A 57,671-nucleotide genomic window follows, 5' to 3' on the forward strand; every position below is an offset into this window, starting at 1 on the left:
CCGACCGGGTGGCCGAGATCCTGCGGCTGGCCGCCGACGAGGCGGCCGACCTCGTGGAGGCCGGGATCGCCGAGGGCGAGCGACTGCGCGCGGAGGGCGAGGAGGCCGCCGTCGCCGTGCTGCAGGAGGCCCATGCCGTCCGCGCCCAGGCCGTGGCCGACAGCGACCGCCTGCGCGAGTCGGCGCAGTGTGCCCGGCGGACGGCAGAGGCGGAGCTGGAGCAGGTCAGGACCCAGGTGGCCGTGCTGCTGCACGTCGTCGCGGCCCAGCAGGCGGAGGCGGCGACAGCCGTGACCGAGGCCCACCGGATCGCCCAGCAGGTCCGGGAGGCAGCGCAGGCGGAGTTCAGCCGGGCCGAGACCTGTCGGGCGCTGGCCGAGCAGGTGGTCACCCGGTTGTCGGACGAGCTGGAGACGGCACTGGGGGAGCTGGAGCCCGCCCCTGCCGTGCTCGCCGTCGTCCCGGCGGCGCCGGTGCCCGAGTCCTCTGCCTTCGACAGGGCGGACCGGCGATCGGCCTCCTGAACCACGACGGGCCACGAACCGCTGGTCGGGCACGCGGGTGGTGCGCGCCGGGCCGTCATCGGGGCCTGCCGGGATGTCCTCGTGCTGGTGCTCGCCTGCTGCGGATGTGCCGGTTCTCCGGACGCTCGCCCGGCTGCTCAGCCGGTCAGTGGCCCGGCGACCAGCTGGACGGTGATCCCGCCGGCGACCAGGAGGACGAGCCCGGCGAACCAGCGGCGGAGCTGTGCGGTGTCCAGCCGGCTGCCGAGGCGGGCGGTCAGCAGTGCTGCGGCGACGGCCACCGCGGTGAAGGTGAGGGTGACCGGCAGGTCGAGGTCGACCTCACCGGCGTGCGCGGCGAACCCCGCGGCGGAGTTGACCGCCACGATCAGCAATGACGTCCCGATGGCCGTGGTCATCGGGAGGCCCAGGGCGACCACGAGCACCGGGATGATCAGGAAGCCGCCGCCCACCCCGAGCAGGCCGGTGAGGAAGCCGACGGCCAGGCCCCCGGCCAGCGTCCGGGGCAGGCACCGGCGCCAGTCCACGGTGCCGCCGGTGGTGGAGCAGGCCGCCCCGGTGTCCGGCCGGTCCTGCAGCATGCGCACGCCGGCGGCGACCATCAGTGCCGCGAACAGGGCCAGGACGACGGCGTCGGGCAACAGCCGGTTGACCGCGGCCCCGGCGAAGGCGGTCGCGGCACCCGCTGCACCGAACAGGGCCCCGATCCGCCAGGCGATTCGCCCGGCCCGCAGCCGGGGCGCCAGCGCCACCAGAGCGGTCACGCCCACGACCAGCAGAGAGGTGGCCACCGCCTGTCGCAGCGGTTGTCCGACGGCGTAGACGAGGCCGGGGACCGCCAGCACCGACCCGCCACCGCCGAGCAGACCGATGAGGGCCCCGATGACCAGGCCCAGGCCGATGGCCGCGATCACCGGTCCGCCGGCCGGCAGGTCACCGGCGGCCGAGGACCCGGCTGAGCCGCCCGGCGGGCCGTGGGTGTCCCGGGCACCGCTGGGCCGATGGCACACCGGCCATCACCTGGTCGACGTGCCGGCCGCAGCCGGCCCAGGTGGTCTTGCCGCAGGTGCTGCACGTGGTCGCTCGACACACGGGGTCCTCCTCCATCGGGTCGTGGATGATCGGGCCGGCTGCCACCGGGAGGCGGGGGAGTCCTCACCGGTGACAGCCGGGCTCAGGCCGAGACCGGCTCGGCGTGCAGGCCGACGGCGGCCGCACCGGTCTCGGGGTCGGCGTAACCGCCATCGACCAGCACCGGCCGGCGACCCGCGCGGGCGAGCAGGGAGGCTGCGACGGACGCCCGGTAGCCGGACCCGCAGTAGACCCACACCTCGCCGTCGGGCACTTCGGCGAGCCGGCTCCGCAGCTCGTGGACCGGTACGTGCAGCGAGCCGCGCACCGCGCCGCTCGCCCGCTCGTCGTCCCGGCGTGCGTCCAGCACGGTCACCGGTCCGGCGGCCACGGCTGCCGCCAGTCCCGGGAAGTCACTGACCGGGTAGGAGTCGAGCGCCCCTCTTACGGACAGTTCTTCCGGGGTGCCGGTGGCGGCGCCGGCGAGGCGGTCGATGCCGATCCGCACCAGTTCCCGGCGGGCTCCCGCGATCTGCTCGTCGGACTCACCGAGCAGGGTCAACGGCGCCCCCCAGTCGTAGAGCCAGCCCAGGTACGTGAGGAAGTTGGTGGACAGCTCGAACGACAGCGCGCCGGGCAGGTGGCCGGCCGCGAACGCCGTGCGGTTCCGCAGGTCGACCACCCATTCCCCGGCGGCGAGCCGTCGGGCCAGCTCGGCCGGCTCGAGGGTCCGGGGTGCGGAGAGGTCCACCGGAGCGGGGCCCGCAGCGTTCGTCGGTCCCATGTGTGCGTAGTAGGCCGGGTACGCACCGAGGCCGGCGATGAGCTCGTCGACGAAGGTCTGCTCGTCCTGGGTCAGCGCAGGGTTCACCCGGGCCTGCTCACCGATGGTGGAAGAGGTCCCGCTGGTCGGGGTGGCGGAGCAGAAGCTGCCGAAACCGTGGGTGGGGAAGACCGGGGTGCCGGCCGGGAGCTCGGCGGCCAGCCGGCGGACCGAGTGGTACTGGGCGTGGGTGAGCGCACTGGTGTGCGTGTCCCCGAGCAGGTCGGTCCGGCCGGTCGCACCGTAGAGCAGCGAGCCTCCGGTGAACACCGCCTGGACGGCCCCCGCGGCATCGACCAGCACGTAGCTCACGTGGTGGTGGGTGTGACCGGGGGTGTGCAGCACCCGCAGGCGCAGGGGCCCCGCGGTCAACACGTCGCCGTCGGCAGCCGGGACCCGCTCGTAGGCGACGGTGTCCCCGGCCGGGACCACGTATCCAGCGCCCGTGGTGCGAGCCAGCTCCAGGCCACCGGTGACGTAGTCGTTGTGCAGGTGGGTCTCCAGCACCAGGGCGATCCGGGCACCCCGGTCGACGGCGAGCCGTTCGACCCGGTCCCAGTCGCGCTGCGGGTCGATGACCACCGCAGTGTCCCCAGCGGTGACCAGGTAGCTGCGGTCCCCGAGGCTCGGGGTCTCGATCACGTCGATCTGCACAGGTTCTCCTACGGTACGGGGTAGGGGTATGAGGCGGTCATGGAGGGTCCGGGGGGCCGGACGGCCGGTGTCAGGCGAGGGACAGGAAGAGGCGCTCCAGTTCACGCAGGTCGACGTCGCGCTTCTCGCCGTCCGCGGTCGTCGAGCAGTGACGCATCCCGGTGGAGACGACGGCGAAACCGGCTCTGCTCAGGGCCTTGGACGCCGCAGCCAGTTGGGTCACGACGGCCGAGCAGTCACGGCCGTCCTCGATCATCCGGACGATCCCGCCGATCTGACCCTCGATGCGCCGCAGGCGCTTGACGACGTCGGCGAGCTCGCCCTGGGGGATGTCCACGACTCGATGGTAGGTACCCCCGGGGGTATGCGCAAGGTGTCCGGGACAGCCCGTCGAAGGGCCTCCAGTCCGGGCCCGACGCCGCAGCGACGGCGGCAGCTCGGGCAGGCGTGCCGGGCTGGGTGGCTACTCGCCGGCCAGGACGAAGTAGCTTTCCTCCTCCTGCAGGTAGTGGAGTTGCAGCAGGGCGTGCAGCCCGTAGGTGCAGGCGAGCAGGTCCTCCCTGCGCTCCTGGTCGAGGTCGCCGCCCTCGGCGAGGGCGTCGAGGTGGGTCTGGACCCGGCGGGTGAGCCGACCGATCTCGGCGTGTGCCCGGCTCATCGGCGCGACCGCCTCGTCGGACCCCAGGGCGCGGGCCAGGGCCGGGTAGAGCTCGGCCTCCTCGGCCTCCTCGTGCGGGACGAGCCGTTCCACCAGCCCGGCCCGGGCCCGGCGCAGCGCCTCGACCGCCTCCGGGGTCGGCCCGTCGGCCAGCGCATCAGCGGCTGCCCGGACGAGCGGGAGGACCTGGTGCAGGTCGTCCTGCTCGGCGGCGAAGCGGCGCAGCAGCACCTGGGTCGCCGGCTCCACGGGGCGTCCACCGACCGCGCCACCCCGGAGGGCCCGGAGTGCGTTGAGGATGACCGCGACGTCGATGGCCTCCTGCAGCAGAGCCCCCGCCGCAGGCGGGATCAGCCCGGCCGCGGCCAGCCCCATCGCGGTGAGGGACAGGCCCATGCCGGCCGCCGCGCTCTGCACCGCGACCCGCCGGGCGTACCGGGCGATCTCCATCGCGTCGGCGACCCGGTCGAGCCGGTCGGTGGTGAGCACCACGTCGGCGGCCTCGGAGGAGGCGGTCGAGCCACGAGCGCCCATCGCGATCCCGACCGTGGCCGCGGCGAGCGCCGGGGCGTCGTTCAGGCCGTCCCCGACCATCACCGTGACCGCCTGCTCCCGCTCGGCCCGCACCGCCGCCACCTTGCCGGCCGGCGTCTGCTGGGCGCGCACCTCGTCCAGCCCCAGCACGGCGCCGACCTCCTCCGCCGGTTCGCGCCGGTCGCCGGTCAGCATCACCAGGCGGGTGATGCCGGCCGATCGCAGGCGGCGCATCGTCCGGGCGGCGTCCGGACGCAGCGGGTCCTTCAGCAGCAGCGCCCCCACCAGGACCCCGTCGACCTCGACCCACACCAGGGCGCAGCCGTCGAGCCCGGCCCGGCCGACCGCCGTGCGTGCCCAGGCGGCGTCCGGGACGGTGTCCTGCTTGCCGACCCGCACGCGTGCGCCGTCGACCAGGGCGAGGACACCACGACCGGGCTCTTCCCGGACGTCGGCCGGCAGCACCAGCGGGACGCCGCGCGCCCGCGCCTCGGCGACCACGGCCTCGGCCAGCACGTGCGGGGACAGCTGGTCGGCCGAGGCCGCCAGCCGCAGCACCTCCGGCGCGGTCCGACCGGGGGCGGTCACCACCTCGGTCACCGCCGGCCGGCCGGCCGTCAGCGTGCCGGTCTTGTCCAGCACCATGGTCCGGGCGGAACCCAGGCTCTCCAGCGCACCGCCACCGCGGACGACCACCCCCAGCCGCGACGTCCGGGACAGGCCGGAGACGATCGCCACCGGGGCCGCCAGCAGTAGCGGGCACGGCGTCGCCACGACCAGCACCGCCACGGCGCGGTCCGGCGTCCCGCTGACCACCCAGGCGAGCCCGGCGACGACGAGGGAGAGCGGCAGGAACCAGGCGGCGAACCGGTCGGCCAGCCGGACCACCGGCGCGTTGTCGGCGCCGGCCTGCTGCACCAGCGCGACGATCCCGGCGTAGGTGCTCGCGGCGGCCGGGACGGTGCAGCGCAGCGCGACGGCACCGCCGGCGTTCAGCGTGCCGCTGCGCACGGCGTCGCCGACGGCGCGCTCGACCAGCTCCGGCTCCCCGGTCAGCGCCGACTCGTCCAGGACCGCGAGGCTGTCGACCACGACCCCGTCGACCGGGAGGACCTCGCCGGGCCCCACCAGCACCAGGTCACCGACGGCCACCTCGTCCACGGGCACCTCGGACACCACGGACCCGACCCGGCGACGCGCCGTCCTCGGCGCCCGCGCCAGCAGCGCCCGCAGGTCCCGGGTCGCCCGGCGCTGCGCGGCCGCGTCCAGGGCCCGGCCGGTGGCCAGCATGACCGCGATCAGCGCGCCGGCCAGGTGCTCGCCGACCGCCAGCGTCCCGAGCAGGGCGAGCAGGGCGATCAGGTCCACGCCGAGCCGCCGTCGCAGCAGGCCGGCCACCACCCACACCACCGAGGGCACGACCGCGACGAGCGTGGCCGTGGCCCACAGCAGGTCGTCCTCCCGACCGGTCCCGACCGCCCGGGCGAGGCCTCCGGCCGCCAGCAGCCCCAGCGTGACGGTCAGCAGCGCCGGCTCCACCCAGCGGCGCCACCGCGACACCGCTGTCTGCCGGCGGGGGTCGGGTGCTCCGGACACGTTCCGCTCCTCGTCGAGGTACCTCTACCGGGCCGAGGCGCCGCTGCCGACGGGCACCCCCGCGACGGGGCGTCCGTCCAGGCCCGGCACCACGGGGGTCAGCTGCCTCGACCGCCCCGGTCCTCCGGCCGGCGCAGCAGGCTCACCAGCGTCGTGGCGCCGGCCGCATCGGTGATCTTCAGGGCAGCACCGCGGGGGACGAGGTCGAAGAGGACCTCCTGCGGCGAGTGGACGAGGTGACGCAGTACCACCGTGTCGTGCGGCGGCTTCCCCCCGACCGAGATGACCAGCACGTCGTCCTGGTGGTCGTAGGTGATGCCGTGGAAGGGCAGGTGGTCCACCAGCGGGTTGTCCCCGCCTCCGGCGTCCACCACCTCGATGGTCACGTCGTGGCCCGCGTGGTCGGCGGTGAGCCGGTTGGTCAGCTCGGGCCATCCGCCGCGCTCCACGCCTGAGGTCGTGGTCATGTCCTTCCTCCAGTCCGGTCGTCCGGGGCGGACCCGCTCGTCCGTCGCTCACATCACCAGGTGCGCCGACCGGCCCGTGACCTGCTCGAGGTCCTCGGTGGCCACCTGCAGCAACCGGTGGCCCAGGTCGCCGAGGGCTCGGGCGACGGCGATCTCGTCGCCGATCTCGGGGACGTCCGGATCGGCGGGGTCCAGGCGCGCGAACCCCACGCCGACCAGGTCGTCGGTGTCCCGGGTCCGCAGGTGGGCGACGGCGCGGGTGCGTCCGTCGTGCTCGCCGATGTCGATCCGGAGGGTCCAGGTCTTGGTCGCGTGCACGTCGGTCTCCTCGCTCGGGGTGCTGCGTCACCGACCCTGCCGCCGCAGCGGGCTCGCCGATGCGGTCGGAGGGCTGCGGGGCCCAGGACCAACGGCCCTCCGGTGCGTCTCGCTCCGGCCCTGGCGGGTGCGTTCTGCCCCGGGCGACCGTGCAGGTGAGGAGAGGAGTCCCCATGTCCGCTGCCACCCGCCCGCACGGGACCGCCGCCTGGCTGGACCTGACGACGCCGGACCTGGACGCGGCCGCCGACTTCTACTCCCGGCTGCTGGCCTGGGACCTGGAGGCGGCGGAGACCCCGATGGGCCGCTACGTGACCGGATCGATCGATGCGGGCCCCGTCGCGGGCATGATGGCGGCCCCTCCCGACGCGACCGACACGGTCCCGGCCTGGGCGGTCTTCTTCGACGTGACCGATGTCGACGAGGTGTTCGACCGTGCCCGCCGGCTGGGGGGCACCGGGCTGCAGCCGCCGACCCGGGTCCCCGGGGGTGCCCGGATCGCGGTGGTCGGCGACCCGGCCGGTGCGGTCGTCGGCCTCCTCCAGTCCGACGGCGGGACCCCGATGGCGTGGGGCGTGACCGGTGCGGTGGCCTGGGTGGAGTGCCAGAGCCGTGACGTCGAGGCGAGTGAGGCGTTCTACGCCGACCTCCTGGGCTGGACCCGGGGAGGGGAGGTCGACGGCTACCGGGTCCTGGAGTGCGGCGGCGAGCAGGTGGCCGGGCTGATGACCATGCCCGCAGAGGTACCGGCCGAGGCGCCGAGCTGCTGGCTGGCCTACTTCGCGGTGGACGACGTCGGTGCGGCGTGCGCGCGGGCAGCGGAGCTCGGCGGCACCGTGGTCGTGCCGCCGATGACGCTCCAGGACACGACCTTCGCCGTGATGACCGATCCCTTCGGCGCGCTGTTCGCCGTCCTCGGCACGTCCGGCTGACCGGGCCTCCTCGCCCTGACGTCGCGATCCGGGTCCGCCGGGCGGCGACGGGGCGGAGCCGTGGGCCGATCGGGGCTCGCCCCGGTCGGGGACGCGGGAGCCGGTCGGGTCAGGTGGCCAGGGAGCCGGCGAAGACCTGCCAGGCGAGGGCGCTCTTGGCGACCAGGCTCAGCACCAGGTAGGCCTGCTCGCCGAAGGCGTAGCTGCGCCAGGGGCCGACCTGCCGGTACTGCAGCCACTGGTTGAGCGCGAAGCTCATGAAGAAGACGAAGAGCGAGACGAAGATCCCGATGACGAAGCCGGGTACCTGCTCGGCGCCGACGATGTTGGCGGTGATCGCCACCCACGGCGCGGCTCCGGCGATGCAGCCGGACCAGAACGGCAGCATGGTCGTCCGGGCGCGGCCGGGCGGGTTCACCAGCTCCTGCAGCCAGCCGAACAGGATCATGGCGACGTTCGCGCCGGCGATGCCGATGAGCGCGCTCAGCCCGGTGATGCCGGTGTAGGCGCAGATCAGCAGCACCATGATCGTCGAGCTGAGCGAGTACTCGACCCAGCGGAACCGGTTGATCCCGCGGCGCAGGTCCTGCTCGTAGCGGCGGCGCAGCACCGTGCCGGTCAGCAGGTGGTCCACGGCGGCCAGCGCCAGGAAGACCGCGATCGCCGCGCCCACGCCGACGTCGACCAGCGGCTCCGGCGCCGGCACCGCCGTGCCGGGCGGACCGGTCGGGAACGACGAGGTCACGGTGACGGCGAAGCTGCTCGCCAGCACGAGGACGGCGGCGGCCTGCGCGGCGTGCAGCACCGTCAGCGCCAGGTTCCAGGACCGGAGACCGGCCAGCCGTGCCTCGTCCACGCCGGTCGCGACGGGGGCGGGGCTGGGACGGGGGGTGTCGCTCACGACGACCTCCTGGTCGGTGGGTCCGGCGGGTCCGGGAGGTCGGGAGCCTGCCGGCGACGGCGGCTGTCTCGTCGATGCCCTGCGGCTCCGACACCGAGGAACGTCCGGGCCCGCGGCGGACCGCGGCGGTGCCAGGACGTCGTCCGGCGCGCACCGCCCGGGTGACCACCTGCTCCGGGGGGAGGTCACATGCTGGCAGGCGGGTCGCCCGACCAGGGCGGCCCGCCTCCTGCGGGTGCGGACGGCTGCGGGGTTCCTGGCGGGTGCCGCAGAGCGCGGACCGCCAGGAGGGCGGCCGGCCGCCGTGGTCAGAACTGGAAGACGACGCGGGCGGGGACGTGTCCGGAGAGCACGTCGGCCATCGCCTCGTTGACCTCGTCGAGCTTGCGGTCGACGGCGATGACCTTCGTGCGGCCGGCGGCGTGCAGGGCGAAGACGTCGGCCAGGTCGTTGCGGGTGCCGACGATCGAGCCGATGACCGACTTGCCGGTGAGCACCAGGTCGAAGATCGGCACCTCCATCGTGCCGTCGGCCGGCAGGGCCACGCAGACCAGTCGCCCGCCCCGGCGCAGCGACCGGTAGGCCTGGTCGAAGGACCGCGGTGAGGCGGCCAGTGCGACGGCCACGTCGGCGCCGCCGAGCGCCTGGATGGCGGCCACGGGGTCGGTGGTGGCCGCGTTGACCACCTCGTCGGCACCGAGGTCGCGGGCCATCTCGAGCTTGTCGTCCTGGACGTCGACGGCGATGGTGAACCCGCCGGCGATGCGTGCGTACTGCAGGGCCAGGTGGCCGAGCCCGCCGATGCCGAAGACGGCGACGGTCTCGGCCGGCGCGACCCGGGCGACCTTGACGGCCTTGTAGGTCGTGACGCCGGCGCAGGTCAGCGGCGCGGCGTCCAGGCTGGAGACACCGTCGGGCACCGGGGTGGCGAAGGCCGCGGAGACGACGGCGTACTCGGCGAACGCACCGTCGACCGAGTAGCCGGAGTTCTGCTGCGTCTCGCACAGGGTCTCCCAGCCGCTGATGCAGGAGCGGCACTGACCGCAGGCGGACCCCAGCCAGGCGATGGCGACCCGCTCGCCGACCGAGCGCGAGGTGACGCCGTCCCCGAGCTGCTCGACGACCCCGACACCCTCGTGCCCCGGGACGAACGGGGGAGTGGGCTTGACCGGCCAGTCGCCGTGCGCGGCGTGGATGTCGGTGTGGCACAGGCCGCTGGTCTCCATCCGGACCAGCACCTGACCCGGGCCGGGCTGGGGGACCGGGACCTCACGGACCTGCAGCGGGGAGCCCAGTTCGGTGACGACGGCGGCCTTCATGGCGATCTCCATTCGACGAGGTGTGCCTTCGCCGTCGAGCCTGCGCAGCCGGGCCGCCACCGCGGAGGGTCCAACGTCACCGGCCGACGGGGGAGCTGGGCCCGACTCCGCGCGCTGGCGAGCGCGACCGGTCCGAGACCGGCCAGGAGTCCTCCCGAGTCGGGACGAAGGTCCCTGCCTGCCGGGAGCGCAGCAGCCGATGGTCTCCAGGGATCGCCCACCGGCGTGCGACCCGCACGCGAGACGTGTCCGTCGGAGCAGAGACGAGGAACCCCAGGTGGACGTCCTGGACATCGCACGCTGGCAGTTCGGGATCACGACCGTCTACCACTTCCTGATGGTGCCGCTGACGCTCGGCCTGGGGATCCTGGTCGCGGTCATGCACACGATGTGGGTGCGCACCGACTCCCCCGAGTGGCTGCGGATGACCCGTTTCTGGGGCCGCATCTACCTGATCAACTTCGTGCTCGGGGTGGCCACCGGTCTGGTGCAGGAGTTCCAGTTCGGGCTGGCGTGGAGTGAGTACAGCCGCTTCGTCGGTGACGTGTTCGGCTCGCTGCTGGCTCTTGAGGCGCTGCTGGCGTTCTTCCTCGAGTCGACGTTCCTGGGTCTGTGGATCTTCGGCTGGGGCCGGATCCCGAAGAAGGTGCACCTGGCCACCCTGTGGGCGGCGGTGATCGGCTCGATCGTCAGCGCGTACTTCATCATCGCGGCCAACTCCTGGATGCAGCACCCCGTCGGCGTCGTCACCGACGACGCCACCGGCCGCCCCGAGCAGGTCGACTTCCTCGCCGTGCTGACCAACAACACCGCGCTGGCCGCCTTCAGCCACACCATCGCCGGCGCGCTCATGGTGGCGGGGGCGCTCCTGGTGGGCATCGGGCTGTTCCACCTGCGCCGGCGCCGTCTGGCCGGGCTGTCGGTGGCGGACGTCGACCGCTCGGTGTGGCGGCGCTCGGTGCGACTCGGTGGCTACGTGTCCCTCGCGGCCTTCATCGCGGTGGCCGTGACCGGCGACGTGCAGGGCAAGCTGATGTACGAGCAGCAGCCGCTGAAGATGAGCTCGGCCGAGGCGCTGTGCACCACCGAGGCACCGGCGCCCTTCTCGGTCTTCGCCTTCGGCAAGCTCGGCTCCAACGAGTGCGACGACGTCCACTCCTTCACGATCCCGCGCGTCCTGAGCTACCTCGCACACGGTGACTTCTCCACGGCGGTGCCGGGGGTCAACGAGCTGCAGCAGGAGTACGCCGCGGCCTACGGCGCCACCTACCCCGACGACCCGAGCTTCGGCGACAAGGCCGGCGAGGAGATCGACTACACCCCGCTGCTGGCCGTCACCTACTGGAACTTCCGGCTGATGATCGGCATGGGCGCCGTCTCCGCGGCCGTGGGCGCCTACGCCCTGTGGGCCACCCGCAGGGGCCGGGTGCCCACCAACCCGATCGCCGTCTACGGCTCGCTGGCCGCGATCGGCGCCCCGTTCGTGGCCAACGCGGCGGGCTGGCTCTTCACCGAGATGGGCCGCCAGCCCTTCGTCGTCTACCCCAACCCCGACGTCCCGCGCGCCGAGCAGGTGTACTTCTTCACCGCGCAGGCGGTCTCCCCGGGTGTCAGCGCGGCAGAGGTCTGGACGTCGCTGAGCTCCTTGACCGTCGTCTACGGCGCCCTGGCCGTGGTGGAGCTCTGGCTGGTCGTGAGGTTCGTCCGCCGGGGGACCACCACCGGTGACGGCGCCCCGACCCCGGGGTCCACCCCGGATGACGACGCCACCCCGGACGACGACGCCACCCCGGGCAGTGCCAGCACCCGGCAGCCCGATGACGACGGCGTCCTGTCCTTCGCGTACTGACCACCGACTGAGCGAGAAGAGCTGACATGGACCTGCAGACCGTCTGGTTCGTCGCCGTCGCGGTGCTCTGGACCGGCTTCCTGCTGCTGGAGGGCTTCGACTTCGGCGTCGCCGCCCTGCTGCCGGTGCTCGGCCGCCAGCAGGCCGACCGGCACCTGATGCTGCGCTCGATCGGCCCGCTGTGGGACGGCAACGAGGTGTGGCTGATCACCGCCGCCGGCGCGGTGTTCGCCGCCTTCCCCGGCTGGTACGCCACCTGGCTGCCCGCCCTCTACCTGCCCTTCGTCCTCGTCCTGGTCGGGCTGATCATCCGCGCGGTCGCCTTCGAATGGCGACACAGCCACCACACCACCCAGTGGGACACCACCTGGACCCGGGTCATCACCACCGGCTCCCTCATCGCCGCCCTGGGCATCGGCGCCGCCCTCGGGGCCACCACGATCGGCCTGCCCATCGACGCCGAGGGCACCCGCGTCGGCGGGGCCTTCGCCGGCATCGGCTGGCCCGCCGCCCTCGGCGCGGTCGCCGTCCTCGGCTTCTCCCTCGTCCACGGCGCGGTGTTCCTCGCACTCAAGACCGACGGGCCGGTCCGGCTGGCCGCCCGCGCCTTCGCCCGCCGCTGGGCACCGGTCGCCGCGCTGCCGCTGCTGACCTGGGCCGGGCTGGTGCACCTGCGCGGCGGCAACGCGATCACCGCCGTGCTGTGGCTGGTCGCCGCCCTCGCCGTGCTGGTGGCCTGGGCCCGCATCCGCCTCGACCGCGAAGGCCAGGCCTTCACCGCCTGGGCGGTCGTGCTGCTCGCCTCCACCGCCACCATCTTCGGCGCGCTCCACCCCGTCGTCGTCCCCTCCACCATCAGCAGCGCCTACGACGTCACCATCACCAGCGCCTCGGTCAGCGACTACACCCTCACCGTCATGACCTGGGCCGCCGGCATCGGCCTCCCGGTCGTGCTGGGCTACCAGGCCTGGACCTACTGGGTCTTCCGCAAGCGCCTGTCCGCCGAGCCCGAGACGCCCGTCGCCGCCGGCGAGGCGGTGTCCGCCTGACCGGGCTGCCTCGGGCGCTCCTGCGGGCTGGTGGGCACGGTCGGCGGCCCTGGGCGCGCGCGTCGACTCCCGGCATCGGTCAAGCTGCCGTCCTTGCGCCAGGACCTTGGTCCTGACTTCGGGTGCTCACCTGCACAGGTGCGGCCGGTGGTCGATAGCGGGAGTGGGCTGTCTCACAGGCCCACGGTCACCTGCACCACCGGGGCCGCGGCGACGCTGACAGCGTCGTCGCCCCGGTCCACCCGACACGACATGACGAGACCGCAGCGGCGGTCCTGCAGGAGGGCACCACCGTGATGCGCCGGACCGACAAGACGACCGAGCTGACCGCGCCGATGCTCCCGCGCGACATCGAGGCGGTCGAACAGGCGATCCTGGCCCTCGAAGGTGGCATCAGCGGCTCTGCGGACGCCCACCAGGTCATCACCCGGACGCTGGTGACCGAGCTCGGCCTCGGCTACGGCGCTGTCTGGCTGCTCGGAGGCGACGGCTCCTTCCACTTCTCCGGCGAGTCCGGTCAGTTCGCCCCGGCGATCGCGGCCCGTGCCCGGACCGACCGGCTGACCGCCGCTGACGGATGCGCCGGACAGGCGATCCGCGAGCGCGCAGCGGTGGTCATGGACCCGGCCGCGGGTCCGACCACGTGTGCCCGATGGAGCGCGGCCCTGGCGGCCGGCGCATCCTCGGGATGCGTCCTGCCACTCGTGGAGAACGGTCGGGTGACCGCTCTGTACGAGTACTACGGCACGTCGGCGATGCCCTTCCTGGGTGGGCGCAGGGAGAAGTGGGACGCCCTGGGCCGGCTGCTCAGCCACGCCCGGCTCGCCGCGCTCGCCACGGCTCAGCTGCAGGAGACCCTCGACGACCGGCGGGCCGTCACGACCGTGGTCACCGAGATGGGTGCTGCCGTCGACCAGGAGGGGACGCTGCGGATCGCGCTGGACACCGTGCGCGAGGCCTTCGTCTGGGCGTACGGCTCCTACTGGGCGCTGGACGAGTCGGCCGGCCTGCTGCGCTTCCAGCAGGAGTCCGGCTCGGCCGGTGAGGAGTTCCGCAAGGTCACCCTGGCCGCCTCCTTCGCCGAGGGCGTGGGCCTGTCCGGGCGGGCGTGGAAGTCCCGCGACCTGTTCTTCACCGCCGACATCGGGGAGATGACCGACTGCGTGCGCGCCCCCGCCGCCCAGCGCGCCGGGGTGAGGTCCGGCGTGTGCTTCCCGCTCATGGTCGGTGGGCGGGTGATCGGCACGATGGACTTCTTCGTCACCGAGACCATCGAGCTGTCGGAGTCCCGCGCCTCGGCGCTGCGCAACGTGCAGCAGCTGGTCTCCCAGCGGCTGGACGTGCTGCGCCGCACCGAGGAGTCCGCCGACAACGCCCGCGAGCTGCTGGACACCGTCTCCCGGCTGCGCGAGGCCGCCGACGACGCCGGGCGGGTCGCCGAGAGCGCGGTCAGCCAGGCCTCCACCATGACCGGGGAGGTGCTGGCCCTGGACGAGGCCTCGGCCGCGGTCGGTGAGGTCATCCGGATCATCTCCGGGATCGCCGACCAGACCAACCTGCTGGCGCTGAACGCCACCATCGAGGCCGCCCGCGCCGGTGAGCTGGGCAAGGGCTTCGCGGTCGTGGCCAGCGAGGTCAAGGACCTGGCCCGCGAGACCGCCAGCGCCACCCAGAAGGTCTCCGACCAGATCGCCGGCATCCAGGCCAGCAGCAAGGCCGTGGCCAGCGGCATCCACACCACCAGCGAGATCATCGGCCAGCTCGACGCCGTCCAGGCCCGCATCGGTGAGGTGCTGGAGGAGCAGGCCCGGATGGCCCACGACTTCGACGTCACCTGACGGGCCGGCCGGGGACACGGCCGCCGGTCGGCCCGGCGCCCAGCCGGCCCGCCGCTCGGCACGGCTGAGCGGGACGTCGCGGCCGAGCAGATGTCCCCTGTCCCTCCCGCTGCCCGCGCCGCGGACCGACGCGGGGGAGTGCCCGGTGCGACGGCAGGGTCGACCAGCGTCGCGCCGGCTCGGGCAGGACACCTCCCGGGGCGGGGCGACGACGGACCTCCGGCCCTGGCTCCCCGTCCCGGGCCCACCGAGCCTGATCGACGTGCGGATCGTCCAGCGGCACCCGGTGGCCGCCTTCGTCGTCCTGGCCCTGACCCTGAGCTGGGCGGCGTGGCTGCCCCTGCTGGCCCAGACCCAGGGATGGGTCGGTGCAGCACCACGACGCGAGCTGCACCTGCTGGGCAGCCTGGGGCCGGCGGCCGCCGCCGTGGTCGTCGTCGGCTGCACCCGGGGCGTGTCGGGGCTGGCCGACCTGGGGCGGCGGCTCACCGCCTGGCGCGGGCGGCGTGCGGCGTGGGTCTTCGCGCTCCTGGTCCCCGTCGTCCTGCTGGTGGTCACCGTGCCGCTCGCCGCGTGGGCGGCCGGCACCGCGCCGGACGACGTCGAGTGGACGGCGTTCGGCCGGTCCACCGAGTTCGCGGGCATGCCGCTGGTCGCGTACTGGCTGGCCAACCTGGTCTTCTTCGGTGCCGGGGAGGAGGTCGGCTGGCGGGGGTTCCTGCAGCCGCGCCTGGAGCGGCGCCACGCCCGGGTGACGGCGGCGGGACTGGTCGGCCTCGTGTGGGCCGCGTGGCACCTGCCGTTGTTCGGCATCACGCCGAGCTACCGGGCGATGCCGCTCGTGGGGTTCGTCGGCTTCGCGATGAGCATCTGGGTCGCGTCCTGGATCTTCGCCTGGCTGCTGCACCTGGGCCGGGGCAGCCTGCTGGTCGTGGCGGTCTTCCACGCCTGGTTCGACGTCGCCACCAACTCGCCGGTGGGCGTCCCCGGCCTGCCCACCGCGATGGGTGCGGCGGTGACCGTCCTCGGACTGTGGGTGCTCCGCCGCCTGCTGCGGTCCGCCGGTCCGGACGCGGGGCGCCAGGACCCCGCTGACCTGTCCGGTGCAGACCGGCCCTAGCGCCGTGGCCCGGTGCCCGGCACCTCGGGCGACGACGCGGGCAGCGCGTCCCGGAGCAGCGCCTCGAGGCCGGCGAGGCGTTCCTCGACCGCCGCCAGCTGCGCCTCGAGCCGGCGCTCGAGGAGGTCGGCCTCCTCCTCGAGCAGCAGCTCCTCCTCGCGGGCGACCTGCCGGGCCACGGCCAGCGCGACGACCGCGGCGACCGCGCCGATCACGGCGACCCCGACGACCATGACCCCGGCCGCCACCCAGCGCCCCGGCGTCGTGACCGGGACGAAGTCCCCGTAGCCGACGGTCGTCATGGTCGACAGCGCCCACCACAGCGCGTCCCCCCACGAGCGCAGCGACGCGGTCGGGTGCCCGGACTCCATGAGCCAGAGCACCGTGCCACCGCCGAGCACCACGGCGACGGACACCGCGCTGACCGCCAGCACCAGCCGGGCCACGACCGACCAGGTGACCGACCGGGTGGCCGACCGGGTGGCCGGGGCCGGGACGTCGCGTCGCAGGCTCCGTCCGCGCGCAGCCGGCGCCCGCTCAGCGCCGCCGGCCACACGCCCGGCCACGACCGGGCCGTGCGGCTCGGCGCCGGGGGGACGCTGTCCGGCGGCCCCACCGGAACCAGGCCAGCGGGCCGATCCAGTTGACCGCGATGACCAGGGCCCACCGGCCCTTGGACCCGTTGACCTGATCGGCGGGCCGGGTCACCAGGTCGGCCCACGCCGTCGCGGCCAGCGACAGCTGCACCGACGCGGCGACCAGGACGGCGGTCTGCTGGCGGCTGCTCAGCTCCGCCCAGCGGCGAACGGGCACGGTGACTCCCCTCGGGGCAGATGTCGTGCTCAGCCCGCGCTGCCCACGGCGGGGGCGGGCGCGGCGACGACCTGGGCGACCGGCTGCGCCTCGCGGGCCCGGCGGTCGGCCCGGACGACGACGACCGGGCACGGGGCGTGGGCGACCAGGTGCTGGCTCACCGACCCGAGCAGCATGCCGGAGAAGCCGCCGTGCCCGCGGCTGCCGACCACGAGCAGGTCGGCGTCCGCGGCGGCGTCCAGCAGCACGACCGCGGCCCTGCCCTCGCGGACGTGCCGGTGCACCCGCTCGGCCTCGGCGGGCGGCAGCGCCTCGGTGACCGCCTGCTCCAGCACCGCGCGGGCGTTCTCCGCCCAGTCGACGTCGTCGAGGACGGTGCCCCAGCCCTGCATCTCGGGCAGGTGCCACGCCGTCACCGCGTGCACCTCACCCCCCGTGGCCGCGCCCTGGGCCACGGCCCACCGGAGGGCCCGCTGCGACGACGGCGACCCGTCCACGGCGACGACGATCGTCCGGTTCGTGCCGGCGCTGCTGTCCACGGCTCCTCCAGGGGTCTCGGGACCCCGACCCTCCGCCGGTGGCACCGCCGCGGGCAGGGTCCTTGGCCCCGACCGGCCGCGGCCGGTGGTCCCGAGCGGGCAGCGGACCGGCGGCCGCGGGGCGACCGGCCCGGCCGGTGCCGACCTTGGTCCCTGGGGCGGACGGGGCCGGCCGTCCAGCGTGGGGGCGTCCGCACCGCCCCGCACATCCGCCCAGCCGAGGAGTCCCGATGTCCGATCGCACCGAGGTGAGGGGCGGCGAGCCCACGGCCCGCCCGGCTCCCGAGGCCGAGGGGGAACACCGTTTCGGCCTGCCGACCGCCACCGCCCTGGTGGTGGGCTCGGTCATCGGCACCGGTGTCTTCGCCCTGCCGTCGGCGCTGGCCGCCTACGGACCGATCAGCCTGGTCGCCTTCGGGCTGGTGACGTTCGGGGCCCTCGCTCTCGCCCTGACCTTCGGCGCGCTGTCCCGGCGCATCCCGGGGTCCGGTGGTCCCTACGTCTACGCCCGGGAGGCGTTCGGTGACTTCGCCGGCTTCCTCACCGCGTGGTCGTACTGGATCACCGCCTGGGCCGGCAACGCCGCGATCGTCGTCGCCTGGGTCGGCTACGTCGAGGTCTTCTGGAACACCGGGCACAGCACCGGCTGGTCGATCGCCATCGCGATGGTCGGGCTCTGGCTCCCCGCGCTGGTCAACCTCTCCGGCCTGCGCAACACCGGCGCGATGCAGGTGGTCACCACGGTGCTCAAGTTCGTCCCGCTGCTGTTCATGGCCACCGTCGGGCTGCTGTTCGTCGATGCGGACAACTTCGGCTCGTTCAACGCCTCCGGGATGTCCGCCGGTGGGGCCGTCTCCGCGGCTGCGGCCATCGCGCTGTTCAGCTACCTGGGCATCGAGACCGCCTCGGTCGCCGCCGGCCGGGTGCGGGACCCGCGGCGCAACGTCGGCCTGGCCACCGTGCTGGGCACGCTGGGCTGCGCCGTGGTCTACGTCCTGGGGACGGTCACCGTCTTCGGCACCGTCCCCAACGCCGCGCTCCAGGCGTCGACCGCGCCGTTCACCGACTCCGCCGACGCCATCTTCGGCGGCGAGTGGGCCGGGCAGGCGGTGGCGGTCGCCGCGGTGGTCTCCGGTCTGGGTGCCCTGATCGGCTGGACCCTCATCGTGGCGGAGATGCCCCGCGTCGCCGCGCGGGACCGGCTGTTCCCCCGCCAGTTCGCCGCGACCCGCAACGGCGTGCCCGCCTTCGGCATCATCAGCTCGACCGTGCTGGCCTCCCTGCTGACGGTGGTCAGCTACACCAGCTTCGCGAACGTCTTCACCACGATCGTGCTGCTCAGCGTGCTGACCGCGGTCATCCCGTACCTGTTCAGCGCTGCGGCGCAGCTGTTCTGGCTGCTGACCCGCGGGCGGGCCACCCGGCCGGCACGGCTGGTCCGCGACGTGCTGGTCTCGGTGGTGGCTCTGGTCTTCTCCTTCTGGTCGCTGGCCGGCAGCGGCTACCAGGCGGTCTACTACGGCGCCTTCTGCCTGTTCCTCGGCGTCCCGGTCTACATCTGGATGAAGGTCGGCCGCGGCGAGTACGGCGAGCCGGCGTCCCCACAGCCCGCCGACGAGCTGGTCCCCACCGACGGCGCGGTGCCCGGCCCCCGGGACGGCGCCGCCGGCGACCGCGCGGGGTCCGGCGAGCCGACCGGAGGCGTGGTCGTGGCCCGGGAGGCGGTCGCCGCGCGCTCCGCCGAGATCCCGGGCCGGGGCCCGCGGGTCGACGGGCGCCGCCGTTCCCCGGCCGACCACTGATCCCCTGAGCCAGAGAGGCACACGGACATGTCCCACGAGATCGGCGTCCACTCCGAGGTCGGCCGGCTGCGCCAGGCCGTCGTCCACCGCCCGGGCCTGGAACTGGACCGGCTGACCCCGGCCAACTGCCAGGAGCTGCTGTTCGACGACGTGCTGTGGGCGGAGAAGGCCCGCGAGGAGCACGACGTCTTCGCCGGCGTCCTGCGCGACCACGGCGTCACCGTCCACCACTTCGGCGAGCTCTTCGCCGAGACGCTCAAGTCCCCGGAGGCCCGGGCGTTCGTGCTCGAGCGGGTCTGCACCGAGGCCCGGCTCGGACCGGCGCTGGCCCGGTCGGTGCGTGCGCTCGCCGAGGACCAGGGGCCGCAGGACCTGGCCGAGATCCTCGTCGGCGGGATCACCAAGGCCGACCTCTCGCCGCTGCACGTGGGCAGCCTCCGCTGGCAGACCCTGGGCCTGGACGACTTCGTCCTCACGCCCCTGCCGAACACCCTGTTCCAGCGGGACAACTCGGCGTGGATCGGCGCAGGCGTGACGATCAACCCGATGGCCAAGGCCGCCCGGCGCCGCGAGTCGGTGCACAGCCGGGCGGTGTACCGCTTCCACCCGCTGTTCGCCGGCGCCACCTTCCCGGTGTTCTACGGCGACGACGACCTCGACCACCAGCCGGCGACGCTGGAGGGCGGCGACATCCACGTGCTGGGCCGGGGCACCGTGCTCATCGGCATGGGCGAGCGCTCGACCCCGATGGGCGTGGAGGTCCTCGCCCGGCAGCTGTTCCGCGAGGGCGCCGCCCGGCAGGTCGTCGCCGTCGAGCTGCCGCGGTCGCACGCCCTCATGCACCTGGACACCGTGCTGACCATGGTCGACACCGACACCTTCGTCCGGTTCCCCTACCTGGACCCGGCGGCCCTGCGGCCCTGGGTGGTCACCCCGGCAGACCCGGACGAGGTCCTCGAGCGCGCCGACGCCGGGCTGCGCGTCGAGCGCCGCGACGACCTGTTCGCCACCCTCGCCGAGGCGCTGGAGCTCGACCGGGTGCGCGTCCTCACCGCCGACGAGGACGCCCGCAGCGCCGAACGCGAGCAGTGGAACGACGCGGACAACTTCCTCGCCGTCGCCCCCGGCGTCGTCGTCGGCTACGACCGCAACGTCGTCACCAACCAGCTGCTGCGCGACGCGGGCATCGAGGTGCTCGCCATCCCCGGCAGCGAGCTGGGCCGCGGCCGCGGCGGCGCCCGCTGCATGACCTGCCCCGTCCAGCGGGACGGCATCTGACGTGTCCGCGCCCGACCCGACCACCCCGACTGCGAGGTCCTCCACCGTGCACAGCCGCCGCCACCCCGGTTCCCTGACCAAGGAGCTCGACCTCGACGCCAAGCAGTTCCTCGAGCTCGTCGACCTGGCCTCGGACCTCAAGCAGGAGAAGGCCGAGCGCCGGCAGCAGCCCCGGCTGGCCGGCCGGGAGATCGCCCTGGTGTTCGAGAAGAACTCCACCCGCACCCGGTGCGCGTTCGAGGTCGCCGCGCACGACCTGGGTGCGCACGTCACCTACCTGGGACCCGACGGCTCGCACATCGGCCGGGAGGAGTCGATCCGGGACACCGCCCGGGTGCTCGGCCGGATGTACGACGGCATCGAGTTCCGCGGCTTCGCCCAGCAGACCGTCGAGGAGCTCGCCGACCACGCCGGCGTCCCGGTGTGGAACGGGTTGACCGACTCCTGGCACCCGACCCAGATGCTCGCCGACGTCCTCACCATGATCGAGCACCACCGCAGCCCGGTCGAGGAGATCGCCTTCTGCTTCACCGGCGACGGCCGCAACAACGTGGCCCGCTCACTGCTGGTCACCGGGGCGCTGCTGGGCATGGACGTGCGGATCGCCGCGCCGCCGGCGCTGCAGCCGCCGGCCGACGTCGTCGCGACCGCACGTGACCTGGCCGCCAGCAGCGGAGCCCGGGTGCTGGTCACCGACGACCCGGCCGCCGGCGTCGCCGGGGCGGACTTCGTCTACACCGACGTCTGGGTGAGCATGGGGGAGTCCGAGGCCGAGTGGGACGCCCGCGTGCCGCTGCTCAGCCCGTACCGGGTCACCGAGGAGCTCATGGCGGCGACCGGCCGGCCGGACAGCCGGTTCCTGCACTGCCTGCCGGCGCTGCACGACCGGAGCACCACCCTCGGCGCCCGGGTGTTCGACCGCTACGGCCTGGACGGTGCCGAGGTGAGCGACGCGGTGTTCGAGTCGGAGCGGTCGGTGGTGTTCGACCAGTCGGAGAACCGGCTGCACACGATCAAGGCCGTGCTCGTGCACGCGCTGGGGGCCTGAGGTGCGGATCGTCGTCGCCCTCGGCGGGAACGCACTGCTCCAGCGCGGCGAGGCGCCCGAGGAGGCGGTCCAGCGCCGGCACGTGCGGCAGGCCGCACAGGCGCTCGCGCCGCTCGCCGCGGAGCACCAGCTCGTCGTCTGCCACGGCAACGGCCCCCAGATCGGCGTCCTGGCGCTGGAGTCGGTGCAGGACCGCTCGCTGTCCCACCCCTATCCGCTGGACGCGCTCGGCGCCGCGACCCAGGGGATGATCGGCTACTGGCTGGCCCAGGAGCTCGCCGCCGCCGGGGTGGCGGCGCCGGTGCTGGCGGTGGTGACCCAGACCGTGGTGGACGCCGCCGACCCGGGCTTCGGTGAGCCGACCAAGTTCATCGGCCCCGGGTACGACGAGACGCACGCCGACCGGCTGACCCGGACCCAGGGCTGGCGGCTCGGGCGGGACGGGACGCACTGGCGGCGGGTGGTGCCCTCGCCCCGACCGGTCCGGGTCGTCGAGGAGCCGACGATCCGGTCGCTGGTGGACGGCGGCGCGCTGGTGGTCTGCGGCGGCGGGGGAGGGGTCCCGGTCGTGGCCGACGACCAGGGGCGGCTGACAGGCGTCGACGCCGTCGTGGACAAGGACCTGACCGCGGCGTTGCTGGCCGTCGCGCTGGACGCCGACCGGTTGCTGCTGCTCACCGACGTGCCGGCCGTGATGCGGGACTTCGGCACCCCGCACGCCGGCGAGCTGCGCCGGCTGACGACCGCGGAGCTGGCCGGACTGGCGCTCCCGGCCGGCTCGATGAGGCCGAAGGTGGAGGCCTGCGGGTGGTTCGCGCAGGCCACCGGGCGCCCGGCGGCGATCGGTGCGCTGGGCGACGCGGCCGCGGTGCTGGGCGGGCGGGCGGGGACGTCGGTCGTCCCGGCGGACGCACCCCTCGGCGCGGTCCGGTCACCGGGCGGCGGCCCCGCCCGGTGACCACCCGGTCGCCCGGGCCGGCCCGGGCGACCGGCCGGATCAGCGGACGTGGCCCTCCAGCAGGCAGGTCGCACCGGCGACGTGCACCGCGGGATCGGCCAGGTGCCCGCGCACCTCGCTGAGCACCTCGGTCTCGCCGTGCGGCAGCGCGACCGACACCGGCCGCTGCGGCCGGACGGCCGGGTGGGAGAAGGCCGTCCGCGCCAGCCGGGTGCGCAGCTCCCGGGGCAGCCCCTCGTCCACCCAGAAGACGAGCTGGACGGCGGGACCCTCCTCGCGCACCTCGACGTGCGCGACGGCGCCCCGGCGGCCGCGGGCGGTGACGCCGTGGGCGTCCTCCTCCAGCCACCAGTCCACCGGCCGGGCAGCCGGAGGGCTGCCCGGGGAGCTGCCGGGACGGTCGTCGTGCGTCATGTGTCCTCCACCTCGCTCGCCCCGGCCGACCGGGTGGTCGGCCTGGTGCCCCCACCCTCCGCCGGCCGGTCGCCGGTCGACCGCGGTCGCCGGTCCCGGGAGTCCGGGCCCAAGGACCCCGTCCGCCCGAGGCCGGGACCTTCGACCCTGACCGCGCACCGGGAACGGGCACCTACCCTCGACGCCGGGGAGCCCGACGGCTGCCCGCGGACGTGGCTGCGCCGGACGCGGCCGAGGGAGAGGTGACCGGTGACCAGCACCGACGACCAGGCGACGCCGATCCGGGTGTTCCTCATGGACGACCACGAGATCGTGCGCCGGGGTGTGGCGGACGTGCTCGAGACCGATCCGGGCATCACCGTCGCCGGCGAGGCCAAGAACGCCGCCGAGGCGCTCGCCCGGGTGCCGGCCCTGCGGCCGGACGTCGCCGTCCTGGACGTCCGGCTGCCCGACGGCGACGGCGTCTCGGTCTGCCGGGAGCTGCGGTCCAAGATGCCGGAGCTGAAGGTGATCATGCTGACCAGCTACAGCGACGACGAGGCGCTGTTCGAGGCGATCATGGCCGGTGCGTCGGGGTACCTGCTCAAGCAGATCCTCGGCCAGGACCTGGTGAGCGCGGTCCGGACGGTGGCGGGCGGGGGTTCGCTCCTGGACCCGACGGCCACGGCGGCGGTGCTCGACCGGATGCGCCGGGCGACCGAGCCCACCGGGCCGCTGGCCAAGCTGAGCGAGCAGGAGCGCACGGTGCTCGAGCTCATCGGCGAGGGGCTGACGAACCGGCAGATCGGCGAGCGGATGTTCCTGGCGGAGAAGACGATCAAAAACTACGTCTCCCACCTCCTCGCCAAGCTGGGGCTGGAGCGCCGGACCCAGGCGGCGATCCTCGCGACCGAGCTGCGCGGCACCGGGCCCGTCACCGCGCGGAGCTGACGGGCCGCACCGTCAGGCCGGCGGGTCCCCGGCGGTCAGCCGGGGCGCCGCACGGGGACGGGGGCGTGCCAGCGCAGCAGGGTGCCGCCCTCCTCGAGTCGCCGCACCGACGAGGAGCCTCCCCACCGGACTGCCCGCTCGGTCATGTTCCGCAGCCCGCTGCGCGCCACCGTCGGGTCGATGCCGCGACCGTCGTCCCGGATCTCCACCACCACCTCGTCGGCCACGTCCAGCGTCACCGTGACGTGGGCGGCCCCGGAGTGCCGGGCGGCGTTGCTCACGCCCTCGCGGACCACGGCCACCACGTCGACCGCGAGGTCCCCGGCCACCAGGCTGTCGACGGCACCGGACATGCGCACCGTCGACTGGAGGTCGTCACCCGCGGTCTCGGTGACGACGTCCAGCACCCGCCGGCGCAGGCTGTCGGCGTGGTCGCCGCCGTCGGTGGTGTGCAGGTCGAAGATGGTGGTGCGGATGTCCCGCACGGTCTCGTCGAGCTGGTCGACCACCTGGCGCAGCCGCTGCTGGACGGCGTCGTCGCGGACGCGGGTCGCCGCCGCCTGCAGGCTCAGGCCGGCGGCGAAGAGCCGCTGGATGACGTGGTCGTGCAGGTCCCGGGCGATGCGGTCGCGGTCGGCGTACACGTCCAGCCGCCGGGCGACCTGCTGGCGCGCCGCCATGTCCAGCGCCAGGGCCACCTGGTCGGCGAACTCGGTGACCAGCGGTCCGACGCGGGCGTCGAAGGCGGGTCGCCCGCCGTGCCGGGCGGCGATGACCACCGCGGCCTGGGCGTCGGTGCTGCGCAGCGGCACGCCGATGGCCTGGCCCCAGCCGACGTGGGCGTTGGGGCCGTCGTACGGCAGCCCCGTCATGTCCAGGGTGGCCACCGCGCCGGCCTCGACGACCGCGCGCAGGGCGGGGGCGTCCTCCGGTCGGAGCTGCTGTCCGGTGATGTCCACGAGGCCGCTGCCGAACTGGGCCTGCACCTGGTAGGTGCCGTCGGCGGGGTCCGGGCCGGACAGCAGCCAGGCGCCGTCCGCGTCGGTCAGCTCGGTGACGCTGCGCACCACGAGACCGAGGGCCTCCTCCGGCGGCAACCCCGCCAGCAGGGTGGACCGGACGTCGCCCACGGCGGTCAGCCACCGGCGGCGGACCTCGCCCTCCTCGTAGAGGCGGGCGTTGTCGATGGCGACCCCGGCCGCGCCGGCGAGCGCGACCAGCACGGCCTCGTCCTCGGCGGTGAACTGCCCGCCGCCGTGCTTCTCCGTCATGTAGAGGTTGCCGAAGACCACGCCGCGCACCAGGACCGGGACGCCCAGGAACGTGCGCATCGGGGGGTGGCCCGGCGGCAGGCCGACCGAGGCGGGATGGGTCCCGAGGTCGATGATCCGCAGCGGGTGGGGATCGGTGATCAGCTGCCTGAGGACCCCCTTGCCCTCCGGGAGGTGGCCCATGGCAGCCCGCTGCTCGTCGTCGATGCCGACGGTGATGAACGCCCCCAGGCCGCCGGTGGGACGCAGGACCCCCAGCGCGCCGTACTGCGCGTCGACCAGGCCCGCGGCCGCCTCGACGATCTGGCGCAGCGTCGCGTCCAGGTCCAGGCCGGCGGACACGGCGAGGAAGGCGTCGAGGAGGTCCTGCACCCGGGCCTGCGTCCGGGCCACGGTGGAGAGCCGGTCCTGGACCTCGTCGAGCAGCTCGGTGAGCCGCATGGCCGCCAACGGCGACTCGTGGTCGCCGCCGCGGGGGACCACTGGGACAGCTCCCGTCGTCATCCCGTCATCCTGGCAGCGGGCACCGGTCCCCGACCAGTGGCTCAGCGCGCCCTCCCCCCTCCGGGGCGCCGGGGTGGACGGGGCGGACGGCGAGGTCCGCCTCACGCGCTGAGGACCGCGGAGGAGGCTGCCCCGCTCGCGATGCGGCGTCCCTGGACGAGCTGGGTCCTGACGCCGATGTAGCAGTGGCCGGCGCCGGACCGGGCCCAGGGGCGCACGCCCATGGCGTCGAGCCGGGCGACGTCGTCGCTGTCGACGATGAGCCGGGACGGACCGACCACGGTGACGTTCCAGCCCGTGCGGGCCAGCGGGTCGACGTCGTCCACCTCGAACGCGACGACGGCGCCCCGGCTGGCCGCAGCGACCTTGCTCCCGGCGTGGGTGGGGATGTAGAGCTCCCCGTCCCCCAGCGCGAAGGTGACCGGCTGGACGGCGGGCAGCGCACCCTCGGTGAAGGCGATCCTGCCGAGGGCGGCGGTGCCCAGCAGGGTGAGGCAGGCGGCCCGGTCCAGCACCTCCACCTCGCGTCCTTCGTCGAGCTCGTCCACGTCGTCCTCCACTCGCTCGTGCACCGCCGACCGGTCGCGGGCGCGGTGTCGTCCAGCCTGCCCGCTGCCCGGTGCAGCGGACCGGTGCCGTTGGTCCCGGGGGCGCGGACCCAGGACCCGACCGACCCGACCTCGGCGGCCCGGGCGCCGGGCCGACCGCGACCGAGGACCCGCGACGGGAGGCCCTTCGTCCCTGCCCGGCCGCGGGCGCAGCGGCGAACCTGGGGCTGCGGTCGTCCGGCCGCGGCAGACAGGGCGCAGGAGCGGGGTACCGACGATGGACGGCGAGTCGTTCGTGGACAAGGTGTGCCGCGTGGCGGACGTGCCCGGTGGGGTGCTCGTCGGGACGGACGGGTCGGCCTGCAGCCAGGAGGCCGTCCGCTGGGCCGCCGCACTGGCCGCGCGGGCCGGCTACGACCTGCACGTGCTGCGCGTCTGGGACCTGCTCAGCGCCCCGCGGCCGAGGACCTGGGAGCCGGGCTACGTCCCGCCGCTGCACGACTACGAGGCCGCCGTGCACGAGGAGCTCACCGCCTCGGTCCGCGCAGCGGGCCTGGGGGAGGAGCAGGCCGTGACCTGCCACGTGGCGTACGGGTCCCCGGTCCGCCGCCTCCTGGCCTCGGCCGCCCGCGCGGACCTGCTGGTCGTCGGCTCCCGCGGCCACGGGGGCTTCGCCGGTCTGCTGCTGGGCTCGGTGAGCGACCAGGTCGTGCGGCACGCACCGTGCCCGGTGACCGTCGTCCGCTCCGGCCACCGCCGGGGGCCGGCCGGGTCGTGAGGCCCCGGCACGGACGGCACGACCGCTGCGTGCCGGGGCCCTCACGACGGCAGCGGGGCGGCAGGTGACGGCGGACGACCTGCCGCGCCGACGACGACCTGCTCCGCGATCTCCTCGGCCCAGGCGCGCAACGCCACCCAGTCCCGGGAGTCGCCGACCGGAGCGCGCATGGCCGTGACCAGTGCCCGTTCCCCGATGCTCAGCAGCTTCTTGTCCAGCCGGCCGGGGAACACCCGGTGCCCGCGGGCACGGATCGAGGCACCGATGGGCCCGGCGTCGTGCGGTTCGTCCGGCGGGAACGGCGGGTCACCGATCGGCCCGCTGCTGAGCAACCACACCGGGCGTCCCCGCAGCGCCGCGACGTGCTCGGCGGCGTAGTGCCGGGCCGGCTCCAGCCAGCGCCCGGCGTACACGCCGCTGCCCAGCACGACGGCGTCGAACCGCGCCGGGTCGGGACGCCGCTCCACGGGGACCGCCACCGCGGACAGCCCGTGCTGCCTGCCTGCCGCCGACTCCACCAGGCAGTCGGCCAGTGCCCTCGCCATCTCCTCCGTGGCACCGTGCCTGCTCGCCACGGTCACCAGCACGCGCGGGATGCGTCCGTCCATCGCCGGTCCTCCTCGGGGTCCTGTCGGGATCGGTGTCGCCGGTCGGGTGTGTTGCGGGATCGCCGTCAGCGTCCGTGCGCCGCGGCGGCCAGGGCCCGCACCCGGCTGCGGCCGCGATCCACCGGGGCGGACGGCACGACCAGGACCGGCACCTCGGCCTGGCCCAGCGCCGCCCGGACGGTGGCGTCGAGCGGCTGGTCCGGCCGCCCCCGTCCCACCACGAGCAGCGCCGCGTCGCCGGCCGTCGGGGACCCCGACAGGGCGGGGCCGCCGCTGCGCGTCAGGTACACGGGGACCCCGGGCGCCGTCTGCCGCAGCTGGCCGACCAGGGCGGCCAGCCGTGGGTCGGGCTCCTCGCCGCCCGCCGGGTCGTGGCGCAGGTCGACCACGGTCAGCCCCGTCCCGCAGGTGCCGGCCTCGAGGACCGCGGCGGCGAGCAACCGGGAGTCGTGCCGCTGGTCGCCGCCGAGCGCCGCGACCACGGGCCCCCGCGGACCGGGACCGGGTCGCCGGGCGGCAGCGGACAGCACCGGGCACGGGCACCCGCGGACCACCGCCGCCCGCACCGGACCGAGCACCCCGGCGAGGGGGCCCGTGCCGTGCGCGCCGAGGACGAGCAGCTCCGCCCCGGCCGCCTCGGCGAGCAGGACCTCCGCCGCGCGACCGTCGACGACGGCGGCGGAGACGGGCGTCCCCGGGTGCTCGGCCAGCACGGCCTCCTGCACGGACCACAGGTGTGCCGACGCCGCCCGTCGGGCCGCCGCGCGCCCGGGCGCCGGGCCGGTACCGGGAGCCGCCGGCCAGTCGAAGGCGTGCACCAGGCGGAGCGGCAGCAGCCGGCGGTGGGCCTCGTCCGCGGCCTCGTGGGCGGCGGCGTCGGCCGCGGGCGAGCCGTCCACGCCGACGACGACGGGCGGGAAGCGGCCGGTCACAGCCACGTCGTCCCTCCCCGTCCGTCCGAGCGGGGACGGAGGGCCACCTGGTCACGGACCCCGGCGCGCGTCAGCCGGACGGAGGTCGCTGCCGCCCGCGCGCCCTCCTGCCGGCCGCTGTTGCGTACCACCTCGTCCCGGTGCCGGCGGGCGGCGGCGCGGGGCGATTCGGCGAAACCGATCCGGAGCAGCATCTGCGGGAACGCCCCCCAGGTCAGCGCGGCCCGCACGTGCGCCCTGGTCAGCGGCACCTCCAGGGCCTGGGTCAGCGGGCTGGCCGCCCAGCCCAGCCGGGTGAGCTCCAGCAGCAGCCGTTCGAGCGCCTCACCGGACCGGAGCCACGCCAGGGGCGTGTCCGCCGCCGAGGTGAGCAGCACGAACGTCCGGTCCTCGCCGGAGTCGCTGTCGACCGTCCGCCGGTCACCGGTCGTCCCGGCCGGCGCCGGACCCGGGCGGGCCGGTCGCCACCGGCGGATGTCGGCCCGGTGGGCCGGGTCGCCGTTCTGCACGGCGTCGGCCTCCAGGGTCAACCGGGCGAGCAGCCGCCGGTGCGCGGGGGAGACGACTGCCACGAGGTCGCAGTCCTCGGCGGCGACCGCGGCCGTCAGGTGCTGCAGCAGCTCCTCGGGGACCTCCTCGGGCAGGAAGCCGGTGCGGTGGGTGTGCCGCTGGTGGAGGGCGTCGGCGAGCAGGGGCAGGTGCGCCTCGGGCGCGCCGGGCACCGGACGGACGGTCGCGACCAGGTCGGTGGCGCCGGCGTCGGGGAACCGGTCGACGGTCACCGCCCAGCCCCGGGCAGCCAGCGCCACCCGGGTGTTGAACAGCGCGGCTCCCAGGCTCTGCACCAGCTCCCGGCCGTCGGGGTCGACCGTTCGCAGCTGCCGGGCGCGGTCGGCGCGCAGCTCGAGCCGGTCCCGGTGCAGGACGACGGTCCAGGGCTGGCTGCCGTGCACCGAGGGAGCGAGCATGGCGGCGTCGGCGGCGTCCTCGAGGGCCTGCATGCGCTCGTCGAGGCACATGCCCGGCCAGCTCGCCTCGTCCGCGGCGTGCCCGGGGGCGGGGCGCGGGTCGGTCGTCCGGGTCGTCATCGGGACCTCCGTCCGGTCGGTGTCCCCAGCGTCGGCGTCCGGCGGCCTCCGGCGCGAGGTCCCCCGACCTGTTCGCGGAGGACCAAGGGCCCGCGGGGCGTCGTCGGGTCCGACGGGGCTTTCGGCACTGCTGTCCGACGGGCGGGGGACCGACGCTCGACCTCACCACCGCGCCCCCGACCGGGCGGCTGCGGGGACCGTCGAGGAGGAACGACCGTGGGACCCAGCTCCGCCGTGGTGCTCGCGCTGAACGTGGGCTCGTCCTCGCTGAAGGCCGCGGTGCGCGACCCGGCGGTGCGGGTCCGCGCCCATGCGGCGGGGCTGTCGGCGACCGGCGGCGAGCTGACGGTGCAGCGCCCCGGCGCCCCACCGCTGCGGTCCCCGCTCCCGGACGGGTGGCGGGCGGTGCTGCCCGAGGTGGCCGGAGCGCTCGCCGCGGCCGGCCTGGAGCCGGCTGTGGTGGTGCACCGGATCGTGCTGGGCAGCAGCCTCCTGGTGCGCCCGACCGTCGCGGACGAGGACCTGCTGACCCGGCTGCGGTCGGAGCGCCGCCGGGCTCCGCTGCACCTGCCCCGCCAGCTCGAGGTCGTCGAGCAGGCACGCGGGTGCTGGCCCGACGCCCGGGTCGTCCTCTGCCCGGACAGCGGCTTCCACCAGGGGCTGCCCGACGAGGCGGTGGCCCTGCCGCTCCCCGCGGCCGCCGGTGCGGTCGGGCTGCGGCGCTGGGGGTTCCACGGGCTGGCCGTGCAGAGCGTGGTCGACCAGGTGCCCGACCTGGGGTCCGCGGTGGTCGCCCACCTGGGCAGCGGGTGCAGCGTCACCGCCGTCGCCGACGGGGTCTCCCGGCACACCACCATGGCGGTCAGCCCGACCGGGGGCGTCCCGTCGCTGACCCGCAGCGGTGACCTCGACCCCGAGGTCGTGCTGCAGCTCGTGGACGCCTTCGCCGGGGACGTCGACGCGGTGCGGCACGTGCTGGACACCGAGTCGGGGGTGGCGGGCCTGTCCGGGGGACGCACCGACGTCCGCGAGCTGCTGGCCTCGGACGACCCGTCGGCCGACCTGGCGCTGCGGGTCCTCGTCCGGGACGTCGCCATGGCGGTGGCGGCCGCGGTGAGCACGCTCGACCGCTGGGACGCCCTCGTGTTCACCGGCGGGATCGGTACCGGGTCGGCCGAGGTGCGGGAGCGGGTCTGCGCGCGGCTCCTGCCCCTGCGGCCCGGCGCCGCCGGCCGGCCGGGGCCGCCGAGCGACCGGCTGGCGGCGACCGGGCTGCGGGTCCTGGTCGAGCCGGTGGACGAGGAGGCGGTGATGGACCGGCTGGCCCGCACCGTGCTGGCGACGCCGGCCCCGTCGGCTGCGCGGTCCGGCCACCCCCGCGCGTGAGGTCGCTCAGCCGTGGCCGGACACCGGGACGACGGCGACCGGGCAGCCGGCCTGGTGCAGGAGCGCGTGGGTGACCGAGCCCAGCCGGCTCAGCGGGTGGTGCCGGTGCCCCACGACGACGAGCTCGGCGGTGAGGGAGGCCCCCACCAGCAGCCGGGCCGCCGTCGCCGGCTCGACGATCGCGTGCACCCGGACGGCGGGGTGGTGCTCCCGCACGGCGGTCAGGGTGTCCTCGACGCCGGTCTCCGCGCGCCGCTGGGCGGCCTGCTCGTCCGCGCCCGGGTGCGGCAGGTCGCGCCGCCACGCCCGGACGGCCACCAGGTCGCACCCACGGGCGGCGGCCGCCGCCAGGGCGAACGCCGCCAGGTCCCGGTCGGCGGCCGACCCGTCGAGGCCGACCACCACGCCGGTGCGTTCCCGGGTCCGCACGGTGGTCTCCGGGACGGCGAGGACGGGGCAGTGCGCCCGGCCGACGAGCGCGGCGGTCGTGGAGCCCAGGACCAGGTCGCCCAGGGTGCCGGTCCCGTGCGTCCCGACGCAGACCAGCTGCGCCTGCCGGCTCTCCTCGGTCAGGACGTCGACCGGTCGCCCGGCCACGATGCGGTGGGTCACCGGGAGGCCGGGGCAGTCGCGCCGCGCGGCCGCGGCCATCTCCTCCACCACGAGCCCGGCGGCCAGGTGGAGGACCGCCCGCCCGTCGAGGCCCGGAGGTGCCGGCACGTCGTCGCCCTCCCGCCAGGGGAAGGCCAGCACGACGTCCAGCGCGGTGCCCCGGGCGTGCGCCTCCCGCGCGGCGGAGCGCACGGCCGCGCGGGCGGTCCGCGACCCGTCCACGCCGACGACGACGGGTCGGGCGTCCTGCTGCTGGCCGATCGGGGTCTCCACGACCACGACGCTGCCGCGCCGCGCCCCCCGGGCCCACCGGCTCCCGACCCGGTGGTGCAGGGCCCTGGGGACCCGCCTGTCGGGACCTCCTGCCCTGGGGTGGCGGGGCGGGTGTCCGCAGGCTGTGCTGGTGGCCATCGGAACGGCTCCGCTCCGCCCGGTCGGCGCCCCTGCCGACCGGCGCCGCCGGGGCGGCGGGGGACTGTGGCGGCGGTGGGTGGGGGTCACGACCGCCGGTGAGGTGGCCGGCTTCGCCGTCCCCGCCGGGGTCGCCGCGGCGATGGGCGACGCGCTCTCCGGCGTCCCCGGTCTGCTGGTCCTGGTGCTGGCCGGCGCGGTGGAGGGGAGCGTGCTCGGCTGGGCGCAGGGCCGCGTGCTCCGCCGCGAGGTGCCGGGATGGAGCACCCGGGACTGGACGGTGCGGACCGCGGCCGCGGCCGCCCTCGCCTGGGCGATCGGCATGGCCCCCAGCACGCTCGGCAGCCGCTTCTCCGATCTCGCGCTGCCGGTCCAGCTGACCGTCCTGGCCCCGGCCGGCGTCGTCCTGCTCCTGTCCGTCGGCGCCGCCCAGTGGACGGTGCTCCGCCGGCACGTGCCGGGCGCAGGAGCCTGGGTGGGCTGGACCGCGCTGGGCTGGCTGGCCGGGCTGGCCCTGTTCACGGCCGTGGCCACGCCGCTGTGGCAGCCCGGGCAGCCGGTCTGGCTGGTGGCCGGCATCGGTGCCTGCGCCGGCCTGCTGATGGCGGTGGCGATGGCTGCCGTCACCGGGGCCGGCCTGGTGCGCCTGCTCCGTCGGCCGGCGACCCGGGGGACGGCGGGGCCGGTGCCCGCCGGGACGGCCCGCCCCTGGGAGCTCCCGGCACCGCAGGTGGCCGCGGACCTGCACGTCGACCCGGCCGTCGGCCTGGACGCGCGGACGGCGGCGGACCGGCTGGCCGCCGAGGGACCCAACGAGGTGCGGACCCGGCGACCGGTCTCCCTGGCCGGGTCGGTGCTCACCCAGCTGCGCGACCCGATGGTCCTGGTCCTGCTCGCCGCCGGCGTGCTGACCGCGGTCACCGGTGACCTCGTCGACTGCGGCGTGATCGGCCTGGTGGTCGTGGTCAACACCACGCTCGGGGTCGTGCAGGAGCGACGGGCGATCCGCGCGGTGCAGGCGCTGGGCACGCTGGTCGCCCCCCTGGCGCGCGTGCTCCGCGACGGTCGCGACGTCTGGGTGCCCACCCGGGAGCTCGTGCGCGGGGACGTGCTGCGGCTGGCCGCCGGGGACGTGGTGGGCGCCGACGCCCGGCTGCTGCAGACCAGCGCCCTGCAGGTGGACGAGTCGCTGCTCACCGGGGAGGCGCTGCCGGTGGACCGCGAGGCGCGGGCCCGCTCGCCGCGGGACGGCCGGGTGGGGGACCGGCCGGGGATGGTCCACGCCGGCAGCGTGGTGATGCGCGGCCGTGGACTGGCCGTGGTCGTGGCCACCGGCGCCGACAGCGCGGTCGGGCAGCTGGCGGCGCTGGTGCACGAGCGGCCGTCCCCACCGACACCCCTGCAGCGCCGCCTGGCGCGGCTGGGCCGGCAGATCTCCCTCGGCGTGGCCGGGGTCTGCGTGCTCTTCGTGCTCTCCGGGCTGGTCCGGGGCCAGCCGTGGGAGACCACGGTCGTGGCCGGGGTGGCGCTCGCCGTGGCCGCCGTGCCCGAGTCGCTGCCCGCCGTGGTCACGCTCGCCCTCGCGGGCGGGGCCGCCCGGATGAGCCGGCGTGGCGCCGTGGTCCGCTCGCTGCCGGCGGTGGAGACGCTGGGCTCGGTCACGCTCCTGGCCACCGACAAGACCGGGACCCTGACCGCGGGGGCGATGCGTGTCGACCGGGTCTGGACGCCGGTGGACGGTGACCTCCCGACCGACCCCGGCGCGCTCCCTCCCACGGCCTGCGCCCTGGTGACCGCAGCCGCCCTCTGCAACGACGGCGACCCGACCGGCGGGGGCGCCGAGGGAACCGCCGGCACCGCCGACACCGAGACGGCGCTGGTCCGGGCGGCGCTGGCCGCCGGGGTCGACGTGGCCGCCGTCCGGGCCGCCCGCCCGCGGGTCCACGAGGAGCCCTTCGACGCCGTCAGCCGCCGGATGACCACCGTGCACCGGCTGCCCGGAGGAGCGACGACCGTGGTGGTCAAGGGCGCACCGGAGGCGGTGCTCCCGGCCGTCGGTGGACACCCCGGGGCCGCCGCCGTCGCCGGGGCCTGGTCGCTGGCCGGGCGGCGCGTGCTGGCGGTCGCGCAGGACGGCCGGCTGCTGGGCCTGCTCGGCCTCGCCGACCCGGTCCGTCCCGAGGCCGCCGCGGCGGTGCGGTCCTGCCACCGGGCCGGGATCCGGCCGGTGCTGGTGACCGGCGACCACGCCGGCACCGCCGAGGCGGTCGCCCGGCAGGTGGGGATCGTCGACGCCGCCCACCCCGTCGCCGACAGCGTCCTGGCGCGGGTGGAGCCCGAGGGCAAGCTGCGCCACGTCACCGGCTGGCAGGCCGCCGGGCACGTCGTGGCCATGACCGGCGACGGGGTCAACGACGCACCCGCCCTGCGCGCCGCGGACATCGGCGTCGCCATGGGACGCCGGGGCACCGAGGTGGCCAAGGAGGCCGCCGACCTCGTCCTGGCCGACGACAGCCTGGCCACGGTGACCGCCGCCGTCGGCGAGGGCCGCCGGGTGTTCGACGACGTCCGCCGGTTCGTCGGGTACGGGCTGGCCGGCGGCCTCGCCGAGGTGCTGGTCATGCTGCTGGGGCCCTTCGCCGGTCTCGCGCTGCCGCTGCTGCCGGCGCAGGTGCTGTGGGTCAACCTGCTGACCCACGGGCCCGTCGGGGTGGCCATGGGCACCGAGCCGGCCGCGCCGGACGTGCTCTCCCGGCCTCCGCGCGCCCCGTCGTCCGGGGTGCTGGACCGCGCCCTCGTCCGCCAGGTCGCCGCCACCGGCGCGGGGCTGGCCGCGGTGTCCCTCGCGGTGGCGGTGGTGTCGCGCAGCGGGCAGGGCCCCTGGCAGACGCAGCTGTTCGTCGCCCTGGCCACCGGGCAGCTGGCGCTCGCGCTCGCGCTCCGCCCGCCGGGGGCCTGGCGGGCGCGGCCGAGGGCGGTGTGGGTGCCGGTCGCGGTGGCCGGGAACGCGGTCCTGCTGCTGGCGGCGCTGCACCTGCCCGCGCTGCGCGACCTGCTCGGGACCGTGCCCCTGTCGGCCGCTGAGCTGGCGGCTGCGGCCGTGCCCGCCCTGCTGCCGGCCTGCGCGGTCGCCGTGGCCCAGCGACGACCGGGACGCCGCCCGGCCCCGGATCCCGAACCACCCTCGCGGGGAGTCCGCGAGGCGAGAGCGGAGGAGCTCGCCCGATGTCGGGACGACGAGGAACAGTGACCAGGACGCTCGACTGGGACGAGGTGGTGCAGGCGGCCACCCGTGCGCCGTCGATCCACAACACCCAGCCCTGGCGGTTCACCGCGGTGGGCGACCGGCTGGAGGTGCGCTTCGACCCCCAGCGGTCGCTGCCGGTCCTGGACCCCACGCACCGCCAGCAGGTGATCAGCTGCGGTGTCGCCGTGGAGTTCGCCGTGCTGGCGCTGCGGTCCCGGGGCCACGACGTGGCGGTCGACGCGGGCGCGCAGGACGACCCCGACCACCTGGCCACCGTCCGGGTCCTCGGGGACCGCCCGGGCGACGACGACGAGCGGGTGCTCGCCGCGGCGATCGGTGCCCGGCACACCACCCGGGCGCCCTTCCTGGCCCGGGACGTCCCCACCGACCTGCTGGAACAGCTGCAGGCGGACGCCGGCGGGCTCGGCGTCTGGGTGGCCGACGTCAGCCGGGACGACGCCGAGCTGGTGAGCGTCCTGCTGCTCGAGCGGGCGGAGCAGGCCGAGGCGAGCGATCCCGCCTACCGGGCCGAGCTGGAGGCCTGGCTGCGCACCGACCCCGAGTCCGCCGACGGGATCCCGGTGGACGCCGTCCCGGTCGACGACCCGGCCGCCCGGCCGTCGAACTGGCTGGTCCGTGACTTCCTGGTGGGCCGGCGGACGGCGCACGCCGCTGCACCGGTGGCCGACGACGCCCCGCCGCCGGTCGTGGAACGGCCGGCGGTGCTCCTGCTGGGGACGATGCGCGACGACCGGACGGCCTGGGTGCAGGCCGGCCGCGTGCTGGGGCGGGTGCTGCTGCGGCTGACCGCGGCCGGGCTCGCGGCCTCCCCGATGACCCAGGCGCTGGACTGGCCGGCGACCCGGGCCCGGCTGACGGCCGAGCTCTCGCTCGTCGGCCACCCGCAGATGATGCTGCGCCTGGGCTGGCCGTCGACGCCCGCGACGACGACCGGCCGTCGTCCGGTGGCCGAGGTGCTGACCACGGCCGACTGACCGGGCGCGCAGACGGGAGGGGCGGGCCGCAGGATCTCCTGCGGCCCGCCCCTCCCGTCTGTCGTCGGTGCCCGGGCGGTCAGCCGGCCGGGGCGGTGAGCGCGCCGGTGGTCGCGGCGGCGGTGTGCCCGGCGGCCGGTGCGGCCACCGGCACGGTGAGGACCGGGATCGCGAGCCGGTGCAGCACCGAGTGGACCGTGGCACCGGGACCGCCGGCCGTGATGTCGCGGCGACCGACGACGAGCAGCGCGGCGGTCTGGGTGGCCTCGACGAGCACCCGGCCGGCCCGCCCCGGGACGACGGTGGTGTCCACCTCCAGCGAGGGGTGACGCCGGCGCAGCGCGGCGACCAGCGGCTCGACGGCCGCGGTCTCGGCGGCGGTGCTGGTGCCCGGCTCCAGGCGCCAGCGCATCGACTGGGCGGCGTCCTCGGTCAGCTGGCGCCACGCGTGCACGACCTGCAGGGGCTCGCCGCGCAGCTCGGCCTCCGCGGCGGCCGCCGCCAGCACCGCGGCGCTGCCCGGCCCGCCGTCGACCCCGACGACGACGCCGCGGCGCCGCCAGTCCAGCGGGTGCAGCGTGCGGTGCACCAGCACCGGGCACGGCGCCGTCGCGACGACGGCCTCGGCCACGGAGCCCAGGGCGTTGCCGGCACCCCAGGTGAGCCCGCTGGCGCCGACGACCAGCAGGTCACCGGCCTGCACGGTGCGGGGCAGGACGGTCTCGGCGCGACCGTCGACGAGCTCGAGGCTGATCGCCCACTCCGGGAGCCGGTCGGCCAGGCTGTGGCGCACCCGCTCGAGGTCGGCGTCGGCCGCACGGCGGGACGCCGCGCAGGCGTCGAAGGTGTCCGGCAGCCCGGCCAGGTCCCCGGACGGCCAGTGGAACGCCCGGACGATCCGCAGGGGCAGCCGGCGGCGGTCGGCCTCCAGCGCGGCTGCACGAGCGGCCTCGGCGGCCGGCTCGGAGCCGTCCACCCCCACGACGACGGACGGTGACTGCTTGCTCATCGGTTCTCCTCGATGTCGGTGCGGGTGGGGTCGTGCCAGGTCCAGGTCCGGATCTCCGGGAGGTCCTCGAGCGCGTCCACGACGTGGGCGCGGTGCCGGTCGAGCTGGGCGTGGCACAGCCGGGCCAGCCGGTCCCCGCCCTCGGGCACCCGGCGGGAGCGGCGCAGGGCCTCGAGGGCCAGGTGGTAGCGGCTCATCCGGTTCAGCACGACCATGTCGAACGGCGTGGTCGTGCTGCCGTGCTCGGTGAACCCGCGGACGTGGAACCGGTCGATGTCGGGGCGGCCGTGCAGCAGCGGGTGGATGGCCCGGGGGTGGCCGTGGAAGGCGAAGACGACGTCGACGCTGTCGGTGAACAGGTGCGCGAAGCGCTCCGGGGTGAACGCCGCGGGGTGCTCGCCGGGCGGCAGCAGCCCCATCAGGTCGACCACGTTGACCACGCGGACCCGCAGGTGCGGCACGTGCTCGCGCAGCAGCTGCGCGGCGGCCAGCACCTCCATCGTCGGCACGTCACCGGCGGCGGCCAGCACGACGTCGGGGTCCTCGCTGCGCTGCCGGCCGGGCTCCTCGGTGCCGGCCCACTCCCAGACCGAACCGCCGGCGGCGACGTGGGTGCGCGCCTGGTCGAGGGTCAGGTACTGCAGGTGCTGCTGCTTGTCGACCACCACCAGGTTGACCTGGCCGCGGCTGGTCAGGCACTGCTCGGCGACGACCAGCGTGCTGTTGGCGTCCGGCGGGAACCAGATCCGGGTGACCTCGGGCGCCAGCGGCGCGACGGTGTCGATCAGGCCGGGGCCCTGGTGGGAGAAGCCGTTGTGGTCGTTGCGCCAGCACGTGCTGGTCAGCAGCACGTTGAGCGAGGGGAGCGGACTGCGGCCCGGCTCGGTGGCCGCCAGCTGTAGCCACTTGGCGTGCTGGACCACCATCGAGGCCGCGACCATGGCGAACGCCTCGTAGGTGGCGAACAGCCCGTGCCGTCCGGTGAGGGTGTAGCCCTCCAGCCACCCCTCGCACAGGTGCTCGCTGAGCACCTCCATCACCCGGCCCTGCGGCCCGAGGTGCTCCTCGCCCGGCAGGACCGGCAGCTGCGTGCAGCGGTCGGTGGCCTCGAACACCGCGCCGAGCCGGTTGCTGGCGGTCTCGTCGGGGGAGAAGAGCCGGAAGTCGCCTCCGCCGTCGGCCCGGCTGGTCCGGGTGATCACGTCCCGCAGCAGCTCCCCGAGCGGTCGGGTCGTCTCGTGCTCGAGGACGCCGGGCCCGGTGAGGTCCAGCGCGTAGTCGGTCAGGTCCGGCAGCGGCAGCGGGCGGACCCGGAAGCGGGGACCCCCGGCGCGGGGTGAGGCGGACAGCCGCAGGTCGCCGCGGGGGCTGAGGGCGGCCAGCTCGGGGACCAGCCGGCCGTCGGCGTCGAACGCCTCGTCGGGGCGGTAGGAGCGCAGCCACTCCGCCAGCTGGGCCCGGTGCCCGGCGTCGTCCCGGACGTTGGCGAGGGGCACCTGGTGGGAGCGCTGGGTGCCCTCGACGGGGACGCCGTCGACGGTGCGCGGCCCGGTCCAGCCCTTCGGGGTGCGCAGCACGATGGCCGGCCAGCGGGCCGGCCGCACGTCCTGCCCCGCACGGGCGCGCCGCTGCAGGTCGGCGATGGTCCGCCGGGCTCCCGACAGGGCGGCGTCCAGCGCGCGGAAGACGTGGTCGGGCTGGTCCCCGGCCACCACGACCGGTGCCCAGCCCTGGCTGGCGAGGAAGCGGCACACGTCGTCGTCGGAGGTGCGGCCCAGCACCGTCGGCCCGGAGATCTTGTAGCCGTTCAGGTGCAGGATCGGCAGCACCGCCCCGTCGCGCCCCGGGTCCAGGAAGGCGGGCAGCCGCCAGGACGCCGCGAGCGGCCCCGTCTCGGCCTCGCCGTCCCCGACGACGCAGGCGACGAGCAGGTCCGGGTCGTCGAACGCCGCGCCGGCGGCGTGCAGCAGCGCGTACCCCAGTTCACCGCCCTCGTGGATGCTGCCGGGGACGTGGACCCCGGCGTGGCTGCTCACCCCGCCGGGGGTGGAGAACTGCCGGACGAGGCGGTGCAGGCCGGCGAGGTCGGCCGACACGGCCGGGTGCACCTCGCTGTACGTGCCGTCCAGGTAGGCGCCGGCCAGGACGGCGGGTCCGCCGTGCCCGGGGCCGGTCACCATCAGGACCTCGGTGCCGGTGCGGCGGACCAGCCGGTTGAGCAGGGTGTGGACCATCGTCAGCCCGGGGCTGGTGCCCCAGTGGCCGAGCAGCCGTGGCTTGATGTGCTCGGGGCGCAGCGGCTGCCGCAGGAGCGGGTTGTCGCGCAGGTAGATCTGGGCGGCCGTCAGGTAGTTCGCGGCGCTCCACCAGCGCAGGTCGAGCGCGAGCTCCCCGTCCGGGTAGTCGTCGGCCGGGTGCTCTCCGGTCACCTCCACCGGTGCGCGGGTCCCGGCGGGGACGTCGATGGGGCTGGCCTGGGTCGTGGACATGCGGCGGGGCTCCCGGGTCGTCGGTGGCTGCCTGCGATCGTGCGTGGCCCCGGGGGCGTCGCGCGCGGGGCTTTGGTCCCCGCCCGGCGAGCCCTAGCGCACTCCCGTGGCCGGCCTCCCCGACGGACCGTGGGCGCACAGGCACTCGTGCACGTCCGGAGGGAGCACGTCATGACCACCTCGGAGCAGAGCGGCCGTCCCGACCGGGGCGCCACCGGCCACCCGGCACCGGACCCGCTCGCGATGTCCCCGGCGGAGAAGATCGCGGCGGAGTGGGAGGCGCGGCACGACGTGGCGGCCCGCGGCCGGCGGGCGGTGCCGGGAGCCGTGCAGCACTACCTCGCTGAGTCCCGGGCACACGAGGTGCGGGACCGGGGCGCGACCCGCGCCGACCACGCGACCGCCGACCACGCGACGCAGCCGCGCGGCACGGCGGGCGGGGACCGGGCCGGCGGGCCGGAGCAGCAGGCGGTCGCCCCCGGTGCGGCGTCGGCCGCTCCGGTCCCGCGGCAGCGGCGGCGGCGGTGGCTGCCGGGGCGCCGGGGCTGACGCGCCTCACCGACGCGAGCGCGGCGGCGCCCGGGGAGTGGGCCGGCACGTCGCCCCGACCACCGCGCCGACCACGGACCCTGGTCGGCCGGCGGCTCAGCGGGACGCCGGGACGGCGTCGATCCGCAGCCGCACGACGCCGGGGACGGCGCCAGCGGCGCGCGTGAGGGCCAGCAGCTCGGCCAGCGGGAAGGCGCGGCCGTGGAGGGTGACCACCCCGGCCCGCACCTCCGTGGTCCACCGTCCCGGGTCCGCGCTGCACCGGGCGACCGCCCGGTGCAGGTCCGCGCGCACCTCGGCGTCCGGGCGGCCGCTCGCCGGCCCGGACCCGGGTGCAGCCGGGCACGGCCGTCCGTCCGGCTCCCCGTACGGCGCGGCTGTCGTCCGCAGTGCGTGCACCGATGGACCTCCTCGCTGTCGACGCGCCCCGGCGGGCGCCCTCCCACCCTGTGCGGGGCCGCGCTCCCGCGGCAGGGGCCGAGGTCCCGGCCGGGGCAGGACCCCCGACCCTCCGGCCGGGCACGGCCAGGGACCCACGACCCTGTGCCGCGCGCCGGTCGTGCGCTGGGCTGGGGTCATGAGCGAGCAGCTGCAGGCGCGGACGGTGTCCCGGGGCACCCGACCCTGGATCGTCGTGGGCGTCGGTCCGACCGAGGAGAGCCGTGGGGCGCTGCTGTGGGCGCTGCGGGAGGCCGAACGCCGGGACGGCACCGTCCTGGCGGTCACCGTGTGGGACGGCGGCCCGGAGGAGGAGCGCGCGGCGCGGGAGGCCGATCTCGTCGCCCGGGTGCGGGACGTGGTCGAGGAGACGGGGGTCCACGGGCGGACCCGGGTCCAGCTGGTGGCCGGGCCGGTCGCGGAGGTGCTCACCGCGCTGGCCGACCGCGCGGACGTCCTCGTGCTCGGTCAGCACCACGCGCCCCGCTGAGCCGCCCCCGCACCGCCGGTCCGCGCGCGTCCCGCGGCGGTCAGGGCCGGACCCGGGTGCCCGTCCGGGACGGCGGGCCCGTGGTCACGACGGCGTCCGAGCCGGGGAACACGACGCAGGTGCGTTCGTCGTCCAGCCACCGCACGACGTAGGGCGGGGAGCCGTCGGGGGAGGACACCTCGACGATCTCCCCGGCACGCACCGGCCCGTCCAGCCGTCGGCTGTGGACCACCAGCCAGTCGCCGACCGCCGCCCGCACCGTCACGCCCCCGTGGCCGCGCCGAGCGGGACGACCACCAGCGGGCAGGGCGCCCGGTGCAGCACCCCGTGGGTCGTCGAGCCCAGGGCCGACAGCCGGCCGCGCCGGCGGTGGCCGATCACGAGCAGCTCGGCGGTCAGCGCCGCAGCGAGCAGTCCGCGCGCCGTCCGGTCGCGCAGGACGACCTCCCGGACGACGACGTCCGGGTGCTTGTCGCGCCAGCCGGCGAGCGCCTCGGCCAGCACCCGCTCCTCGTCGGCCCGGACGCCGTCCCAGTCGACCAGCGGGCTGATGACCTGGTAGCCGGCCTCGAGCCGGGCGTCCTGCCAGGCGTGCACGGCGACCAGGTCGGTGCCGCGGGACGCGGCCTCGTCGAAGGCCGTCCCCAGCACCTCGTCGTCCCCGGGGCGCCCCTCCACCCCGACGACCACCGAGCGACGTCCGCGCACCGTCACCGACGTGTCGTCGGAGAGCACCAGGACCGGGCACCCGGCGGCCGCGACCACCGCGGTGGCGGTCGAGCCGACCACCAGGCCCGCGACGCCGCCGACCCCCCGGCAGCCCAGCACGAGCAGCTGGGCGCGGCCGGACGCGTCCCGGAGGGCGTCGACGGCCGCCCGTTCGGCGACCTCCCACGTCACCCGGTCCTCGCCGAGACCGGCGCCGACGTCGGCCGCCAGCTCCTGCAGGACGTCCTCGGCGTCGCGCACGAGCGCCACCGACAGGTCGGCAGCGGCCGCCGGCGACGTCACGACGCCGAGGGAGCGCCAGGGCAGCGCCATGAGCAGGTGCAGCGAGGTGTTCCGCAGGTGGGCCTCCTCGGCCGCGGCGCGCGCGGCGCGGCGGGAGCCCTCGGACCCGTCGACGCCTGCGACGACCGGCCGTCCGGGTGCGGGGTGGGACATGGGCTCTCCTCGGGTGGGAGCGGGCCCGGTCACGCCGGGCCGCCGGTGGGGTGGTCGGTGCCGGTGGCGCTCGTGGCGCTCGGCCGGTCGGCCAGGAGGCGGACGGCGAGGACGCCGGGCACCGTGCTGGCCAGGGTCTCCACGGCCCGGTCGACGGCCAGCCGTTCGCCGGTCGGGTCCCCGGTGTCGCGCGACCGCCGGACGGTGGCCACGCCCTCGGTGACGTCCACGGCCCAGCCGCCCAGCTCCTGGGTGTAGCCCTCCACCAGACGCAGCACGTCCTGCCGGACGTCGGTGTCCGGGCGGACCAGCGTGCGCAGCAGGTCGCGGCGGCTGACGATGCCCACCAGGTGCTCCCCGTCGACCACCGGGACGCTGCGCAGCCCACCGTCGACGAAGAGCCGGGCGACGTCGGCCAGGTCCGCGGTCGGGGCGACGGTGCGCACGCCGGTCGTCATGACGCCGCGGACCAGCAGCGCAGGGGCGGTGTGCCGTGCCGGCTCGCGGATCATGTGCAGCCGGGGGTCGCGGGGCAGGCGGTCCCGCAGCACGTCGGCCTCGGCCACGATGCCCAGCAGGCCGTCGTGCCCGTCGACCACGGGCACCGCGGCGAAGCCGCGCTCGGCCATGACCTCGGCGGCGGAGGCGACCGGGGTGTCGGGGCCCACGGTGACCACGTCGCGCGTCATCACGTCCCGGACCTGCATCGTGCGCCCCCTGCCCTCGACGGTGAGGTCGACGCTAGGACCGCCCCCGCAGGTCACCCAGGGACCTGCGGGGGCGGTGGCAGGGACCTCGGTCCCTGCTCGCCGGCCGCGCGGGCGGGCACCGTCGGAGGCGCGTCCGGTGTCCGCCCGGGCCGGGAGGAGGACCTGCGGTGAGCGAGGCAGTGGAGGGCGGCGCACGGCCGTCGCCGGAGTCCGACGACGACCGGGCACCCCGGGTGGTGGTGGGGGTCGACGGGTCCCCGGGGTCCCGCGCCGCGCTCGTGTACGCGTTCGCCGCCGCGGCGCGGCGGGGAGCCCACCTGGACGTCGTCGCCACCTTCTCCGTCCAGGCGGTGTGGATCGGCGGCTACCCCCTGGGCATGCCGATGGTTTCGGCCCTCCGGGAGGGCACGGAGACGCGGGCCCAGGACCTGGTCGACCAGGTGCGCCACGACCCGGCCCTGGCCGCGGTGCCCGGGGCCGCCGACGTGCCCACCCGGCTGATCGTCTCCGTGGGGCCCGCCGCGCAACGGCTGGTGGACACCTCGGCCACGGCGGACCTGCTGGTCGTCGGCAGCCGGGGCAGGGGGGCGGTGCGCAGCGTGCTGCTGGGCTCGGTCGCCCTGCACTGTGTGACCCACGCCCACTGCCCCGTCGCGGTGGTGCACCCGACGCCGGCAGGGCACCGGCAGGACCGCACCGTGGTCGTGGGGGTCGACGGCTCGGCGGCCTCCCGGACGGCCCTGGAGGCCGCCGTCGCGGAGGCCGCCCGGCTGGACACCGGGGTCGCGGTGGTGACGGCCTACGAGCTGGCCGACCACTGGGTGGACCTCACCACCGTCGTCGTGCCGTCCGAGGACCAGGTGCGCTGGGAGCTGCAACGCGGAGCCGAGGCGATGGTGGACGACGTGCTCGCCGCGCACCGGGCGGGGACCGGGGGGCCGGCGCCGTTCGTGGAGGTCGTGGTCACCGAGGGGCCGGCCGCCGACGTCCTGCTGCGGTGGGGCGCCGACGCCGCGCTGCTGGTGGTGGGCGCCCGGGGGCGCAGCGAGCTCCGCGGCCTGCTGGCCGGGTCCGTCGCCCTGGCCTGCGCGATGCACGGGGCGGGACCGGTCCTCGTCGTGCGCCCGACCGGGGACCGGGCCGGGGCCGCGCCCGCGGCGCGGGCGGTCGCGGGGGCCTGAGCCCGGCGGACCACGCGCCGGGGACCGCCGGGCACCGTCGGGCCGGGTGACCGGTCCGACGGTGCCGGCGCGCGGCCGGCGCGGCGGTGTCGGCCCGACGGGGACGGCCGACCTGTGGCCCGGCTCGGGACGACCAAGGTCCGTGTCGGCGTCCCCGGCCCGACCGCGACGCTCGGGACGACCGCAGACGCCCGCGACCGCGCGGGCGTGCGGGGGAGTCGAGGAGGTCAGCGGTGTCCGGAGACGACGTGCCGTACCCCGTGCGCGTGGACGCGGCGCTCGACGCGCCGCTCTCGCGCTGGCTGTGGCTGGTCAAGTGGCTGCTGCTCGTCCCGCACCTGGTCGTGCTGGCGTTCCTGTGGGCAGCGTTCGCCGTGGTGTCGGTGGTGGCCTTCGTGGCGATCCTGGCGACCGGCCGCTATCCGCGGGCGCTCTTCGACTTCACCGTCGGCGTGCTGCGGTGGACCTGGCGGGTGCAGTACTACGGGTACGCCGCACTGGGCACCGACCGCTACCCGCCGTTCACCCTGGCCGACGTCCCGGACTACCCCGCGCGGCTCGACGTGGTCTACCCCGAGCGTCTCTCGCGCGGGCTGGTGCTGGTCAAGTGGTGGCTGCTCGCGCTGCCCCACTACGTCGTCGTCGCCGCGTTCGCCGGTGGCGGGCTGTGGTTCGGCAGCCGGTCGGCCGGTGAGGGCGGGTGGAGCGACGGCTGGGCCTTCGGTGGGCTGGTCAGCCTGCTCGTGGTGGTGGCCGGCGTCGTGCTGCTCGTCGGCAAGCGGTACCCGCCGTCGCTGTACGACTTCGTCCTGGGCATGGACCGCTGGGTCCTGCGGGTCGTGGCGTACGCGGCGCTGATGACCGACGCCTACCCGCCGTTCCGGATGGACCTCGGCGGCACCGACCCGGGGTCGCGGCCGGTGCCGCCGGTCACCGGGCCGACCGGCGGCCGGACGGGGACCGCGCCGGGTACGCCGCCCACGGCCGACCTGGCCGGGACCGGGACGCCGGCGTCGCCCGGCGCGTGGACGGGCGGCCGGGTGGTGGCCGTCGTGGCCGGGTCGCTGCTGGCGCTGACCGCGACCGGGCTGCTGTCCGGCGGTGGGGCACTGCTGTACGCCGACCGGACCCAGCGGCAGGACGGCGGCTGGCTGGAGACGCCCGCGGCGACGCTCTCGACCGACGGGTACGCGCTGGTGACCGACGACGTCCAGCTGCGGGGCGCCGGGGTGGACTGGGTCGTCGACGAGGTGCTCGGCCGGGTGCGGCTGGAGGTGACGGCCGACGGCTCCGGGCCCGTCTTCGTCGGGGTGGCGCCGACCGCGGAGGTGTCCGGGCTCCTGGACGGCGTCGCACGCACCCGGCTCGACGCGCTCGGCGCCCGGCGCGGCGGCTGGGCCTGGACCGGGGAACGCGGCTCCGGGTGGCGGACGGACCCCGGCACGACGACCGAGCTGCCCGGCGGTCCTCCGGCCTCCGCCCCCGGCGACCTCGACATCTGGACGGCGTCGGCCAGCGGCCCGGGCACCCAGACGCTGGAGTGGACACCGGCGGAAGGCGACTGGACGGCCGTCGTCATGCCGGTGGACCGCAGCGCCGGGCTGGACGCCGAGGTCTCCGTGGCCGCCACGGTGCCCGGCCTGACCTGGCTGGCCGGGGGGCTGCTGGCCGGGGGAGCGGTGCTGCTGGCCACCGGCGCCCTGCTCATCGGGCTCGCCGTCCACCGCGCCGGGTCCCGGCCCGTGCCCCCGGCCGCACCCGGGCCGCAGCCGGGACCGCAGCCAGGACCGACCGGCCCGTGGTCGCCGGCGTCCGGCGACCCGCGGCTCAGCCCGTCGGCCGGTCCCAGGTGAGGACCTACGTCCCCGCCGGCGGGGACGTGTGCCCGTCACCGCCGGCCCCCGGGCCGGGCGAGGGTGGGGACGAACCCGGTGCGCGCCGCCCGGGACCGACGCCGAGGAGGCCGTGGTGGACGAGGCAACTGGGACGACCGACCGACCGGACACCGAGCAGGCGGTCGCCGTCGGCAGGACGGTCGTCGTCGGGGTGGACGGCTCACCCGGCGGCCGGGCCGCCCTGGTCTGGGCACTGACCGAGGCGGCTCGCCGGGAGGCGCCGCTGCAGGTGGTGTCCGCGTTCCCGGTCGACTTCTACTGGACCGACCCCTACCTGCTGGACCGGCGGCGGATCGACCAGCTCGAGGCCGACACCCGGATGCGCGCCCGGGCACTCGTGGACGAGGTCCGGGCGGACCCGGCCGTCACCGCGGTCCCGGGCACGGGCGCGGTGCCCGTCGAGGTCACCGTGGTGCCGGGGCCGCCGGCCGAGCACCTGGTGCGGCTGGCGCAGGACGCCGCCCTGCTGGTGGTGGGCAGCCGCGGGCGCGGCGGCGTGCGGAGCGCCGTCCTCGGGTCGGTGGCGCTGCACTGCTCCACGCACGCCGTCTGCCCGGTCGTCGTCGTGCACCCGCAGGAGACGGCGGGCCCGGCCCGGGTGGTCGTGGGGGTGGACGGCTCGGCGACCGCGCGGACCGCCCTGGCGCACGCCGCACAGGCGGCTGCCGAGCGGGGCGCCGAGCTCGAGGTGGTCGCCGCCTACCTGATGCCGACCTACTGGAGCGAGGTCTACGTCCTGCTCACCGAGTCGCTGGACGAGATGCGCGAGAAGGCCCGGGTGAAGGCGCAGGAGACGGTGACCGAGGTCCTCGGGGCCGAGCCCGGTGTCCCGGTCACGGTCGTGGCCCTGGAAGGCCCGGCCCGGGACGCCCTGCTGCAGCGGGCGGCCGGTGCGCAGCTCCTGGTCGTCGGCAGCCGGAGCCGCAGCCAGCTGCCGGGGATGGTGCTGGGGTCGGTCGCGCTCCACTGCGTGGTGCACGCCCCGTGCCCGGTGATGGTCGTCCACCCGCAGCGTCGTCCCGTGCAGCAGCCGGCCCCGGCCCTGGCCTCGGCAGGCGCCTGAGCACCACCCGACGACGGCCCCGGCACCGATGGACTCGGCGCCGGGGCCGTCGTCTGTTCCCGGGGACGTCCTGGCGCGCCGCCGCACCGGGTGCCGGTGACCACCGGCTGCGCGGGGGAGGAGCCGGGCGGGGACATCGTCGGGCCGGTGGTTCCCGACCCGACCCGACCAGCGCGCCCGGGGAACGGGTCAGTGGGTCGCGGAGCGGGTGTGCGGGGTCCGCCGGGCGCCGAGCAGCTTCGTCAGCGCATCGGCGGCCAGGAGGGCCGGGACCGCACACCCGGCGACGAGGAAGCCGGTGAGCGAGGGCGGACGATGGCCCAGCAGCTCCGCGACCGGCGGGACGGCGAGCATCGCGACCAGGATCGCCAGCTCGGCGGCCACCGCGCCGATCAGCATCGGGTTCCCCCGCCAGCGCAGCCGCCACACCGGCCGGGTGCTGCTGCGGCAGGCGAAGGCGTTGGCCGACTGCCCGAGGACGACCGCGGTGAACGCCGCCCCGGAGGCGGTCGCCAGCACGCCGGCGGCCGGCGTCTCGCCACAGCTCCAGCCCGAGCCGAGCAGGACCGTCAGGAACGCGGTCATCGAGACCGTCGCCTGCACCGGGCCCAGCACGCCGAAGGCCCGCGCCAGCAACCGGCGGTCGATGAGCCGCTGCCGCGGCGGGGGCCCGTCGAGCGCCCGGGCGGAGGCCGGCTCGGCGCCCAGGGCCAGGGCGGGCAGCTGGTCGGTGGCGATGTCCAGGGCGAGCACCTGCAGCACCCCCAGCGCCAGCGGGACGGCGCCCCCGGTCACCGAGAAGACCAGGAACGGCGCCAGCTCGGCGACGTTGTCGGTCAGGTGGTAGGTCAGGAACCGCCGGATGTTGGCGAAGGTGGCCCGGCCCTGCCGCACGGCGGTCACGATCGTGGCGAACTGGTCGTCCAGCAGCACCAGGTCGGCGGCCTGCCGGGCGACGTCGGTGCCGCTGCGCCCCATGGCCACGCCGATGTCGGCGGCGCGCAGCGCCGGGCCGTCGTTGACCCCGTCACCGGTCATCGCCACGACGTGCCCGCGCGACTGGAGGGCCTGGGCGATGCGCAGCTTGTCCTCGGGGGCGACCCGGCAGACCACGGCGCCGTCGGTGTCCAGCAGCTCGGCGAGCTCCTGCTGGTCGGCGGGCAGCGCGGCGCCCTCGACGACGAGGCTGCGGCCCTCCCGCCACAGCCCGGTCTCCCGGGCGATCGCCGACGCGGTCGCGCCGGAGTCGCCGGTGACCATGGCGATCCGGATGCCCGCGCGCCGACACTCCGCGAGCGCGGCGTCCACCCCGGGCCGCGGAGGGTCCTCGAGGCCGACGAGGCCGAGCAACGTCAGCTCCCGTTCGGCGTCGTCGGCCGTGGCGTCCTCGGCCACGGCCCGGTCGGTGACGGCCACGGCGAGCACCCGCAGGCCCCGCGCGGCGAGTTGCGCGACCGCCTCGGGTGCGCCGTCGGGGCGGACGCAGCGGTCGAGCACCGAATCGGGCGCCCCCTTGACGTACAGCACGCCGGCCGCGAGCACCGACATCCTGCGGCGGCGCGGGTCGAAGGCGAAGCGGCGCGTGCCCGGCCCCTCGGCCGCGTCCAGCCCGGTGGCGCCGGTCCGCCTGGCGAGCGCGTCCAGGGCCGCCTCCATCGGGTCGCCCGCTGCCGTCCAGGTCGTCCCCTCCTGGCGGATCCGGCCGGTCGAGCAGAGCACCGCTGCGCGGGCCAGGTCGCGGGCTGCGGTCACCGCGTCGGCGGGGCCGTCGACCTCCGCCACGGGCGCGTAGCCCTCCCCGCGCACCGTCGTCGTCCCGGCCGGGGTCCAGACCGTCACCACCGACATCCGGTTCTGGGTGAGGGTGCCGGTCTTGTCGGTGCAGATGAACGTCGTCGACCCCAGGGTCTCCACCGACTCCAGTCGGCGGACCAGGGCGTTGCCGTGGGCGAGGAGCTGCGCGCTGTGCGCCAGCGACAGCGTCACCGTCGGCAGCAGGCCCTCGGGCACCAGGGCGACGGTGACCCCGACCGCGAACAGGAAGCCCTCGCCGGCCGGCAGGCCCAGCAGCAGCCCGACACCGAAGCAGCCCAGCCCGAGCCCGACGGCGATCACCGTGATGACCCTGATGACCCGGTCGAGTTCTTTGCTCAGCGGGGTCCTGACCCGCTGGACCGTCCGGGTCAGGGTCGCGATGCCGGCCAGCCGGGTGTCCCCGGCGATCGCGGTCACCGCGGCGGAGGCCTCGCCCTCGACGACGAAGCAGCCGGCGTGGACCGGGTCGCCGGCCTCCTTGGCGACCGGCTCGCTCTCCCCGGTGAGCATCGCCTCGTCGACCCGCAGACCGTGCACCTCGAGCAGCTCGAGGTCGGCGGCCAGCCGGTCCCCGGCCTCGAGCAGCACCAGGTCGCCCGGGACCAGGTCGACGGCGTCGACGTCCTGGCGGACCCCGTCGCGGACCACGGTCACCCGGTGCGGTACCAGGTCCTGCAACGCCTGGGCCGCGCGGTCGGCGCGGTGCTCCTGCACGAACGAGAAGACGCCGTTGAGGACCACGACGACCGCGATCGCGACCCCGAGCTGCGGCATGCCGCCGACGACGGCCAGCGCGGCGGCTGCCCACAGCAGCAGGGCGAAGAAGTGCACCATCTGCGCGACGAGCAGGCGCACCGGCGACGGAGGCCGCTGGACGGGCAGCCGGTTCCCGCCGGGGACCCGGCGAGCGGACACCTCCGCGCCGGTCAGGCCGGCCTTCGACCGATCGACCAGGTCCGTGCCCCGCGTGGTCACCTGGAGGTCCTCTCGTCACCGGGGTCGCGACGCACGGGAGCGGCGCCGCACCCGAGCCTCACGCCCGCCCGGGCACGGCGGACAGGGACCAAGGCCGCTGGTGGCGGGGGACCTCCGGCAGCCCTTGCGAGGAACAGGAGCCCCGGGAGGGGTCCATCACCCGGTCGGGTGAGGTCCTTGGTCCCGTTCCCGGTCGACGCGCTCAAGTCCGTCGCCGGGCCGTCGATGGCCGTCTCGGACCAGAGTTCCCGACGACCCGAGGAAGCCCGACATGCCGACCCCTCCGTCCGACGCCCCCCTGCCCGCTGTCCGCAGCCGGCGGCTCCGCTGGTGGGGAGACCGACCGATCGCCGTCAAGGTGCTCGCCGCCGTGGGAGCGGCCGGGGTGGTCGCCCTGGTCGTCGGGGTCACCGGGCTCCGCGCGCTCGAGGCGGAGGCGGCGGCGACCGAACGCGTCTACAGCGAGGACGTCCGCGGCGTGGACGCCGTCACGGCCCTGCTCCTCGACGTGGAACGGGCCGCCCGCGCCTCACGGGATGCGGCACTGGCCCCGGGCGAGGAGGCGCGCGGGGCCGCGTTCGAGGCGCTGGCCGAGGCCCGCGACGACTTCAGCACCGACCACGAGGCCTTCCTCGCGCTCGGACACACGTCGGACGCAACGGTGGTCCTGGAGGAGGTGGTGGCGGACTTCTCCGCAGCCGGCCGGCTCGAGGACGCGGTGCTCCGGCCACTGGCCGAGGCCGGTGACGTGCCGAGCTGGGTGGCTGCCCACCGCGGCCAGGTGGAGCCGCTGTACGAGGCAGTCCTGGGCGAACTGCTCGAGATCGAGGAGGAGGTGACCGCCGATGCCGAGCACGCCGCCGCCCTGGCAGCCGAGCACTCCGCCGACCAGCGCCGGCTGTCCCTCGTCGTCCTGGGCGTCGGTCTGGCGCTCGCGCTGACCCTGGGGTGGGCGGTAGCCCGGGCGGTGGCGCGCGACGTCCGCCGGGTCGTCCACGTCGTCGAGGGCCTCGCGGACGGTGACCTGACCCGGTCCAGCGGCCTGACCACCCGGGACGAGCTCGGCCGGATGGGCGCCGGGCTCGACGTGGCGCTGGCCGACCTGCGGGGCGTGCTGGCCACCGTGGTCGACAGCTCGGCCACGGTCGCGGCCTCCACCGAGGAGCTCTCGGCGTCGGCCGCCCAGATCTCCGCGTCCGCCGAGGAGACCAGCGTGCAGGCCGGCGTCGTGTCCGCCGCGGCCGAGGAGGTCGCCCGCACCGTGGCCACCATCGCGGCCGGGGCCGAGGAGATGACCGCGGCGATCTCCGAGATCAGCCACAGCGCCAACGGCGCTGCCGCGGTGGCCTCGACGGCGGTCGGCGAGGCCCAGCAGGCGACGGCGACCGTGCAGGAGCTGGGCGAGTCCTCCCAGGAGATCGGTGAGGTGGTGAAGGCGATCACCGCCATCGCCCAGCAGACGAACCTGCTCGCCCTGAACGCCACCATCGAGGCGGCCCGGGCCGGGGCGGCCGGCACGGGCTTCGCCGTCGTCGCCACCGAGGTCAAGGACCTCGCCCGGGAGACCGCCCGCGCCACCGAGGACATCGCCCGGCGCGTCGAGGCGATCCAGGCCGCGAGCCAGGGCGCGGTGGTGGCCATCGGCCGCATCGCCGACGTCGTCGGCTCGATCAGCGACCACCAGCTGACCATCGCCTCGGCCGTGGAGGAGCAGACCGCGACGACCGACGAGATGAGCCGTTCGGTGCAGGAGGGGGCCTCGGGGGTCACCGAGATCGCCGCCAACGTCACCGGGGTGTCCACGGCGGCGGAGCTGACCAACCAGGCACTGAGCCAGACCCGGATCGCCGTGGACGAGCTGTCCCGGCTGGCGAGCGACCTCCGCGGCACGGTCGCCCGCTTCACGTACTGACGCCAGGGGCCGGCTACCCCGTTCGAGCAGGGTCCTTGGTCCCGACTTCGCCTCGACCGCTCAAGAACCGGCCGGTTGCGTCGATGCTCGTACCGGAGCACGTCCCCGCACCGGTGGCCGGCCGCTCCGCTCGACCCTCAGGCGGTGCGCCGATGCACCGGCCGTCCGCACGACCTCGCGACATACGGATCTGGAGTGGTGCATGAGCACGATCGGGGGGCTGCGCCCGGCAGGCGATGACCCGGTCACGGGCCCGGTCGCCGCCTCGCTGTTCAGCGCCCGGACCGCCGATGCGACCGCCCTGCTGGTGGTCGACCGGTCGGGTGCCGGGCACCAGGTGAGCTGGGCCAACGAGGCGGCCGCCCGCCTGCTGAGCCGCGAGCTGGACGACGTGCGTGGCCGCACCCTGGGCGAGCTGCTGTCCCCGATGGACGCCGACCAGGTGGCGCTCCTGCTCAGCCCGGACCGCACGACGCAGATGACGATGCCCGTCAGGGTGGACGGCGTCCTGCACGAGGTCGTCGTCGTGGCCATGCCGGAGCCCAGCGGCGGTCGGTGGACGATCCGGATCATCTCCACCGCCAACGAGCTGGAGCGGGCGCTGCGCGCGACGGCGGACGCGCACGAGCGCCGTTTCGCCGCGGTCACCGAGCGATCGCCGGTGCCCCTGCTGCTGTCGGAGCAGGGCATGCGCCTGGCGCACGTCAACGAGGCGTTCTGCACCCTGGTCGGCGCACCGGCCGAGCAGCTGCTCGGCACCGGCTGGCTCGACGTCGTGGCCCCGGACGACCTGGACCGGGTGGTGGACCAGGTGGCCGCGGTCCTCGACGGCGCGGACGCGGCGTCGGTCGAGCTCAACGTGCTGCGCCGGGACGACGACGTGCGGCGAGCGGTGCTGCGGCTGAGCCGCATCGTCACCCCGGGGGCCGGCGTCGGCTTCGTCGGGACGCTGGACGACATCACCGAGAGGCTCGCCTACCAGGCCCGGCTGGAGCACCAGGCCAACCACGACCCGCTGACCGGGCTGCCCAACCGGACCCTCCTCCACCAGTCCATCACCGCGCGGTTCACCCCGGGCGCCGACGGCCTGGCCTGCCTCTTCCTCGACATCGACGACTTCAAGGCGGTCAACGACTCCCTGGGTCACACGGTGGGTGACCTGCTGCTCGTGGAGCTGGCGGCACGACTGCGGACGGCGGTCCGCCCGGGTGACCTGGTGGCCCGGTTCGGTGGCGACGAGTTCGTCGTCGTCTGCAGCGAGGTGTCCGAGTCCGAGGCGGTCGGGCTCGCGCTCCGGCTGCTCACCGCCGTGTCGATGCCCTTCGACCTCGGCGGCGTGCAGGTGGAGCCGGGGGCCAGCATCGGCGTCACCCTGCAGAACCCCGACCACCTGACGGCCGACGACCTCGTCCGTGACTGCGACATCGCGATGTACCAGGCCAAGGCGGCCGGACGCGGACGGGTCGCGCTGCTGGACCAGCGGGGTCGAGCCGCAGCCCGCGCCAAGCTCCAGATGGTGGCCGACCTGCGGGACGCCGTCCAGGACCGGGGGATGCAGGTCTGGTACCAGCCCATCGTCGGCGCAGCGGACCAGCGGCCGATCGGCGTGGAGTCGCTCGCCCGCTGGACGGACGCCCGACGGGGTCCGGTGTCGCCCGAGGTGTTCGTGCCCCTGGCCGAGGAGAGCGGCCTGATCGGCGCCCTGGGCATGATGGTGCTGGAGGAGACCTGCCGGCAGCTGGCGGAGTGGGACGCGCAGCTCGGCGCCGCGGCGCCGCCGCACGCCAACGTCAACATCTCGGCGCTCCAGCTGGACCGGTCGCTGCCCGGGCGGGTCGCGGAGGCCCTGCAGCGGCACGGGCTGGAACCCCGCCGGCTGGCGCTCGAGCTGACCGAGTCCTCGCTGATGGGCGACCCGGCCGCGGCCCGGGAGATCCTGCAGGCGCTGCGGGACCTGGGGATCCACCTCGCGATCGACGACTTCGGCACCGGCTACTCGTCGCTGGCCTACCTGCGGCACCTGCCGGTCAACTGCCTCAAGGTCGACCGGTCGTTCGTGGCCGAGCTCGCCGACGGCAACAGCGACATCGCGGCCATGGTCATCGCACTGGCCCGGACGCTGGGGCTCACCACCGTCGCGGAGGGCGTCGAGTCGGCCGAGCAGGCGGCCGAGCTGGCCCGGCTCGGGGTCAGCTACCTGCAGGGCTTCTTCCTCGCCCGCCCCATGACCGGCGCCGACTGCGGCGCGTGGTTCGCCGACCGACGACGGGACGACCAGTGACGCAGCCCGACCGCACGACCACCCCGACCGACGGCGAGCACCCCACCGACGGTGGACCCTCGCAGCTGCTCGACGTCGAGCAGGTCCTGGCGAGCATCGACACGATGGCGGCCAACAAGCCGGTGGCCGCACAGGTGGTCGCCATGACCAGCGCCGAGGACGCCGGCGCCAAGGAGCTGGCGACCATCCTGGCCGGTGACCTCGCGCTCGCCGGCCGGGTCATGAAGCTGGCCAACTCGGCGTACTACGGGATGCGGGGCCGGGTGAGCTCGCTGCAGTTCGCGATCTCGGTCGTCGGCTTCATGACCGTGCGCACGCTGGCCACGGTGTCCCTCACCGACCTGGACGACGAGTCGCGGCTGCCGGACGACTTCTGGTTCACCAGCACCCACGTCGGGCAGGCGGCCGCGACCGTGGCGCCCCGGTTCGGTGAGCGGCCGCCCGACGCCCTGTGCCTGGGGATGCTCTCGCAGATGGGCGCCGCGCTGCTGCACCACAACGACCCGCAGGGGCATCCGGTGCTCGTCGGGCAGCACCCCGACCTGCCGGGGCGCCGGATGGCCGAGCAGCAGCGCTACGGCGTCCACGGGGTGCGGCTGAGCGCCGTGGCCCTCGACCACTGGGGCTTCCCCCGGCGCATGGTGACCGCGCTCGACTGCCTCGACGACCTGCTCGCCCCCGAGGGGGCGCTGCTGCGCGTGGCCTTCGAGGTCGCCGCCCGGCTCGCCGGCACCGGGCACACGCCGGTCCCCATCGGTCGGCTCTGCCGCGGCCTGCTGACCGAGGAGCAGCTGGAGTCGGTGACCGAGCGCGTCCGCGTCGAGGCCACGGAGCTGCGGATCGCCATGGTGGGCTGACGATCCGCCGGTCGGCTCGGGACGCGGTGCCCGCCCGCCGGCCGGGGAACCACCGGCAGCCGGCGCGCGGGGTCCCCAGTGGACGCCGCCCTGGGGGAGCGGCTCCTGCTACCGCCGGACGGTCGGGTTCCGCTACGGTCCGGCGGTAGCAGAGGAACCGGTCGGCGACCACGCCGAGGAGGTACCCGTGGCGGCACCCGACGACCTCAAGCCCGCTGGCGCCACGCACCCGGCCGGCGGCCCGGCTCTGTCCTTCCCCGACCTCCCGCGGCTGGAGCTGGACCAGCTGCTCGGCCAGCTGGTGGACCGGGCGCAGGAGGTCATGGCCACCCAGGGGCGGCTGCGCGGCCTGCTGCGGGCCAACCAGCTGGTCACCAGCGAGCTCGAGTCCGCCGCGGTCCTGCACCGGACGGCGGAGGCAGCCCGCCAGCTGGTGGGCGCACGCCGTGCCGTGCTGGACGTGACGGGCCCGGCGGGGACGGTGGTCGAGTCGGTGGCGGCCGGGTCGGGGCCCGCTCCGCGCGGGAGCCGGCAGGAGGCGCGCGCCGGTGCCGTGCTGGACGTCCCGATCCGGGTGCGGGGCGAGGTCGTCGGTGCGCTGCACCTGCAGGACGACGAGCGGGACGTGTTCAGCCGCGAGGACCGGGAGCTCGTGCAGGCCCTGGCGGCGACCGCCGGGCTCTCCGTCTCGAACTCCTGGTCCTATGAGTCGGCCCGGCGGCGTGGTGAGTGGCTGCAGGCATCGGCCGCGATCACCCGGGAGCTGCTGGCGGCGGGCGACAGCGGCGCCGGTGCGCTGGAGCTGGTCGCCCGCGGGATCCGCGACGTGGCGGAGGCCGACGTCGTCGCCGTCCTCCTGCCCGACCCGCAGTCGTCGTCCGGGGCGCTGCGGGTGGAGGTCCTGGTCGGGCCCCGGGAGATCGAGGGGACGGGGGAGCCGGTGCCGGTGTCGGGCACCGTGCTCGGCCGCGTCCTCCGCGAGGGCCGGCCCGTGCGACTCGTCGACGGGACGGGCGAGGGGGCCGGTGCCCTGCCCTGGACGGGGGTGGACGTCGCGGCCGTCCTCGCCGTCCCGCTGCGCGGTTCGGAGGTGGTGCTCGGCGTGCTCTGCGCCGCCCGCGTGCCGGGCCGGCCCGGCTTCTCGCCCACCGACGCTGAGATGGCCGGTGACTTCGCCGCTCAGGCCGCTGTCGCCATCGAACTGTCCGCCGCCCGGGCCGAGCAGCAGCGCGCCGTCGTCCTGGACGAGAGGGAGCGGATCGCGATGGACCTGCACGACACGGTCGTGCAGCAGATGTTCAGCGTCGGGCTCACCCTGCAGGGCGCGGTCGCCGGGCTCCCGGACGACCGTCCCGCCCGCCGGGTGCGGGACGCCGTGGAGGAGATCGACCGGATCATCAACCGGATCCGCAGCACCGTCTTCCCGCTGCGGGCAGAGGCGGGCGGACCCAGCCCACGCGAGCAGGTGATGGACGCCGTCGCGGAGGCGTCCGGTGCGCTCGGGTTCGAGCCGGACGTGCGCGTCTCGGGGCTCCTGGACGGTGCGGTCACCGAGGACCTGGTGCACGACGTGGCGGGCGTCGTCCGCGAGGCGCTGCTGGACGTCGCACGCCGGCGCCGCGCCACCACGGCGAGCATCGACGTGGTCGGGGACCGCGAGGGCGTGGTCGTGCACGTGCGGGACGACGACCGGCAGCCACCGGACCAGCACCGGACCGCGGAGGCGGCACTGCGCCGGCGGGCCGAGCGGCACGGCGGCACCTGCACCGTCACGGCGGGGACACCGGCAGGGACGTCGCAGTACTGGTGGGTGCCGTGCGCGTGACCGGCACCCGACGGCCCGGTCGCGCGAGGAGAGGCCGGGACGTTGGTCCCGGCGAGCCGTGCCACTGGACACGTCCGGTCGCGGCCGGCCGGACGCATCCTGGCGACACGGTGCCAGTCGTCCGCCGGTGGTCGGTCGACGTCCGGCGGACGGGGAGGTCCTGGTGGCGACGGTCGACCGGCACACGGCGGTGGCCGGCCCGAGGCGTCCCGGTTGGCCCGGTGGCGCTGCGGGACGCAGGCCGTCGGGGGCCGACCGGCCCGCGCCCCGGCGCGTGCCGCGCTCCGCCCGGGGCTGGCTGGCGGTGCTGGGGACCTCGGTGGCTGCGCTGGTGGTCCTCGCGACCCTCGGTGACCACTCCGCCCTCGTGCGGTCCTTCGACCGGTCCGTGCGGGACCTGCTCGTCCCCGGACCGCCGGGCGGCGGCCGCCGGGGGACCTGGCACGGCCTGGACGTGGTCGGGCACGTCCTCGGCCCGCAGGCCCTGTGGGTGCCCGCCGTGCTGGCCCTGGTCTGGGCCCGGCGGTGGCGGCACCTGCTCGTGTACGTGGGCACGATCAGCGTGGTGGCGGCCGTCGCCGTGCTGGCTGCCGAGGACACCGCGTGGGTCCGCGTCGTCCGTCACCGGATCACCGGTTCGCCGGCGGACCTGGCGCTGCCCGCCTGGCCGGTGCTCGTCGTCGCGGCGGTCACCGTCGCCGGCGTGTACGCGCTGGCGCCGCCGGGGCGCATCCGTGCCGCGGCGTGGGCGGCGGCCGGGACGACGGTGGCCGCGCTCGCCGCCACCCGGGTCGCCCTCGGCGTGGACAGCGCCGCCGTGGCGGTGGCCAGCGCCGCGGTCGGGGCGAGCGCGGCCGCGCTCGCCGCCACCCTGCTCGTCCCGGAGCGGGAGTTCCCGGTCACCTACCGCCGGCGGGTCAAGGCCCACCTCGCCCTGGACGCCGAGCGCACCGCCCGGGTGCTCGGCGCCGTCCGGGACCAGCTCGGGGTCGAGGTCACCGAGCTGACGCCCTACCGGCTGGACGGCTCCGCCGGCTCCACCCCGTGCCGGCTGCGGACGGCGGGCGGGTCGCCGCCGTACCTGTTCGGCAAGCTCTACTCGACCACGCACCTGCGGTCCGACCGCTGGTACAAGTACGCCCGGGTCCTGCTCTACGGCCGGCTCGAGGACGAGGCGCCGTTCACGTCGGTGCGCCGTCTCGT

At 76.1% G+C, this 57,671-nt stretch carries 49 protein-coding genes (2 of these 49 cut by a window edge); 25 read left to right on the forward strand and 24 right to left on the reverse strand.

Features of this window, described 5'->3' with window-relative positions; genetic code table 11:
* Window positions 1-524, forward strand: partial view of a DivIVA domain-containing protein gene (locus ACGBYP_RS10835; RefSeq protein WP_411583893.1) — the 3' portion only. It extends 292 nt beyond the left edge of the window; the window shows 524 of its 816 coding nt (coding positions 293-816); its start codon lies beyond the left edge, outside the window; it ends in the stop codon at window positions 522-524.
* Window positions 525-661: 137 nt separating this feature from the next.
* Here ACGBYP_RS10835 and ACGBYP_RS10840 read toward each other — a convergent pair whose 3' ends face one another.
* The 6 genes from ACGBYP_RS10840 to ACGBYP_RS10865 all read right to left on the reverse strand — a co-directional run bounded on the left by ACGBYP_RS10840 (window position 662) and on the right by ACGBYP_RS10865 (window position 6,645).
* On the reverse strand, window positions 662-1,534 hold the full coding sequence (locus tag ACGBYP_RS10840; RefSeq protein ID WP_411583894.1) for a sulfite exporter TauE/SafE family protein: 873 nt from the start codon (window positions 1,532-1,534) through the stop codon (window positions 662-664).
* A 164-nt stretch (window positions 1,535-1,698) separates the two neighbouring features.
* Entirely contained in the window at window positions 1,699-3,072 is a 1,374-nt protein-coding gene (locus tag ACGBYP_RS10845; protein WP_411583896.1) for an MBL fold metallo-hydrolase, read from the reverse strand.
* Between the two features lie 70 nt (window positions 3,073-3,142).
* Window positions 3,143-3,409 (reverse strand): metal-sensitive transcriptional regulator, encoded by a 267-nt coding sequence (locus ACGBYP_RS10850; protein ID WP_411583898.1) that lies wholly within the window; start codon window positions 3,407-3,409, stop codon window positions 3,143-3,145.
* 126 nt (window positions 3,410-3,535) lie between these two features.
* A complete protein-coding gene (locus ACGBYP_RS10855) occupies window positions 3,536-5,860 on the reverse strand; it encodes a heavy metal translocating P-type ATPase (protein WP_411583899.1) in 2,325 nt (774 codons plus the stop codon).
* Window positions 5,861-5,958: 98 nt separating this feature from the next.
* Complete coding sequence (locus ACGBYP_RS10860; RefSeq protein WP_411583901.1) at window positions 5,959-6,327, reverse strand: DUF5335 family protein; 369 nt, start codon at window positions 6,325-6,327, stop codon at window positions 5,959-5,961.
* Between the two features lie 48 nt (window positions 6,328-6,375).
* Complete coding sequence (locus tag ACGBYP_RS10865; RefSeq protein ID WP_411583903.1) at window positions 6,376-6,645, reverse strand: DUF1876 domain-containing protein; 270 nt, start codon at window positions 6,643-6,645, stop codon at window positions 6,376-6,378.
* Between the two features lie 173 nt (window positions 6,646-6,818).
* On the opposite strand from ACGBYP_RS10865, the gene ACGBYP_RS10870 reads away from it, so the two are divergent.
* Window positions 6,819-7,577, forward strand: a complete 759-nt coding sequence (locus ACGBYP_RS10870; RefSeq protein ID WP_411583904.1) for a VOC family protein — start codon at window positions 6,819-6,821, stop codon at window positions 7,575-7,577.
* Window positions 7,578-7,686: 109 nt separating this feature from the next.
* Here the strand turns inward: ACGBYP_RS10870 and heR are convergent, their stop codons facing one another.
* Together heR and ACGBYP_RS10880 are read right to left on the reverse strand one after the other, a co-directional pair.
* Window positions 7,687-8,478, reverse strand: a complete 792-nt coding sequence (gene heR, locus ACGBYP_RS10875) for a heliorhodopsin HeR (protein ID WP_411583906.1) — start codon at window positions 8,476-8,478, stop codon at window positions 7,687-7,689.
* 308 nt (window positions 8,479-8,786) lie between these two features.
* Window positions 8,787-9,797 (reverse strand): zinc-dependent alcohol dehydrogenase, encoded by a 1,011-nt coding sequence (locus tag ACGBYP_RS10880; RefSeq protein WP_411583908.1) that lies wholly within the window; start codon window positions 9,795-9,797, stop codon window positions 8,787-8,789.
* A gap of 277 nt (window positions 9,798-10,074) precedes the next feature.
* On the opposite strand from ACGBYP_RS10880, the gene ACGBYP_RS10885 reads away from it, so the two are divergent.
* The 4 genes from ACGBYP_RS10885 to ACGBYP_RS10900 all read left to right on the forward strand — a co-directional run bounded on the left by ACGBYP_RS10885 (window position 10,075) and on the right by ACGBYP_RS10900 (window position 15,653).
* Complete coding sequence (locus ACGBYP_RS10885) at window positions 10,075-11,646, forward strand: cytochrome ubiquinol oxidase subunit I (protein WP_411583910.1); 1,572 nt, start codon at window positions 10,075-10,077, stop codon at window positions 11,644-11,646.
* Between the two features lie 26 nt (window positions 11,647-11,672).
* Entirely contained in the window at window positions 11,673-12,695 is a 1,023-nt protein-coding gene (gene cydB / locus ACGBYP_RS10890; RefSeq protein WP_411583911.1) for a cytochrome d ubiquinol oxidase subunit II, read from the forward strand.
* Between the two features lie 296 nt (window positions 12,696-12,991).
* Window positions 12,992-14,533: a methyl-accepting chemotaxis protein gene (locus ACGBYP_RS10895; RefSeq protein ID WP_411585218.1), complete on the forward strand. Its 1,542-nt coding sequence runs from the start codon at window positions 12,992-12,994 to the stop codon at window positions 14,531-14,533.
* Window positions 14,534-14,795: 262 nt separating this feature from the next.
* On the forward strand, window positions 14,796-15,653 hold the full coding sequence (locus ACGBYP_RS10900; protein ID WP_411583913.1) for a CPBP family intramembrane glutamic endopeptidase: 858 nt from the start codon (window positions 14,796-14,798) through the stop codon (window positions 15,651-15,653).
* Here ACGBYP_RS10900 and ACGBYP_RS10905 read toward each other — a convergent pair.
* Genes ACGBYP_RS10905 through ACGBYP_RS10915 form a run of 3 tightly spaced genes read right to left on the reverse strand, consistent with a single transcriptional unit; the run spans window position 15,650 to window position 17,005 of the window.
* On the reverse strand, window positions 15,650-16,219 hold the full coding sequence (locus ACGBYP_RS10905; RefSeq protein WP_411583915.1) for a potassium channel family protein: 570 nt from the start codon (window positions 16,217-16,219) through the stop codon (window positions 15,650-15,652). The two genes, ACGBYP_RS10900 and ACGBYP_RS10905, sit on opposite strands and share 4 nt — an antisense overlap.
* Window positions 16,191-16,466: a PLDc N-terminal domain-containing protein gene (locus ACGBYP_RS10910; RefSeq protein WP_411583917.1), complete on the reverse strand. Its 276-nt coding sequence runs from the start codon at window positions 16,464-16,466 to the stop codon at window positions 16,191-16,193. Before ACGBYP_RS10910 ends, ACGBYP_RS10905 begins: the two co-directional genes overlap by 29 nt.
* 29 nt (window positions 16,467-16,495) lie before the next feature.
* Window positions 16,496-17,005: a universal stress protein gene (locus tag ACGBYP_RS10915; protein WP_411583919.1), complete on the reverse strand. Its 510-nt coding sequence runs from the start codon at window positions 17,003-17,005 to the stop codon at window positions 16,496-16,498.
* Between the two features lie 230 nt (window positions 17,006-17,235).
* On the opposite strand from ACGBYP_RS10915, the gene ACGBYP_RS10920 reads away from it, so the two are divergent.
* From ACGBYP_RS10920 to ACGBYP_RS10935, 4 genes are read left to right on the forward strand one after another with little or no spacing between them, the layout of a single operon-like run.
* The gene (locus tag ACGBYP_RS10920; protein WP_411583921.1) at window positions 17,236-18,807 is read left to right on the forward strand and encodes an amino acid permease; all 1,572 of its coding nucleotides are present in this window, start codon (window positions 17,236-17,238) and stop codon (window positions 18,805-18,807) included.
* Window positions 18,808-18,834: 27 nt separating this feature from the next.
* Window positions 18,835-20,085: an arginine deiminase gene (locus tag ACGBYP_RS10925; protein ID WP_411583923.1), complete on the forward strand. Its 1,251-nt coding sequence runs from the start codon at window positions 18,835-18,837 to the stop codon at window positions 20,083-20,085.
* Window positions 20,086-20,131: 46 nt separating this feature from the next.
* A complete protein-coding gene (argF, locus tag ACGBYP_RS10930) occupies window positions 20,132-21,133 on the forward strand; it encodes an ornithine carbamoyltransferase (RefSeq protein WP_411583925.1) in 1,002 nt (333 codons plus the stop codon).
* Between the two features lies 1 nt (window position 21,134).
* Window positions 21,135-22,091, forward strand: a complete 957-nt coding sequence (locus ACGBYP_RS10935) for a carbamate kinase (RefSeq protein ID WP_411583927.1) — start codon at window positions 21,135-21,137, stop codon at window positions 22,089-22,091.
* A gap of 39 nt (window positions 22,092-22,130) precedes the next feature.
* Here ACGBYP_RS10935 and ACGBYP_RS10940 read toward each other — a convergent pair whose 3' ends face one another.
* Window positions 22,131-22,505: a hypothetical protein gene (locus ACGBYP_RS10940; protein WP_411583929.1), complete on the reverse strand. Its 375-nt coding sequence runs from the start codon at window positions 22,503-22,505 to the stop codon at window positions 22,131-22,133.
* Between the two features lie 249 nt (window positions 22,506-22,754).
* Here ACGBYP_RS10940 and ACGBYP_RS10945 point away from each other — a divergent pair, with 249 nt between their 5' ends.
* Entirely contained in the window at window positions 22,755-23,435 is a 681-nt protein-coding gene (locus ACGBYP_RS10945) for a response regulator (protein ID WP_411583931.1), read from the forward strand.
* A 35-nt stretch (window positions 23,436-23,470) separates the two neighbouring features.
* On the opposite strand, the gene ACGBYP_RS10950 is transcribed toward ACGBYP_RS10945, so the two are convergent.
* A complete protein-coding gene (locus tag ACGBYP_RS10950; protein WP_411583933.1) occupies window positions 23,471-25,210 on the reverse strand; it encodes a GAF domain-containing sensor histidine kinase in 1,740 nt (579 codons plus the stop codon).
* 101 nt (window positions 25,211-25,311) lie between these two features.
* Window positions 25,312-25,758 carry a pyridoxamine 5'-phosphate oxidase family protein gene (locus ACGBYP_RS10955; protein WP_411583935.1) on the reverse strand — a complete coding sequence of 149 codons (447 nt, stop codon included), beginning with the start codon at window positions 25,756-25,758 and terminating at the stop codon, window positions 25,312-25,314.
* Between the two features lie 313 nt (window positions 25,759-26,071).
* Between ACGBYP_RS10955 and ACGBYP_RS10960 the strand changes: the two genes are divergently transcribed.
* Window positions 26,072-26,536, forward strand: a complete 465-nt coding sequence (locus ACGBYP_RS10960) for a universal stress protein (RefSeq protein ID WP_411583937.1) — start codon at window positions 26,072-26,074, stop codon at window positions 26,534-26,536.
* A 41-nt stretch (window positions 26,537-26,577) separates the two neighbouring features.
* Here the strand turns inward: ACGBYP_RS10960 and ACGBYP_RS10965 are convergent, their stop codons facing one another.
* The 3 genes from ACGBYP_RS10965 to ACGBYP_RS10975 all read right to left on the reverse strand — a co-directional run bounded on the left by ACGBYP_RS10965 (window position 26,578) and on the right by ACGBYP_RS10975 (window position 29,164).
* On the reverse strand, window positions 26,578-27,144 hold the full coding sequence (locus ACGBYP_RS10965) for a flavodoxin domain-containing protein (RefSeq protein WP_411583939.1): 567 nt from the start codon (window positions 27,142-27,144) through the stop codon (window positions 26,578-26,580).
* Between the two features lie 65 nt (window positions 27,145-27,209).
* Entirely contained in the window at window positions 27,210-28,082 is an 873-nt protein-coding gene (locus ACGBYP_RS10970; protein ID WP_411583941.1) for a universal stress protein, read from the reverse strand.
* A complete protein-coding gene (locus tag ACGBYP_RS10975) occupies window positions 28,073-29,164 on the reverse strand; it encodes an Acg family FMN-binding oxidoreductase (RefSeq protein ID WP_411583943.1) in 1,092 nt (363 codons plus the stop codon). The genes ACGBYP_RS10970 and ACGBYP_RS10975 overlap by 10 nt, the downstream gene beginning before the upstream one ends.
* Before the next feature lie 216 nt (window positions 29,165-29,380).
* On the opposite strand from ACGBYP_RS10975, the gene ACGBYP_RS10980 reads away from it, so the two are divergent.
* Complete coding sequence (locus tag ACGBYP_RS10980) at window positions 29,381-30,550, forward strand: hypothetical protein (RefSeq protein WP_411583945.1); 1,170 nt, start codon at window positions 29,381-29,383, stop codon at window positions 30,548-30,550.
* A gap of 6 nt (window positions 30,551-30,556) precedes the next feature.
* On the opposite strand, the gene ACGBYP_RS10985 is transcribed toward ACGBYP_RS10980, so the two are convergent.
* Entirely contained in the window at window positions 30,557-31,435 is an 879-nt protein-coding gene (locus tag ACGBYP_RS10985; RefSeq protein WP_411583947.1) for a universal stress protein, read from the reverse strand.
* A gap of 130 nt (window positions 31,436-31,565) precedes the next feature.
* Here ACGBYP_RS10985 and ACGBYP_RS10990 point away from each other — a divergent pair, with 130 nt between their 5' ends.
* Both ACGBYP_RS10990 and ACGBYP_RS10995 read left to right on the forward strand, forming a co-directional pair.
* A complete protein-coding gene (locus tag ACGBYP_RS10990) occupies window positions 31,566-34,823 on the forward strand; it encodes an HAD-IC family P-type ATPase (protein ID WP_411583949.1) in 3,258 nt (1,085 codons plus the stop codon).
* Window positions 34,820-35,815, forward strand: coding sequence for an Acg family FMN-binding oxidoreductase (locus ACGBYP_RS10995; protein WP_411583951.1), 996 nt, complete (start codon window positions 34,820-34,822; stop codon window positions 35,813-35,815). Before ACGBYP_RS10990 ends, ACGBYP_RS10995 begins: the two co-directional genes overlap by 4 nt.
* Before the next feature lie 79 nt (window positions 35,816-35,894).
* Here the strand turns inward: ACGBYP_RS10995 and ACGBYP_RS11000 are convergent, their stop codons facing one another.
* Window positions 35,895-36,824 (reverse strand): universal stress protein, encoded by a 930-nt coding sequence (locus ACGBYP_RS11000; protein WP_411583953.1) that lies wholly within the window; start codon window positions 36,822-36,824, stop codon window positions 35,895-35,897.
* Window positions 36,821-39,313, reverse strand: coding sequence for a phosphoketolase (locus tag ACGBYP_RS11005; RefSeq protein WP_411583955.1), 2,493 nt, complete (start codon window positions 39,311-39,313; stop codon window positions 36,821-36,823). The genes ACGBYP_RS11000 and ACGBYP_RS11005 overlap by 4 nt, the downstream gene beginning before the upstream one ends.
* Before the next feature lie 171 nt (window positions 39,314-39,484).
* Between ACGBYP_RS11005 and ACGBYP_RS11010 the strand changes: the two genes are divergently transcribed.
* Window positions 39,485-39,862 (forward strand): hypothetical protein, encoded by a 378-nt coding sequence (locus tag ACGBYP_RS11010; RefSeq protein ID WP_411583957.1) that lies wholly within the window; start codon window positions 39,485-39,487, stop codon window positions 39,860-39,862.
* A 577-nt stretch (window positions 39,863-40,439) separates the two neighbouring features.
* Complete coding sequence (locus ACGBYP_RS11015) at window positions 40,440-40,790, forward strand: universal stress protein (RefSeq protein ID WP_411583959.1); 351 nt, start codon at window positions 40,440-40,442, stop codon at window positions 40,788-40,790.
* Window positions 40,791-40,830: 40 nt separating this feature from the next.
* On the opposite strand, the gene ACGBYP_RS11020 is transcribed toward ACGBYP_RS11015, so the two are convergent.
* From ACGBYP_RS11020 to ACGBYP_RS11030, 3 genes are read right to left on the reverse strand one after another with little or no spacing between them, the layout of a single operon-like run.
* Entirely contained in the window at window positions 40,831-41,055 is a 225-nt protein-coding gene (locus ACGBYP_RS11020; protein ID WP_411583961.1) for a DUF1918 domain-containing protein, read from the reverse strand.
* A complete protein-coding gene (locus ACGBYP_RS11025; protein ID WP_411583963.1) occupies window positions 41,052-41,954 on the reverse strand; it encodes a universal stress protein in 903 nt (300 codons plus the stop codon). Before ACGBYP_RS11025 ends, ACGBYP_RS11020 begins: the two co-directional genes overlap by 4 nt.
* A gap of 29 nt (window positions 41,955-41,983) precedes the next feature.
* Window positions 41,984-42,643: a CBS domain-containing protein gene (locus ACGBYP_RS11030; RefSeq protein ID WP_411583965.1), complete on the reverse strand. Its 660-nt coding sequence runs from the start codon at window positions 42,641-42,643 to the stop codon at window positions 41,984-41,986.
* Window positions 42,644-42,831: 188 nt separating this feature from the next.
* On the opposite strand from ACGBYP_RS11030, the gene ACGBYP_RS11035 reads away from it, so the two are divergent.
* From ACGBYP_RS11035 to ACGBYP_RS11045, 3 genes are all read left to right on the forward strand, one after another.
* Entirely contained in the window at window positions 42,832-43,845 is a 1,014-nt protein-coding gene (locus ACGBYP_RS11035) for a universal stress protein (RefSeq protein WP_411583967.1), read from the forward strand.
* A 233-nt stretch (window positions 43,846-44,078) separates the two neighbouring features.
* On the forward strand, window positions 44,079-45,698 hold the full coding sequence (locus ACGBYP_RS11040) for a DUF4389 domain-containing protein (protein ID WP_411583969.1): 1,620 nt from the start codon (window positions 44,079-44,081) through the stop codon (window positions 45,696-45,698).
* Window positions 45,699-45,813: 115 nt separating this feature from the next.
* Complete coding sequence (locus ACGBYP_RS11045; protein ID WP_411583971.1) at window positions 45,814-46,803, forward strand: universal stress protein; 990 nt, start codon at window positions 45,814-45,816, stop codon at window positions 46,801-46,803.
* A gap of 189 nt (window positions 46,804-46,992) precedes the next feature.
* Here the strand turns inward: ACGBYP_RS11045 and ACGBYP_RS11050 are convergent, their stop codons facing one another.
* Complete coding sequence (locus ACGBYP_RS11050; protein ID WP_411583973.1) at window positions 46,993-49,593, reverse strand: cation-translocating P-type ATPase; 2,601 nt, start codon at window positions 49,591-49,593, stop codon at window positions 46,993-46,995.
* 271 nt (window positions 49,594-49,864) lie between these two features.
* On the opposite strand from ACGBYP_RS11050, the gene ACGBYP_RS11055 reads away from it, so the two are divergent.
* The 5 genes from ACGBYP_RS11055 to ACGBYP_RS11075 all read left to right on the forward strand — a co-directional run.
* Window positions 49,865-51,505, forward strand: a complete 1,641-nt coding sequence (locus tag ACGBYP_RS11055; RefSeq protein WP_411583975.1) for a methyl-accepting chemotaxis protein — start codon at window positions 49,865-49,867, stop codon at window positions 51,503-51,505.
* 202 nt (window positions 51,506-51,707) lie between these two features.
* On the forward strand, window positions 51,708-53,786 hold the full coding sequence (locus ACGBYP_RS11060) for a putative bifunctional diguanylate cyclase/phosphodiesterase (RefSeq protein ID WP_411583977.1): 2,079 nt from the start codon (window positions 51,708-51,710) through the stop codon (window positions 53,784-53,786).
* Window positions 53,783-54,643, forward strand: coding sequence for an HDOD domain-containing protein (locus ACGBYP_RS11065; RefSeq protein ID WP_411583979.1), 861 nt, complete (start codon window positions 53,783-53,785; stop codon window positions 54,641-54,643). The genes ACGBYP_RS11060 and ACGBYP_RS11065 overlap by 4 nt, the downstream gene beginning before the upstream one ends.
* 187 nt (window positions 54,644-54,830) lie before the next feature.
* Window positions 54,831-56,468 carry a GAF domain-containing protein gene (locus ACGBYP_RS11070; RefSeq protein ID WP_411583981.1) on the forward strand — a complete coding sequence of 546 codons (1,638 nt, stop codon included), beginning with the start codon at window positions 54,831-54,833 and terminating at the stop codon, window positions 56,466-56,468.
* A 319-nt stretch (window positions 56,469-56,787) separates the two neighbouring features.
* On the forward strand, window positions 56,788-57,671 hold the 5' portion of the coding sequence (locus ACGBYP_RS11075) for a hypothetical protein (RefSeq protein ID WP_411583983.1). Its footprint extends 649 nt past the window's final position; the window shows 884 of its 1,533 coding nt (coding positions 1-884); it begins with the start codon at window positions 56,788-56,790; the stop codon falls past the right edge of the window.

The organism is Modestobacter sp. SSW1-42, assembly GCF_046635825.1.
Taxonomy (GTDB): domain Bacteria; phylum Actinomycetota; class Actinomycetes; order Mycobacteriales; family Geodermatophilaceae; genus Modestobacter.

Bases quoted from the DNA above. Each gene is read 5' to 3' on its own strand.
- ACGBYP_RS11025 (WP_411583963.1), bottom strand. From the start codon at position 41,954: ATGTCCCACCCCGCACCCGGACGGCCGGTCGTCGCAGGCGTCGACGGG.
- cydB (WP_411583911.1), top strand. From the start codon at position 11,673: ATGGACCTGCAGACCGTCTGGTTCGTCGCCGTCGCGGTGCTCTGGACC.
- ACGBYP_RS10965 (WP_411583939.1), bottom strand. From the start codon at position 27,144: ATGGACGGACGCATCCCGCGCGTGCTGGTGACCGTGGCGAGCAGGCAC.
- ACGBYP_RS11055 (WP_411583975.1), top strand. From the start codon at position 49,865: ATGCCGACCCCTCCGTCCGACGCCCCCCTGCCCGCTGTCCGCAGCCGG.
- ACGBYP_RS11060 (WP_411583977.1), top strand. From the start codon at position 51,708: ATGAGCACGATCGGGGGGCTGCGCCCGGCAGGCGATGACCCGGTCACG.
- ACGBYP_RS11030 (WP_411583965.1), bottom strand. From the start codon at position 42,643: ATGACGCGCGACGTGGTCACCGTGGGCCCCGACACCCCGGTCGCCTCC.
- ACGBYP_RS11010 (WP_411583957.1), top strand. From the start codon at position 39,485: ATGACCACCTCGGAGCAGAGCGGCCGTCCCGACCGGGGCGCCACCGGC.
- ACGBYP_RS10925 (WP_411583923.1), top strand. From the start codon at position 18,835: ATGTCCCACGAGATCGGCGTCCACTCCGAGGTCGGCCGGCTGCGCCAG.
- ACGBYP_RS11015 (WP_411583959.1), top strand. From the start codon at position 40,440: ATGAGCGAGCAGCTGCAGGCGCGGACGGTGTCCCGGGGCACCCGACCC.
- ACGBYP_RS11000 (WP_411583953.1), bottom strand. From the start codon at position 36,824: ATGAGCAAGCAGTCACCGTCCGTCGTCGTGGGGGTGGACGGCTCCGAG.
- ACGBYP_RS10895 (WP_411585218.1), top strand. From the start codon at position 12,992: ATGCGCCGGACCGACAAGACGACCGAGCTGACCGCGCCGATGCTCCCG.
- ACGBYP_RS10860 (WP_411583901.1), bottom strand. From the start codon at position 6,327: ATGACCACGACCTCAGGCGTGGAGCGCGGCGGATGGCCCGAGCTGACC.
- ACGBYP_RS10975 (WP_411583943.1), bottom strand. From the start codon at position 29,164: ATGACGACCCGGACGACCGACCCGCGCCCCGCCCCCGGGCACGCCGCG.
- ACGBYP_RS10950 (WP_411583933.1), bottom strand. From the start codon at position 25,210: ATGACGACGGGAGCTGTCCCAGTGGTCCCCCGCGGCGGCGACCACGAG.
- ACGBYP_RS10940 (WP_411583929.1), bottom strand. From the start codon at position 22,505: ATGACGCACGACGACCGTCCCGGCAGCTCCCCGGGCAGCCCTCCGGCT.
- ACGBYP_RS10920 (WP_411583921.1), top strand. From the start codon at position 17,236: ATGTCCGATCGCACCGAGGTGAGGGGCGGCGAGCCCACGGCCCGCCCG.
- ACGBYP_RS11005 (WP_411583955.1), bottom strand. From the start codon at position 39,313: ATGTCCACGACCCAGGCCAGCCCCATCGACGTCCCCGCCGGGACCCGC.
- ACGBYP_RS10870 (WP_411583904.1), top strand. From the start codon at position 6,819: ATGTCCGCTGCCACCCGCCCGCACGGGACCGCCGCCTGGCTGGACCTG.
- ACGBYP_RS10880 (WP_411583908.1), bottom strand. From the start codon at position 9,797: ATGAAGGCCGCCGTCGTCACCGAACTGGGCTCCCCGCTGCAGGTCCGT.